Raw genomic sequence first — 42,972 nt, 5'->3', positions numbered from 1 at the left:
GTGTCGCTTTAGAGCTTTGGCTTTGAGATTTGAGATTTGAGATTGAGCCTTGACGGCGTTAGTGGGCGATCGAACAAACGTCGAAACAATAGGTTTCTGGTGGACTTGAGGCAAAAGAGAGGGAGATTTTTGAGGCAGAGTCTGTTGTTATTGTCGCTGTTAATCGCGTGCCGGAGTCAAGTCCTAATGCTCCGATCTATGCTGGCAAATGCCTCTCACGAGGGATGCCACTGGCTGCACAACCTGTAATTGGATAAATGGCGTACTAGATAGATTTGGTGGTAAAATCAAATTTGGTAACTCCCATCGGTACCAAAGTTGCGGAAAACGTGAAACTGGCCAGTCCATACGGCTGTGCCTTCCGATGTAAAACCCAAAGTACGTTACGGTAAACAGACCATATTTTAAGCAAGTTACACTGCGCAGGAGAACTGACAAATGCTACAGCGCAAAATCTATCAACTCTGTTGTGATGGTCGTGAGGTTTCTATTTTTCTTCGAGATCAGCAACGTTGGATAGAGCGCGCTCGTATCCTAGATATTGAAGGGGATCTAGTCACGCTGCGCTACGAAACCGACGAAGAAGACGAAATCAGCTCCTGGGAAGAAATGGTGCGTCTCGAAAGTATTGGAGCTGTGTCCCAGAAGTTGGCTTCGGTATCCCGAACTAACTGCGAACCCCTAGTTTCTGATGATTGTCCCGAAGCCGAACAAATTCGCAATCACTACCCCGACTCGAATTTGGAATAGTTTTGAGCTCGCGCTTGAGGCAGAAGGAAAACTTGGGGGAAAAGAAAACGGCTTTTCTCCCTTTTTTGTGGAGAAATTATGCAAAAAACCCAGTTTAGGCCAAAAATATTCTGGGTTGTGACCCCATAAGCTATTTTGCCTTTAAATTTAAGCTTGATGGCGGGCTCTCCTGCCCAACCCCTACTCCCCACAACAGCGTAAGTACACAGTAGTTTAAAAATTCAATACGCGACAGCTTACCGCTGCTGAAACCGGGTTTTTTGTCTGGGTGCGTCCAGGACTGTTCTTTTGTTTTCTTTGCCTGCGGGCTGGTTTCGAGGTTCCCGACAGCTTATTCGCCGTCTGTTTCCCCATCTTCTAGGAAAAGTTCGGACTCCGGTATCGCTTTAAACACCGGACAGAAACCGTCGGGGGTTACTTTAAAGCCAAACAAAGCACTGGATTGGTTCCAACAGCGCTGGCTGCGGTAGTGCTGGCAATTGCCACAGCATTCAAGGTTTGCCTGAACGGCGCTGCCTTGAAACAGGAGTTCCCGCTGGGAGATGCCGCGCAGTACCAGTTCTTCGCCTTGCCAGCGGGCTTCTACCAAACCGGTATCGGCAAAATTGGCCCACCGGGGATCGGCTGTAATCGGACTCGGCAAGCTAATTGCTACCTCTGTCCCCAATTCGCTGAGTTCTCCCTCATAGTTAGTTTCCGGGATAGCGGGCTGCAAAAACATTTCCCCGATCGGCAATTCGACCAATGTTCCGGCCGCCGGAGTGTGCAACTGGTAGCGGTTTCGCAGCTCGTCCAAGTTAGCCAAGTCAGCCAAATATGCAGGGGAACCGTGGACTAAAATTACGTGCTGGGGACGCAAATTGTGGATGAGTTGGGTAGTCCCCGGCCCGTCGCAGTGTTCGGCTAGCAGATAAGTTTCGACACTTGTGACTCCAGATTCGGGCCTGTTGCCCAGCCAGTCGCTGACGGGATATCCTGGTTTTTGAGGGGCGAGCAAAATCCAAGGATGTGTGCCATCGGCAACATACAAAGCCAAATCAGCTAACTTGTCTGTAATTACAATACAGGGCGTGGCTCCCAATCCGGGGCGTTGTTCGGCAGACAGCCGGCGGACGCGGGGTTTCACCCTTTCGTCCCAAAACAAAGGTTGGTGCAGAGCAAAATTTTGGACGGCGGTGGGAAATTGGGGTAACAGTTCCAGATAAGCGTCGCACCCGTCGGCGACAGTGCCGTCCACCCAAATATCCAAGTCGCGGCCAGTAAAGTAGTGGTGACTGCGGAGCAGCATCAGCATTTCTTGACCCAAACCAAGGGCCGGGGCGGGCAGCAGTACCGAGTACCCGTCGGCGATGGCACGGTGGATGCGATCGGCTAACTGATTTTCCAGTTGTCGGCGGTGAGGGTGGCGCGCCGTGCCGTAACTGCCTTCCAAAATTAACACATCCGGCTTCATGCCCCTGAGTTCTCCCAGGGGCAAACCTTCGACCAAACGAGAATTGGACAGGAAAAAGTCGCCGGTGTAAACCACTGTGTAGGTGCGGTGCGGAGCGGCATAAGTCAGCAGCACAGTCGCCGCCCCGGGCAAGTGGCCCGACGGGAACAACTGCACGCTCAGTCCAGGGCGCACTTCGAGCGGCGACTGCCAGGGCAGTCCCTGACAGAAGCGGGACTCTGGCTGCTGAGCCAGTTCTGGCCAGTTGAGCGGTAGCAGTCGCGCTGTCACTTCGCTGGCGTAAATTGGCAAGTGGGGGAAAGATTGATGGAGTGCTAGCAAACCTCTGGCGTGGTCAGAGTGGGCGTGGGTACACACCACAAAATCGGCTGGCAGCGATCGATTTAGTGTCGCTGACAGCGGTGCAATATCCTCTATACCGCAGTCGAGTAAAATGCGGTGCGGCCCCATTCGGACTAGCAGACAGACCCCTTCCTGTGCGTGGCCTGCGCCGTAAGGTAAACAATCGAGATCCATCACTGCGGTTAGCTCCCTGCTTTGCACGCAACTTGCAGTATCGCCACTTTTAAACATTGGTTGCGACTGCATTCATTCGATCGAGTTCAGTCTCGGACGCTGAAACCGGGTTTGATGAACGAAAACAGAAAACACTTTGTTGCCGCCCTCGCTCCCGGTTAAAAAACCCGGTTTATCAAAGTTTTGGTGCGTAAGCCCTGGAGCTTAATGTGTGCTCGAAGGCTCCGGCTCTCGTGCAAGGAAAGTAATTGCACTTAAGATTGGATGCAGCGCCAAGAAAGCGATTTTCCGAAGGCATTAGCCGGACTGGCATTCGGCCTTCGACAAAGTTCAGGCTACTGGTTCTTGCATCAAAAGTTACATTTTATTGCACCATGTAAGAGCAGCGAGCTCGATCTCATATTCTGAGTTTTAAACCTTTTTCCACAATTTGCGCCTACTAAAAGGTAATCTTTTTTATGAGGAGATTTTAATTCAGATGACCCAACATCTTGATAAAACTTTACAATTCTTCATTTTTAGGGGGTGGGAGGGCCGTGTATTGTCTAATCTGAAAAACCTAGAATCACCATCGTGCTAACTAACTGCTTTTGTCAGGGCAGAGAGAGACTTTATGAGTTTGATCGGTTTGTTTGTAAAAGTTTGATACATTCTTCTAAGCAAACCTTCTGGCTATCCAGGAGAGAGTTTAAATGGCTTTTTGACATCGCCCAAAAACGGATATAAGTTTCCAACAGGAATCGCCAGCAGCCCAAAGTTTTAGACTCTTGTTCAAGCTCCAGATTCATCTGTGAAGTAAATAATCTCAAATCGTTCGACTGAGCACGACTCGACGGCTCGCCAAACGCCTGAGCGCGGCTCGACTTAGCTGGACTCGACGGCTCGCCCAAAGTCTCGCCGAAGTCTCAAAACTCAAATCTAAAATCGATTGACCGAATGCCTCCAGGATACAAGCCCCCGGATTCATCCGTCCAGAAATAAAAAACCTGTATCCGATAAAGGAGCCTCCGAATTTATCCGTGGGGTCAATACTTCAATTCTTTAATCTAAAATCTAAAATCTAAAATCTAAAATCGATTGACTGCCCCATAATAGGTTTGTTTACTCCGCTCAGTGACTAGGGGACAAAACGATGTGTTTTTGGGTTTTACCCTCAACCTAGCCACATCAATCCCCCGACAATGGAGGATATTTATCCTGTACAAATCACACTAACTTGCCAGAAATAATCTCAGGTCTATGAGCCTCCAACCAGTCTGTAATCTTCAGTTTGTTATCATGGTTGGGTCTTCTTTGGGGTTGGTTTCTGAGTTGTTTTTCAGCTAATCCCTGCGTGTTTAAACCGCGAAAGTTTGAACTTGGAGAGTGTTTAATTGTTTGGTATGTTGCCCTTGAATAGTACCCGATCGCAATTAAAGCTGAAATGAGAGCCCTCGCAAAAACCGGGTTTTGTCAAAAAATCTGGTTTTTAGATTTGGTATTAATGGGGAGACTGAGGAGGGCGCAGACGGTCAATAACGCCTACAATTGACACGTGCATTGAGGTGCGAAGGTTTTCGATAAAAAATATTATGTAGGAAAAAAACTTGACATTAGCGGGTCATCGAAAGTTAAAATAAATAAATAGCCATAACAAAATGAGGCTTTATGTTTGATTCGCAATCTGCGATCGGCAAGTATGGCATTGAGAAGTTGCTATCCCCTAAAACAAGTTCTGCTAAAATACATCCGGTAATATACGGAGTATCTAGGATTTTTTCGCAATCTAAAATCTAAAATCTAAAACCTAAAATGGCAACAGCTATTCTTGAGCTGGAAATCTCCAAACTTCCGCCAGAAATTACGGTTGAGGAGCGTTACAGCAAAGCCTTGATTTTAATTCGACTGCACGGAAAACCGATCGGTCAAGCTCTTTTTCACGTAGTCGGAGGCCGCATTGGCGGTGACGAATTACGGAAAACACTGAGGAATTGTGCTGGTGACAACTTGTGGAAAAACTTGCTCTACGACACTCTAGAATGGGATGAGCGGGGGTCGGTGGAGGCATTGCCGATCGCCACAGTAGCGGTTTGCACGCGCGATCGCCCGGAAGATTTGCGGCGCTGTCTAGACGCGCTGATGCTGCTGCCAGATGATGGTCAGGAATACCTGGTAATTGACAATTGTCCCAGCACGGACGCTACCAAGGAACTGGTCAAAATTTACCCAAAAGTCCGCTATGTGCGCGAAGACTTACCAGGCTCCAGCGCTGCCCGTAACCGAGCTTTACGCGAAGCTAAACATGAATTCGTAGCGTTTACAGATGACGATGCTGCCCCCGATCCCAACTGGCTGCGATCGCTCTTGTGGAATTTTAGCGATCCGCGAGTTATGTGCGTCACAGGGCTAGTGATGCCCTTGGAACTGGAAACCGAAGCGCAAGAATGGTTTGAGTGCTACAGCCCCCACGGGCGGGGATTTGAGCGCCGAGTTGTTGACGGGGCGCACTGCAATCCTCTGATTGTGCATCTTGTGGGAGTTTCGGCGAGTATGGCTTTGCGGAAAAGTTCGATCGACTACATTGGCCTGTTTGACGAAGCTTTGGGGGCGGGAACACCCACGGTGGGCGGCGAAGACTGTGAACTTTTTGCCCGCATTTTGCGCGCTGGTTACTGCATTGTCTACGAGCCGAGAGCATTGAGCTGGCACCGCCATCGCCGCACTTGGGAAGAATTGCAAAAAACGCTCCGAGGCTACGGAATCGGAGTCTATGCTTTCTGGACGCGGATGTTTGTAATCAACAGAGAATTCAGTGTGCCTCTATTAGCTTGGGGATGGCTACGGTATAAGCAAATTCCTGAATTAATTGCTTCTTTGCGAAAGCAACCGGGCTGTATTCCTAGCGATTTACTTTTGGCTCAACTGTGGGGGTGCATTAGCGGACCGATGGCTTATTTTTATTCTCGCAAGCGGTTGCAGGAAGTTAAAGGGGAAGTCAATCGATTTGAGATTTGAAATTTGAGATTTGAGATTTACTCCACAGATGAATTTGGGAAATTAAACTAAGGTCTAAAGCTTTTTGGATTAGTCATTAGTCAGGAGGAACAGAGAGGTTCGGCAACGGATGGTGTAATAAATTTAAGGGATTTAACAGATGGATATTGAGGGGGCAAGGAAGAAGTAAGAGTGTTTGAAATTTTAATCACCACTTATAAATTACCAAATACCAAATACCAAGGGTGCATCTCAGTTTTATGCACGGAGACCCGGCGCGTGCTGATTTGGGCAATCGTAAAAATGTGGGTCGGGCGAGCGAGAACACTCATAAAGTGGGTTGTATAGGAGTGATTCTTAGCTCAACTGGTCTCTACAAGACCCTACAAGATATTATGGTTTTTTGTGCCGTTATACTTAGCATTGGGCTTTATTGTCAAAAAAGAGTATTTCATGGGCTCGGTCTCTATTCTCACAACTGGCTTGGGATTGCTATAGAACTACTATTTGCGAAAGTTTGAATTGCGAGAGTGCTTAATTGTTTTGTATATTATTGTCGAGAATAGTACCCGATCGCAATTAAAGCTGAAATGAGGAGCGATCGCACAAACCGGGTTTTGTCATAAAATCTGGTTTTTAGAGGTGGCATTAATAATGGCAAGGCTTGGTGGCGGTCTGCTGCCAATAACACCTGCAATTGACACAAGCCTCGACAAGGGATCGTTGCCGCTGGTAAAAGTTGTGTTGGGAAAAAACTTGACATCAGCGGGTAATTGAAAGTAAAAATAAATAAAAGCAATAAAAATTAATGAGGCTTGATCTTTGATTCGCGATCGGCAATCGGCAAGTATGGCATTGAGAAGTTGCTATCCCCTAAAACAATTTCTGCTAAAATACCTCCGGTAATATAGGGAGTATCTAGGATTTTTTCGCAATCTAAAATCTAAAATCTAAAATGGCAACAGCTATTCTTGACCTGGAAATCTCCAAACTCCCGCCAGAAATTACGGTTGAGGAGCGTTACAGTAAAGTCTTGATTTTAATTCGACTGCACGGAAAACCGATCGGTCAAGCTCTTTTGCCCGTAGTCGGAGGCCGCCTTGGCGGTGACGAATTACGGGAAAAACTGATGAATGCTGCTGGTGACAACTTGTGGAAAAACTGGCTCTACGACACTCTAGAATGGGATGAGCGGGGGCCAGTGGAGGCATTGCCGATCGCCACAGTAGCAGTTTGCACGCGCGATCGCCCGGAAGATTTGCGGCGCTGTCTAGACGCGCTGATGCTGCTGCCAGATGATGGTCAGGAATACCTGGTAATTGACAATTGTCCCGCCACCGAGGTCAGCAGTGAATTGGTCAAAAATTACCCAAAAATTCGCTATGTGCGCGAAGATGTAGCGGGCGAGAGCGCTGCCCGCAACCGAGCTTTACGCGAAGCTAAACACGAATTCGTAGCTTTTACAGATGACGATGCTGCCCCCGATCCGAACTGGCTGCGATCGCTGTTGCGAAATTTCAGAGATCCGCGAGTTATGTGTGTCACGGGGCTACTGATGCCCCTAGAACTGGAAACCGAAGCGCAAGAATTGTTTGAGTTCTACAGCCCCTACGGGCAGGGCTTCGAGCGCCGAGTTTTTGACGGGGCGCACTGCAATCCGCTGATTGTAGCTCCACTGGGGGTTTCGGGGAGTATGGCTTTGCGGAAAAGTTCGATCGACTGCATCGGGCTGTTTGACGAAGCTTTGGGCGTGGGTACGCCTGCTAAGGCCGGTTCAGACAGCGCACAGTTTGCCCGCATTTTGCGATCGGGCTACCGCATCGTCTACGAACCGAGAGCTTTGAGTTGGCACCGCCACCGACGCACCTGGGAAGAACTACGCAACTTGCTCCGATGCTACGGAATCGGAGTCTATGCTTTCTGGACGAGGATGTTTGTAATCAACAAAGAATTTAGTGTACCTCTATTAGCTTGGGGATGGCTGTATTACAAGCAAATTCCTGAGTTATTTGCTTCTTTGCGAAAGCAACCGGACTGTATTCCTAGTGATTTACTTTTGGCTCAAATGCGGGGGTGCATTAGCGGGCCGATGGCTTATTTTTCTTCTCGCAAGCGGTTACAGGAAGTTAAAGGGGAAGTCAATCGATTTTAGATTTTAGATTTTAGATTTTAGATTTACTCACATGATGAATCTGGGAAATGAAACTAAGTTCTAAGCTTTGGGGATTAGTCATTAGTCATTAGTCAGGAGGAAAAGGGAAGTCCGGCAACGGATGGTGTAATGGATTTAAGGGATTTAACAGATGGATATTGAGGGGATAGGGAAGAAGTAAGAGTGTTTGAAATTTTAATCACAACTTATAAATCCCCAAATACCAAATACCAAATATTAATTCCCCAATCCCAAAGAACAACTACTAATTACCAAATACAAATCTAATATGAATAGGGAAAATCCAACAATTAGCATAATTATTCCGAGCCACAATCGCAGTTCTTCGCTGCGGCGCGCTCTTGATGCTGTGCACTCGCAGACTTATCCGATCGACCTGCTCGAAGTTATTGTAGTGGCAGATAGCTGCATTGACGATACTTTGGCAATGCTACAAGACTACAAAGCTCAGTTTAAACTGCAGGTGATCGAGGTAAATTGCCGGAGCGCTGCCATCGCCCGCAATACAGGAGCGGCTTCGGCTACCGGGCAATTGCTGCTGTTTCTCGACGACGACATCGAAGCGCTGCCGCCTTTGGTGGAAAGCCACGCGCGGGTTCACCGAGAGCGTCCGGGAGCGGCTGTCATGGGGCCCTATCCGCCTAAGTTGCACGGAGGAACTAGGTTTTTTGACGTGGAAGTGCGCTCGTGGTGGGAAGAGAAGTTTTATCAGATGAGCCAACCTGGGCACCGATTTACTTATCAAGATTTGCTCAGCGGCAACCTTTCTTTGGATGCAGAACTGTTTGCTCGTCTCGAAGGCTTTGATTCGGCTTTCGGGAACTGCGGCGGGGAAGATTACGAGTTTGGGCTGCGTTTGCTGAAAGCTGATGTACCTTTTGCTTTAGCGGAGGATGCTGTGGGCTATCATTACGAACACGAAACTAACAATCTCGATCGCTCTTTTCGCCGGTCTCGTCAGGAAGGGCGATCGGATGTTTTGATCGGCCGCCGACACCCGGAACTCAGACCGACGCTGCACATAAAAGACTACGAAACTCCTTATTTTTTGGTAGACAAGATTGTGGTGACGCTCACGTTTTTCTGGCCGGCGGTTATGGATTGGCTGGCTGTGGGAGGCAGGAAATCTCTGGATTTGCTCGAAAGCTTGGGGATGCGGGAAAATTGGCGGTGGTTGCGGGCAAAATTGCGCGGTTATTGGTATTTGCGGGGTGTGATTGATGAGCTAAAAAGTCGCTCTGCTATTTCTAGTTTTATGCAAGGGGGCCCGGCCCGTGCTGATTTGGGCGGACATGAAATTAACATTGATTTGCAGCAAGGTTGGGAAGCGGCAGAAAGTCTGCTGGACGCGGAACGACCGGCTGGGGTTTACCTGTATTACGACCAACTAACAGTCGGCCATATTTTTCCGCAAGCGGGGGCGGAACCGCTGCGGGGCGCTCACTTGCGATCGATTCTGGCGCTTCACTTTGCTCAACCCCTGGCTGGGGCGATCGCGGTTAACGGTATGCCCCGCAGTGCTGAAACGCTTGAAGAAAAACCTTTAGTTGCTTTTGAAACTTACGAGTTAGCAATTAATAGCTAAGTAAATAGGTGCACATAAAGATTACAGGATTCGGGCAGGTGAGTGCCTTCATATTCTCGCTTATATCTCGTTATGCTTAGCTAAACTAGCCCCTCGAAGATATTTTTTTTCGTGCATATCTATTGAATTCGGGGAAGTGAAACCAAAAACTCAAACCTCAAAAGTTGGGAAATTGGAAAATTGCCACCCCAAACTTAAAAGTCCCAAGTCAAAACTTTTCTATCTAGTGCCCGCTGCAAAATTTTCAGGAGCAAGTTATGGCAATAAAAGTGATGGAGATTGAGTTTGCCGAAAAGATTAATCCGATTAGGCAACTCGAACAATACGAAGGAGTTCGCATTTTAGTTCGCTACCGGGGACGGCCTCTGGGCTGGGCTTATGTTAGTAACAATCCCTGGGAACAAACAATTTCCGCTGAGCGAGTGCGACAAACAATTGTGGATCAGTTAGGAAAAGAGTTGGTGCGATCGACTTTAGGAGAGCAGTTCGGCGCTGTTTCTGAAGCAGTGGCGGATCGCGACCTGCCGTCAATTAGCGTTGTCATCTGCACGCGCGATCGCACAGATTTGCTCAAAGGCGCTCTGGAAGCTCTGCTCGCCCTCGACTATCCGCACCGCGAAATTATCGTTATAGACAACGCTCCTGCAACCAGCAGTACCGCTGAATTAGTCGCGGATGCGCCTGTGCGCTACGTCAAGGAAGAACGACCAGGATTGGACTGGGCGCGCAATCGGGGGATTGCGGAAGCGCGGCATGAGATTATTGCTTTTACTGACGACGACGTGCGGCCCGATCGCGGTTGGCTGCGGGGTATTGCTTCGGCGTTTGCTGACCCAGAAATTATGGCCGTGAGTGGTTTAGTGGCGGCAGCCGAACTAGAAACCTTGCCGCAACAGCAATTTGAACTGATATATGGCGGAATGCTGCAATACCTCCACCCCCACAAAACCAACGGTAGCAAGCTTTCTGTGCCGGAATTGCTGTGGGCGAGCAAATACGGCGTGGGGGCGAATATGGCTTTCCGGCGACAAGTTTTCGAGGCTGTGGGCAATTTTGACGTTGCTCTCGATGTGGGGACTGCGACTCGCGGTGGTGGGGATATTGAGATGTTTCATCGGATTTTGGCGAAGGGATACTCGACTTTTTATGAGCCGAGAGCTTTTGTGTGGCACTTGCACCGGCGCAGCGCCGAGGCTTTGAGCAAGCAGTTGCAGGATAACGGGCGCGGTTTTGGGGCTTATGTACTCACGTGCTATCGCAACCGCACTGTGCCGCGCTGGGAAATTTGGAAATTTGCCATGTTTAATTGGTTCGGTTGGTGGCTGGTGCGCCGCTTGGGGAATCCGGGTTGGCTGCCGCGCAAGTTGGTAGTCAGCGAGTTGCTGGGAGCTCTCGACAGTCCTTTTGCTTACAGAAAAGCGCAGTTGCAGGCGCAGCATTTAGCTGAGATTGAGCCGGAAGAGCAGCTACAGCCGGAACCGCAGGAAGTCGCCGGAGGTGTGCGATGAGAAGTGTTCCCAGGCTGATTGACAGGCGCAAAATCGCTCATTTCTTCGATTTGCTGCGGGTGTTGGTCGATCGCGATATGAAATTACTTTACAAGCGATCGGCTTTGGGGATTGCTTGGACTTTAATCAATCCGCTGTTGCAGTTAGCTGTATTTTCCTTTGTATTTCGCTCTGTTGTACCGATTAACGTTCCACAATTTTCTTCCTTTGCTTTCAGCGGTTTGTTAATCTGGAGTTGGTCTCAAACCGCATTATTTCAAGCAACGGGATTAATTACCAACAATAAAGCGCTAATCAGACAGCCTAATTTTCCCACGGCAATTTTGCCGATAGTCACTACTATGACGGGGCTAATTCACTTTCTGTTAGCTTTGCCGGTGTTAATTATCTTTCTGGCAATTGATGGCGTTCAGCCGAGTTCAGTGCTGTTTGTGTTGCCGCTGCTGATGGTTATTCAGTTTATTTTGACAGTCAGTTTGGCTTATCCCCTCGCCGCTTTGAATGTCACTTTTCGCGATACTCAGCACACTTTGGGCGTAGTTTTGCAGATGCTGTTTTACCTGACTCCGATTTTCTACGACCTCAACAGCGTCCCGAAACAATTTCAGCCTTTTTATCAATTGAATCCTATGGTGCCACTGCTTGGAGCTTACCGCGCCATACTGCTCAAAGGTACGCAGCCGGATTGGCTGGCACTGTTAATTGTTAGCTTGGTTGTGGCTGCTCTTTTGCCGATCGGACTGGGAATTTTTAGACGGCAAAGCAATACTTTTGTGGAGGAATTGTAAATGCGTCAAGCTATTGTTGTCAAGGGTTTGGGGAAACGTTTCAACCGCTACTCGGCCGATCGACCTTATACGATTATGCAGGCCGCTTTGGCGGGTTTTCGGCAGATGAAACCGCAGGCGCGTTTTTGGGCACTGCGGGATATCAATTTCACTGTTTCTCCCGGGGAAATGCTGGGTATTCTCGGCAAAAATGGCGCGGGAAAATCGACGCTGCTGCAACTTGTTGGCGGTATCGGCCACGCTCAAGAAGGAACTATTGAAGTTAATGGCAGAATTGGCGGTTTGTTGGATTTGGGTGCGGGTTTTCACTCGGATTTAACGGGCAGAGAAAATGTGTTTGTGGGTGCGGTGGTGGCCGGTTTGACTCGCCGGGAAGCGGCGCGCAGGTTTGATGATATTGTCGAATTTGCGGAATTGCAACAGTTTATTGATAGCCCGATGCGGACTTACAGTACCGGGATGCAAATGCGGCTGGCTTTTTCGGTAGCGGTTCACACCGATCCAGAAGTGCTGTTAGTTGATGAACATTTGTCGGTTGGTGATGTGGCTTTTCAAAATAAATGTTTGAACAGAATCACGGAGTTTAAAAATCAAGGATGTGCAATTGTTTTGATTTCTCACAACGCGGCGCAAATTCATAAACTGTGCGATCGGGCTTTGTGGCTGAAATCAGGTGAAATCGTGGCTTACGGGGAACCGGAAGTGGTAGTCGGTCAGTATTTGTCGGAAATGCGCCCAGCAACCGAAAAACGCACTCCCATGCGTCCTCCTGAAATGACAACTACGGGTTCGCAACTGCGAATCAATGACAATCGCTTTGGTTCTTTAGAAGTAGAAATTACGGATATCAAAGTGTTGCCGGATGATGAGATAAACAGTGGCGATTCTATTACTGTGGAAATTCATTATTCTGTACCGAAGCCAATTTCGGCTGCTATTTTTGGCGTGACAATCAGCCGGGAAGACGGTCAAAGTTGTTTTGATACTAATACTAATCAAATGGGCAGATTGCTGCCGCTGGCGGAAGGTAAAGGCACAATCCGCCTGCACGTAGACAGGCTGGATTTAGGCAATGGTCAGTATTATGTGAATGCTGGGGTTTACGAGAAGAGTTTGGCTTACGCCTATGATTATCATTGGCACCTTTATCCGCTGTATGTGCGATCGACTGTAAGCCAAAAAACGATTCTTTGTCCGCCCTACCGCTGGGAATTTGATGGCAAAATGCAGGTTGCGGATTTACCCGAACCAATCGAAAAAGTTCACGCCTTGAATAAGGATAATCCCGCCTATGCCAATATTTCGACTCAGTTGAAAAATAAGCAGGAACCAGACTTTTTAATTATTGGCGCTCAAAAGTGCGGCACTGAGGCTTTGTGTGGTTATCTGGAAAATCACTTGCAAATTCTTAAAGAAGGTGCGAGGAGAATTCAGTTTTTTGATTTGAATTTTGAGCGGGGTGTTGATTGGTACAGCAAGCAGTTGACTCGCAGTGTGGCGGGTGACAAGGTGTTGCTGTGGGAGATGACTGGTTACTATATTTATCATCCGTTGGTGGCCGAGCGGGTTTACAAGTGTTTCCCGGATGTTAAGCTAATTGTAATGCTGCGAAACCCGGTCAAACGAGCTTGGCTGCACTATCATTTAGAAGTGGCGATCGGCTGCGAAAAGCTGAATTTTGAAAAGGCGATCGCTTCCGAACCCGATCGCCTAAAAGGTGAAATTGACAAGATCAAAGCCGAGAAAGATTATTACAGTTTCAACCACCAACATTATTCTTATTTGTCGCGAGGAATTTATGTCGAACAAATCAGGAATTGGCTCGATTATTTTCCGAGGGAACAGTTGCTAATTCTCAAAAGCGAAGATTTCGAGGCAAATACCGATAAAATTTTTTCGGAAGTGTTAGATTTCTTGGATATTAGTGCGATCGCAAGTAAAGAAGATGAGATTAATATGAGGGAGGATTACACCCAAATACCAGCAGCAATCGAACAACAATTGACAGATTATTTCAAGCCTTACAATCAGGAGCTTTCTGATTTGTTAAAACAAGATTTTACTTGGAGTTAGAATTGGTAGGTTGGGTTCCGAGAACCAAACCCAACCTACCTCAAAATATACCGTTAATTATAATTGCAAAATGTTATGAAACGCATATTTCTCCTAGGCTCTCCTCGCAGTGGCACAACAATTCTTCAAAGCTTATTAGCTGCTCATCCCGAAGTTATTTCTTTTCCGGAATCTAAGTTTTTTCACTATTTACTGTACGATCAGTTTGCGGGAAAGTTGCCAGGTAGAATGGAAGCTTTTTTTAAGGATGAAATTAAACGTCCTGAACTTTTGAAAGATTTTGATGACAGCCAAAGTGTGGAAGCTAAAGCTAGTTGGTTTGTGAGAGTTTTGGATGGTTTGGCTGCTGAACAAAAAAAAAGCATTTGGTTGGAAAAAACGCCGGAACACATATATTTTATTGATGACATAGAGCGCTTTTTGCCGGATGCGAAATTTATACATATTTTGCGAAACGGTATGGATACCATAGCTTCTATGTATGATGCTACTAGGAGTTTTAACGAATTGTGGGGCGCTGGTTGGGATTTAAACCACTGTATCTATCGCTGGGAACACGCGATGTTAACTAGCCACAAATATATTAATAAATCCAATCATATATTAGTTAAATATGAGGAGCTTTTAGATAACAAAACACAAATTCTAGGAAAAATTTGTAATTTTATGGGCATTGAATATGACGGTACAATGCTCGTTAATTATCAAGAAAAAGCCGCGAAGCTCAGTTTAAATCTACCTTGGCACAAAGGAATTGAGAGAGATGTCAAAAGTAGTAACGTTCGTAAATATCATAAAATTTTCACTAGAAATGAAATCAGATATATTTTAGATAAAATTCAGCGAGTCAAGGGTGAAATGGCCTGGAAAGTTACGGTGGAAGTGAGCGAACCAATTTCGGATATTTACGCTTGGCAAATATGCGATCGCCTGTGCTGTACGATCGAACTAGAAGGAATTCAACTCGGTATTATTGAATGGCCGATTTGCGATGGTATGGTTGCGGCTTCGGTGTTGGCGGATGCGGTTGCAGCCCAGTTTGCTTGGCCAATTCTCGATCGCTTCTTTCAACGCAATCGCTGCGAAAAAGGCAATAAATTGTGGGAAACTTTGCTGGAACCATTGCACCCTAAACATGACTGGACGCTATTTTTGCAAGAATTATGGGGGCGTCCGCATTGGCATTTGGAGGATTTCTACAAGCCAGAAATAGCAGAGGAAGTTCCAACAATTACTCTCGAAAAAGATTTGATTGTCTTAGAAATTAGCGAGGAATTTGCTAATATAAAAGTTAATCTTTCTGAAATAAATGTGCTGGTGAAAGTAGGCGGCGTGGCTGTCGGTATTGTCACTGTTGCGGTGGAAAATAATTTTGTTTCGGCTCAAAAATTGCGATCGACAATTAATCGAAATATGGGTTTTGAGTTGTGCATCGCCGCCGTGCGAGAAGCTTTGCTGGGAAAACCGCTCAACGGCAAGAAATCGCTGCGATCGCGCTTAGCCTCTTGTGCTCAACAAAGGTCTAATTTGCCCGACTGGTTGAATGCACCGGGTGCTGGGGGCATTTACCCCCAAAATGCGGTGATGTTCGGCAGGCGATCGGGTGCGATCGGGACGAGTGTCAGCCGTCGCGCCTCACTCCCGGCGGCGACGCTGCAGGAAATCGAGTCAGCCGCGGCAATCGCAGGGGAACCGACAATGGAAATTCCCCGAGAAAACGAGTTTCCAAAGCAAGTATTTTACGCACCGGAAATCATTGGCTCAAAATCTTCTTATCGGGAAGTTTCTCCCTCGGTAAAACCTCAAGTTTTTGACAATCATAGCGTTACACACAAACTCCCGATTCTCTCCTACCGCCGCATTTCTCCTGACGGTTTAGACGCAATTATTCCGCAGGTTTTTGAACAGCAGTTACACAATCTCAAAAATCTGGGTTATTACAGTGCGAGTTGGGAAAATTGGCGAAGCGCGAAACGGGATAAAACTCCTTTACCCGGTAAAGCTGTATTGATGACTTTTGACGGCGGCTATCTCGACTTTTTCCAATATGCTTGGCCTCTGCTAAAACGCTTTGATTTTACAGCAACTGTTTTTCTAGTAGCGGAGTCGATAGGAAAGACAAATAGTTGGGAAAAAGCCGAATTTGAAGAAGTGCAGTTAATGGGCTGGCCGGAAATTTTGCAACTGCGGGATGCAGGGATTGAATTCGGTTCTATGTCTGCTACTCATCAACCTCTGACTGCATTGTCGCCGATAGAAATTGTGCGGGAGGCAGCCAAATCCCGTGCTATCTTGGAACGGGGATTAGAGAAACCTGTTAAATGTTTTGCCTATCCTTACGGGGATGTCGATCCAATTGTAGCGCATTTAATTGGAGCGAGTGGATATACTTTTGGTGTATCATCTACATTAGATTTTAGCAGTTTTGAAGATTCTTTATTGTCGCTGCCGCGCATTCAAGTCACCGCAGAAAATGCCTTAAAATTAGCTTAGTATGGTGCGTTAATCAGCGAGATTTTTCCCTCAACTAACAATCTCTCAACTGACGCACCTTACAAGTGAAATTTTTTAATCAATTCCTTGATTTTTCTCTGCAAATAACCGCCTAACCCTCGGGAAATTTTCTCAAATTTATAATAAAATAAAATATCCATAACATCTTCAGTTTTCATATACTTTAAATAAGAAATCATTTTATCTGTCAGTTCATCGTTAACATCATCGATATACTTTCTCACCGCCAACCTTTCCGAAATATTCCATTTCTGATCAAACTTGCGGTGCATTTCTGTCTCATAATCCCGAAAATCTGAGATTTCCCCCTCCAAATACCTTTGAATATATTTCCCCGCGATTTGGGCACCATCCATCCCGTGTCTAATGCCTTCGCCGCCCAAAAAATTCACTGTCGAGACAGTATCGCCGATCGCAATTATATTATCCTTGCAATAAATATCCTTCAAACCGCGGCTGTATTTCAGCGTGGAACCGTGTTTGTCAATGATTTTATAACTTTTAGACTTCAAATACTCCTCAATCAGCAAATAAATATACTTTTTCAACGGTTCCAAATTCTTCACAGTTTTCGGATCTAAAAAAATCCTACCCGCACCAACTTTCAGGCGATTTTGTTCCATCGGAAATATCCAAGAATAACCTTTCGGCATCCATTTATCGCCCAAAAAGAAGATTAAATCGCTAGCATATTTATCGTAAACTTCTAGTTCTACTTCAATTAAATATTCTATCCCCGTTCCCGATAAGAAATCTGGCTTATCATTTTCTTTGTCATACATAATCGCCCGAACAAAACCAGTAGCATCAACTAATACTTTAGCGCTCACTTTGACAATTTGACCGTCGGATAGCTGTTTGAATTCTACGATTGTTTCGCCGCTGGCTTGTGAATGTTTTATGTAGCGATAACCCAGCCAAACTTCACTTCCGTTTCCCTGAACTTCACTAGACAGAAATTCTCTAAAGTTAGCAAAATTCAAGACAACTCCCAAACTTTTAGGAGATTCCCAAGTTTGACTGACTTTGCTAGTTTCAATAGTTAGTTTGTGCCAATAACTGCCGATTACCGATTCGGGTAAATCGAATTTTGAGAGGGTTTCTAGAGGCGTGGCGGCGCTGGAAAAGTCATTTTTATCAAAAGTGTCGTTTTGTTCTGCCAGCAAGACTTTGCGACCGGATTTTGCGAGGATTCTTGCACAGTGTCCGCCTGCTGGGCCTGCTCCTACTATTACTATGTCAAAACTTTTTAAATTCATCTTGCTTTTAACTAGCTTCCAATGTCAAAATACCCGCAGCCATATCCACTACTAAGCGTCGATTTTTCAGCCACTGGCGGCCGATTAAAATTTCCGGTACTCCCGCACCTACGTGAACAGGAATGTCAAACTCTTGCTCATCTATTCTGATTTTTCCTGCATAAATATCGAAATCAAATTCTCCTTTAGCTGTTCGCATTGTTTCTTTTTCTACATATGTCCAATCAAGTCCCTCTAAATCCTGGCTGTCCATTGCTAACCAGCCAGAAAAACCTGTATCTAGCAGAGCATCAACAGGTAATTCTAAGCCGTTATCAGCAATCAATTCAATTTCAAAAAATAGCTCATCCTCATCACCAAATGTTCCCTCAATCATATCGTGCCACAAACTCCGGTTTCATTGATCCGAAAGACGTGCGGGATAGCATTGGGATGTTTTTGGCGACACATTTTTCCAGCAGCTAACGAATCTTTTTCGATGAAATATTCCCCGCTATCGGGTTCAACCGCCATGTACCAGTTGTAGTGGGTTTTAATCAATTCTGGTTTGAGGCGATCGAATATAGGTTGACACCGCTGGCGAAATGCGGCTCTTTCAGCGTACCATTGGGCTATTTCTTCTGGAGAAAGTCTACGTTTTGGGTGTAATCTTTTCCGAGGTACTGTGCGAGTTGGGTTGAGATAAGTCATTGTCGATTCTCCTTTGTATCAGATGGTACTATATTAGCTCGTATTTATCACCAAATCTTCCTGCAATCATATCGTGCCGCACGCGCCTGTATCGTTGATGCGGAAAACAAACGGGATAGCATTTGGGTGTTTCTGGCGACACATTTTTCCAGCCACCATATCATCTTTGTCGATAAAATAGTCTCCGCTGTCGGGTTCAACCGCCATGTACCAGTTGTAGTGGGTTTTAATCAATTCTGGTTTTAGGCGATCGAAAATTGGTTTGCAGCGCTGATAAAATGCTTCTCTTTCGGCTCGCCACTGGGCTTTTTTTCTTCTGACCATTGAATCTCTGGGAACAATCTTCCCCGCCTTACAGTGCGATTTACCGTGCGATTTGGTTGCACATTAGTTATAGTTTTTTCTCCCTTATGGTAGCTTTTCTCTATCGTATTGTACCACAAGCTCCGGTTCGAGCTATCCGAAAGATGTGCAATTTAGCTTTGAGGTATTTTTCACGGGCTATCTTGGCAAATAAAATATCATTTCGATCTATAAAATATTCCCCGCAGAGAGTAAGTTTTGGTTAACCACACCGTTTCAGATAGCTTTGGGCAACACCATCGCTGGGATTTCTTTCCAAACACATAGCGAACAGGAATTTGGCATCCTCGATCGAGCCTTGATAGTAGCGAATCAAAGCTAATTCAAAAATCGGTTTCGTTTCCAATTTAGCTTGTTTTTGGGCGGGAGGATCGGCCTCAAATATCTCAAACACCCCCACTTTTTGAGCTTTTCCTCGAACTTGCACCTGAGCGACGAAGCGCAGGGCATACTTCATCGGTTCTTCGAGCGCAGCTAAGGTGGTGTGGGAAATCAGAAACGGAACTTGGTAGACTTTTGTTAACTGTTGGAGGCGCGAACCGAGATTAACTGCATCGCCAATGACGGTGGTATCGATGCGAAAGTTACCGCCTACTGTTCCTAGCCTCAAATTTCCTGTATTGATGCCAATGCCAATTTCTATGGGTTGGCGGTCGAGTAGTTGTCGGCTGAGGTTGTATTCAGCGAGGATTTTCAACATAGTCACTCCTGCATTCACCGCACTATCGGCACTCACTTCAAACAGTGCCATGATTTCATCACCAATATATTTATCAATAAAACCACTATTTTCAATAATTGCAGGTTCCATGCGTCGGAGATAGCCATTGATAAACTTAAACGTATCTTCTGGGGTCATTTGCTCCGAACGGGTTGTGAAAGCACGGATATCGGCAAACAAAACCGACATTTTTTTCTCAATAGATTCTCCCAGTTTAATTTCGTTGATATTTTTTCGAGCCAGAAATTGCAAAAATTGACGCGGAACAAATCGGGAAAAAGCTTCATTAAGTTGGAACAATTCTTGGGTAAACTGTTCTCGTTCGGCTTCAGCTTGTTTGCGTTCGCTGATATCATGGAAAGTCGCGATCGCCTGAGAAATTTCGCTTTTTTTATCCCGAATGGGTGTAGCCGAGACTTCTAAAGGAACGATCCGATCGGGGTAATGAATTTCGAGATCGTCAGCACGAACTGTTTCCCCTGCCAGAGCGCGCACGATCGGCGATTTCTGTGCGGGATATAATTCCTCAGTTCCCCCCTGATAAATTTTGAAATCCGTTGAACTTTGCTCGATTTGGGTTTCAGGTAAAATGTCTAGCTGGAGTAATTCCTTGGCTTTGTGATTGGCATAAGTTATTTTTCCGGCATTCTCGTGAACTGTAACACCAATGGGCATTGCTTCTAAAATCTGAGTCAGGCGACGTTCATTTTCCCGCAGTTGAGCATTCTGTTCTTCGAGTTTTTTGATTCGCCAATACTTGCTGAGAGCTTCTTTAACCGTCAGATGGAGATCCGTAGCATCCCAAGGTTTGGCAATATAACGGTAGAGATTAGCTGAATTCACAGCATTGCCCACTGCATCTGCTGCGGCTTGACCGGTGAGCATAATCTTCAATACATTGGGATATTGGGCATGAATCTGACAGAGGAGTTCGTCGCCTTTCATTCCCGGCATCAGATAGTCAGAAACAACCGCAGCAGTTTCGATACCTTCTGCTTGCAGTTCTTTGATAAGTTCTAGGGCTTCTTCACCGCTTTGGGCCGCTTCAATCTGGTAATCTTGACCGAAGTTTCTTTGTAATTCCTCAGCAAGACCTTCCAACAGCATCGGTTCGTCATCTACCACAAGAATTGCTAGTTCGTTCATCCTAATTTCAGGGCTGTTGTGATGGTTTCGAGCAACTCTTCTTGCCGCCACGGTTTATGAATGCAGCAGTACAGATTAGCTTCCCGCTTGGCTCGTTCAATAGCTTCCCCATCGGCTTGTCCGGTTAACATAATCTTTGTAATATCGGTAATATCGCCGAATTGCTGGTGGACTTGAACTAAAAACTCGTCTCCCCGCATTCCGGGCATCAACCAATCAGAGACAATTACAACAATCTTGACTCCCCCGTCAGTTAGCTCTTCAATAATTTCTAGAGCTTCCTCACCGCTTTCGGCAGCTTCATACAAAAATTGCTCGCCAAAGTGACGGCTAATTTGCTCTTGAAGAGCTTCTAGGATAACTATTTCATCATCAACACAGAGAATTACTACTTCAGTCATATTTTTAGGGTTATCGAATTGATCTCATGTCCGGTCATCTAACCATTAGATGTTTGCAGTAAGGACTTCAGTCCTTTGTTACGGATTTGAGCAAAATGCGGACGCGCATTCCTCACTACAAACCTCTTTTGTTACGGTCAATCGACTGGATATGATATGAAATGCCCGTCAAAAACGAGCTTAAAAAAATCATTGATTTTGTCATCTATATTACCCCATAGGCAGCGTCACCGTGAAGGTAGTTTTGCCACAGACAGATGCAAAGGTAATTGTTCCCTGATGTTTTTCCACGATCTTTCTGACAATATCCAGCCCTAAACCGCTCCCTTCTCCTGCTGGTTTGGTAGTGAAGAAAGGTTGAAAAATTCGCTCTTGAATATCTGGAGAAATCCCACAACCTGAGTCTGTGAGTTCTACTACAATATTTTGCTCTTTCTGATGCACGCCGATTTCCAGTGTCCCTTTGCCATCCATAGCTTGAACTGAATTGTGAATTAAGTTTGTCCACACTTGCACCAGTTCGTCGGGATAGCAAGGAATCTCTGGAACGGGTTGATAGTGACGAGTGACCTCGACACCTTTCTTTAGATAATTGTGATACAATTCGAGCACGGTTTCAATGTTGTCAGTAATCGGGACAGATCGTTTTTCCCCAGTGTGGTCGTAACGAGCGTAGCTCTTGAGGGCGAAGACTATTTTTGAAGCTCGTTCGACGGCGTTGTTAATGTTTTGGCTGTTGGCTTGCAGGCGGGCAATATCGTAGGCAATTTGCACGATTTGGTTGGCTTGGGGCGTTTGCAGCAAAGACAGTTGAGAGTCAAAACTTTGATGTATTCCTCCTTCTGTTAGCAGGTGAGCCAGTTGTTTGGCATTGGCAATGTTATCAGATTCAAGCTGTTGAGTCAGCGTCCGTTTAATTTGGCGTTTTTCGCGGGTACTGAGGCTGGATTGATTGCTCAGAGCTTGTTTGAGGACGCTGAAAAAGTCGGCTTGCTGTTGCTCGGTGAGTTGGGGCAACAGTTGGGGCAGTTGAAACAACGAGGCTTCTAAGGCTTTATCCGTGTTGCCGATCGCGGCGCGAATTGCTCCCAAAGGCGTGTTAATTTCATGGGCTACCCCGGCCACCAGTTGTCCGAGGGCAGCCATTTTTTCCGATTGAATTAGCTCATTTTGAGTGGTTTGGAGAGTGTCGAGGGTGTTTTGCAATTCTCGAGTGCGATCGGCAACTTGATGTTCTAAAGTTCGGTTGTAGTTTTCGAGAATTTTCTGAGCCTGTTTGCGATCGCTGATATCGAAGAAAGCGGCGATCGCATAGGCAATCTTGCCTGTATCATCAAAAATTGGCGTGGTGGAAACTTCTAAGGGAAGTATCTTATCTGGTTGGTGAAGTTCTAAATCGTCAGCTTTGGCAGCTTCACCGGCTAGGGAACGCACGATCGGCAGTTGGTCAGTGGGGTACAAATCCTGGGTGCCGGCACGATAAATTTGATATGCTTTGGCTATTTGCTCGGTTTGGGATTCTGGTGCTATGTTGAGGCCGAGTAACTGTTGTGCTGTCTGGTTGGCATAGTGGAGTTGTCCTGTTGGTGAGTGGATAGCGACACCCACAGGCATTGCTTCTAGGAATTGAGTCAACCGTCCTTCGCTTTCTTTAACTTCGGCGTAGAGTTTGGCATTGGCGATCGCGATCGCGGCTTGTCCCGATAATAGTTGGATAATTTCCAATCTGTCGGGGGTAAAGGCTTCTGTGGTGAGATTATTTTCCAGATAGACAATGCCGCCCAGTTGACCTTGATTAATCAGCGGCGCACATAAGATAGATTTGGTTTTATTCGCTTTGATGTATGGGTCAAGTGTAAATTTGCCTTGATTTGCCGCATCGTTCTTGACAACTGTTTCTCTGGTACGGGCAACATAGTTGACGATCGATGCGGGTAAGCGGTTGTCAATGGGGATTGACTGCAATACGTTGATGCGATCGGAATCCACCTCCCCAGAGGCTTCGATCACCCATTGCCCTGCTTTGTCCAAAATCAGAAAGCCTGTTTGCGCCCCAGCATTTTCGATGAGAATCTTCATCAAGCTGGCAAGTAACTTATCGAGCAGAATTTCAGCGGAAATGGCTTGGGAGGCTTTCATGACGCTGGCGAAATCTAACGCTTCACCTGACTGACTACCACTTGTGGACTTGATAGTTGTCGTGGAGGTAGAGGTAATGCTTCTGGTGGCAGATGATTTGGGAAGTAACTGCGGGTATTTTGCTTCCAAATCCTCGACCTTGGCTTTGGCTCCCCAACGTGTGTAGGCGTAGTGTGCCTCTTTCATATAAGTTTGGGCAATCTTTGTCCTGCCACGCTCTAGATAAAACTTGGCGGCTAATTCATAAGCTAATGCTTCTTCCTGGATATATTCATTTTCCTTAGCACCAGATATAGCTCGTTCATAAAATTCTTCAGCTTCAAGGACTTGACCCAAAACCCGCGCTTTTTCGGCTTCGACTAGATAAAATTTATGCAAAAAATTCATCGGAGCATGATGCGCCCATCTTTGCATCTTTTCTTGGTTAGTATCAATCCGATTAAGCAAAGCTTCTTTTTCAGAATTTAAAGCCTTCGTAAATACGCTCAAATGAGCTAGAGAATCATAGAAATGGAAAAGCGACACAGCCATCATTGCTGTCACATTATCCAAATACTGTTCTGCCAAAACAGCATTTTGTGCAGCTTGACGATAATCATCAAATAAATAACAGAGGATAATCTTATTTAGATATAAGTAGTGCAACTCTGTTCTATCATTTATTTCAATGGCAAGGGGGAGTGCTAGCTCTTCATTGTAAGCATCACCATTTAATAGAGTGGGGTTTTCTTCCTGACCCAGTAAGTTACGAACTGCCTGCAAAAATGTTGCGCTCCAATTAAATGGTCTTTCCCGCCTTATTTGACTAATGGCTTTACTATAGGTCGATATTTTTTGTTCTAGCTCAGTAAGTTCGTGACCGATAAAATATGAATGAGATCCATTGAAAAATGCAGAGTAGCCAGCATATTCAAATTCTCCCATTTCCATCCCGCTTTGATAAGCATCAATCAGAATAGGCAGTGTTTCCTTGAAATGCTCTTTCCAATGGATTATGAAGCCTCCAAACACCTGCAATGTCTTACACTTGATGTCCTTGATATCTAGCAACTCAACTAACTTTAAACTCAATCTACCAAAACTATAACCAGAATCAATGTCTTGAACTACCCCACACAAAATTAATCCGTAACAAGCATAAGCAAATGCAGACCAACGTGAATTACCATATCTGATAGATAAATTCACCTGTTCGCATATCATAAGTATAAACAGTGCTGGCACAGATGCAATAGTACTAGCAACTATACTCGAAAAGATAAGTAGGGCTTCCTGCTTCTCCGGTTCAATCATTAAAGGTAGGTTAATTAAATCTTCAATGTCTTGATCGGCAACGAGTGAAGCCGTTGTTTCGAGTCCTCTTTGAACATCCCACTGGCTCGGATCTTCTGGTAAGCTTATCCCTAATTGTGTCAGTGCGATAAGGCTAATTTTAATTCCTTCTTTTATGTTACTTTGTGCACCAGCAGATTGAATTTTTACATCATAAACTTTTACTTTATCCAGCACAGTTTTAGCACAATTTAGTACTTCTTCTGCCAGTTGTTCCATTTTTGGAAAGTCGCCATTGAGATATGCTGCTTCTGCGGCTTCTTCGTGTAGCGCTAAAGTTAAGTCATAGTTACTCTGCCAACTATCTACATTTAGTAGGTTTAGTCCTGTATTCAAATAGTCAACGGCTGCCACATACGCTGTTGCAGCTTTAGCTTTTTTGCCTGCCATCAAATTTAGTTTGGCAATTTTATCTCGTTCGGATCTATCGGTCACAAGTTCGACGCCTAGATTGAGGTTATCGACGATTTCAAATATCTCCTCTGATAGGGATTTCGCATCTGTATTCTGCAACAGTAGCCGACCAATTTGTAAGTGAACTGCTGTCTTTTGCGCTTCATCAATCAAGGCATACCCTGCTTGTTGAACTCGATCGTGCAGGAACTTGTAATCTTGAATTAACAGTTCTGTATCTAAGTCGGATGTAGGCAGGATTAACCCTGACTGAATTGCCATCACTAGGTCGGGAAAAATTTCCTCTTTTGATTTTTCACAGACAATAGAAATAGTATCTAAGTCGAAATAAGCCCCGACACAAGCTGCCAAGCGTAAAACTTGCTGTGTGGATTCTGGCAGTTTCTTCAAGTTGCCAATCATCAACTCCACTACATTATCAGTAATGTCCTGTGCCTCAATGTTTGAAATATCCCACACGAAGACGTGACGCTGAAAATCAAAAGTTATTAATTTTTCTGCGTGCAGGGTTTTCAGAAATTGATTGGCAAAGAATGGATTGCCAATTGTTTTCCGCTGAACCAGTTCTGCTAAAGGTTTTACCGAATTATTATTACTGTGCAACGTATCAGCAATCAGGCAACTAATATGCTCTAGTTCTAACGGTGCTAAGGTAATAAAGTTGATAGTTGCTCCCCGGTTACGCAGCCCATCAAGCATCATCATTAAAGGATGAGCCGGGTTGACTTCGTTATCCCGATACGCCCCAATTAGGAAGAGATATTGCGTCTCATTATCCACCATCATCCGTTCTATTAACTTGAGCGTAGCAGAGTCTGCCCACTGCAAATCGTCCAGAAAAATAACCAAAGGATGCTCTTTGGTACAAAATGCTCGGATGAACTTACCAAAGACGAGATTAAAGCGATTTTGCGACTCGGTTGGTCCTAACTCAGGCACGGGCTGCTGCTTGCCGACAATCAGTTCTACTTCGGGAATTACGTCAATAATGACTTGACCGTTAGCACCCAATGCTGCTAGAAGTTTTTCTCGCCATTGGGCAAGCTGTGAAGAGTTTTCGGATAAAAGTTGTCGCACTAATCCCTTAAAGGCGCTGACAATAGCTGAGTAGGGAATATTCCGCTGAAATTGGTCAAATTTCCCTTGTGTGAAATAGCCGCGCAGTCGAGTATTTGGTTTATGAATTTCGGCAACTAGGGATGATTTTCCGATACCGGAATAACCCGCTACCAACATCATTTCGATTCCTCTCTCGTACCCCTCGGAGATCCTCCCTCCGTCCCCTTGGGGGGAGCCAGAGGATGCTGCGGTATTCTCTTCTCCGGGCAAATTTTCCGAATTCCCCCGATCTTCGGAGGGTTGGGGGGATCGTCCGCCCCCTGCTGCTACTCGCTCAAATGCTGTTAGTAAAGCTTCAATTTCTGCCTCGCGTCCGTAAAGTTTTTGGGGAATTTGAAACTTATCAGAAATATCATTGGATGCGAGGGAGAAGCAATATATATTTCCTGTTTTCTGTAACTGAGATAGACAATTCTCCAAATCACTTTTGAGTCCCCAAGCACTTTGATACCGCTCCTCTGCAGTTTTTGCCATCAGTTTCATCACAATATCTGAAACCGCTTTGGGAATTTCTGAATTAATCTCACGAGGCGATACCGGCACTTTAGCAAGATGACAATGCACCAATGAGAGCGCATCAGCAGAATCAAATGGTAGCTTGCCGGTAAGTAGTTCGTAGAAGGTGACGCCGAGGGAGTAAAAATCCGTGCGGTAATCTAGGGAACGGTTCATCCGTCCCGTTTGCTCCGGCGACATATAGGCTAAAGTCCCTTCTAAAACATTGGGATTTTTTAGGGTAGGATTTTGGCGGCTTAACTGAGTGGAAATGCCAAAGTCGATGATTTTGAGAATTCCCGTTTCTGGATTGAAGACGATATTTGAGGGGTTGATATCTTTGTGGATAATATTGCTGCTGTGAATTTGACCTAAAATTTCAGTGATTTTGATGGCTATTTTGAGAAATTCAGGGATAGAAAAGTTAGAATTTGACTCAATATGACTGTCGAGCCGTTGTCTCAATGACAATGCACCAAAATCCTCAAGGATGATGACTAATGTTCTTTGATATGGTTCTAATCCATAAGTCTTAACTATCCCCTCTATATCTAAGTTGCAAGTGATTTCATATTCCTGTTTGTATCGAGTGAGTTCCGCAGGTGTAGGATAGTCTTCTTTGAGTACCTTGAGGATAACTGCCCGATCGTCCTGTTCTCGGCTAGCTCGATAGACTGCGGAATTAGCACTTTCGTAGATTTGTGCCAGAATTTGGTATCCAGGAAATTTCATCATAAGTCGCCGTCAAAAATTGTGTGGTAATTGATTGTAAACCTCACCCGGAGAAAGTTTTCCGACATCTGCGTGAGGTTTTTTCGATCGCTTGCACCCAATAATCCGGCTGGATAATGTTTAAACTCCCGATGTCAGGGTTTTATAGTTTAAGAGGCAGTCAAATTGACCACCATCTGTCAAAATAAGAATGTATGGCTGACGGTGTTTTTTCAGTGGGAAACCTCTAACCTAAAATTAGTACGGTGTTTACAGTATAACAAAATATTTTCTTTATTTCAATAACGCGCTTCGCTTCGCCCGCACTCAAAACATTTTGTAGTGAGGACTAAAGCCCTCACTACAAACCTTATATCGACCGGAGGCGATCTTAGCTCCCGATTCTAGATATTTACACGCTGACGGGCGACTGTTTGCGGCTGAATGTTGCCAAAATGCGATCGCACATTTGCGACGGATTTAATCCCAAACTGGCAAATGATTGTTCAGGCGTTGCATGATCTACCAATGTATCGGGTACACCCAACCGCATCACTGGCACGAGGACATTATTGTCGAGCAAAGATTCGGCTACTGCTGAACCGAATCCGCCCATCAAACAGCCTTCTTCCATTGTGACAACTCGCCCGATTCGCTGTGCTAAAGGCAAGATTAGTTCGGTGTCCAAAGGCTTGACAAAACGCGCATTGATGACAGTTGCTTCAATACCGTGCTCGCTCAGAATCTGGGCGGTTTGCATTGCCGGATAAACCATTGAACCGTAACCCAAGATCAGCAAATCGTCGCCGTTGCGGAGAATTTCGGCTTTGCCGATCGGCAATTCTTCCCAACCTTCCTCCATCAAAGGCACGCCGTAACCGTTGCCGCGCGGGTAACGCATGGTGATCGGGCCGCTTGTGTGGTTGATTCCCGTGACTATCATCCGCTGCAATTCTGCCTCATCTTTTGGTGCCATTACTACCATATTTGGCAGGCACCGCAAGAAGGCAATGTCGTACATCCCTTGGTGAGTTGGGCCGTCAGCACCAACAATGCCAGCTCGATCCAAACAGAAGAAAACTGGCAAATTTTGGATGCAAACATCGTGAATTATTTGGTCATAGCCTCGCTGCACAAATGTAGAGTAAATTGCCACAACCGGGCGCATTCCTTCGCAGGCTAAACCAGCGGATAAAGTCACGGCGTGTTGTTCGGCAATTCCTACATCAATGTACTGTTTCGGCAGTTTTTCCTGAAGTTTATCCAGACCGGTTCCGGTTGCCATTGCAGCGGTAATGCCGACAATTTTGGGATTATCTTCTGCTAGCTTGACCAGGGCGTGGGCAAAGACTTTCGAGTAAGCTGGAGGCTTGGGTTTAGTGGAGGGAATGCCTTTGCCGGTGGCTAAGTTAAAAGGATTTTGGGCGTGATATCCTACTTGGTCTTTTTCGGCGATCGCATATCCTTTGCCCTTCACAGTCACAACGTGAACCAGCACCGGTCCTTGGATAGTATGAGCTTGTTTGAAAGTGGTAATTAACTCTTCCAAATTGTGTCCATCTACCGGGCCCATGTAAGTAAAGCCCAATTCTTCAATTACTGCTCCAACTTTCGAGACGGCCAAGCGTTTCATCCCTTCTTTGAGACGTTCCATTTCTGGAGTAAAAGTTTCGCCGACAAAGGGAATGTGTTTGAATTGTTCCTCTAAGTTATCTTTGAGAAATTGCACCGGTGGCGACAATCGCATCTTGTTCAAATAGCGCGTAATTGCGCCGACGTTGGGCGAGATTGACATCTCGTTGTCGTTGAGCACAACTAACAAATTGGTTTTCGGCATATGGCCCGCGTGGTTAATCGCTTCGAGTGCCATGCCACCAGTCAATGCGCCGTCGCCGATGACTGCTACAGTTTTAAAGTTTTCCCCCTTGAGGTCGCGCGCCATCGCCATTCCTAACGCTGCGGAAATGCTTGTGGAAGCGTGGCCTGCGCCGAAGTGGTCGAATTTGCTCTCGCAGCGCTTGAGATAGCCTGCAACGCCGTCTTTTTGGCGTAGGGTGTGGAATTGGTTGTAGCGGCCGGTGATTAATTTGTGAGGATAAGCTTGGTGGCCGACATCCCAAGTAACTTTGTCGCGATCGAGGTCGAGTGTTTGGTAGAGTGCTAAGGTCAGTTCGACTACACCCAATCCTGGGCCGAGGTGACCGCCGCTAGCGGCTACAGTTTCTAAATGCTTTTCTCGAATTTGTCGGGCAATTTGTTCGAGTTGATGAATCGAGAGGCCGTGTAATTGGTTTGGGTGAGTCAGTTCGCTGAGATGCATATTTTAAAATCTTGCTCCTGTGAATCAGGACGAATCCTTAACAGATATAGGTTGAGCCTGCGACGTTGGGTACGGGCAAACGTTAGAATAGTTTAACGGTTATTTGAGAAAAACTGTTAGGCGTAAGATTTTTGTTATTTTTGACCTGGTAATTATAGTTAATAAATTGTGCGCCGTCAATATAAAAAAAGCTTATGTTGTTAGTTGCTAAGCTGTTCGGCATTTAAAAGACGATAGTAGGGTGCGTCATTACAGAAGTGTTTCCCGCATAAGCGCGTAAGTGTTCACTCCTGACGCACCATACAAGCCTCGTTACTGGTTTAAATGCTCCACAGCTTAATCGCTAATTGTTAGTTGAACTGGAATTATTAGGAATTTTAAACTGCTTTTTGTAGCGATGACTGACTTTTTAGCCATCTTGTTTCTGCAAGCGGACTATGATAAAAAATTATTAACTGTGATGGAGCATCTCATATTTGTAAAAACACTTCTTCTGGCTCCTTCCTTCTGCCTCAAAACTTTAATTTCTAGCTGGGCTGCAAAAGTGAGATGCTCCCCTGTGAAGTGTGATTTATATACAGCGTATTCCAGGTTTATGAAGTACACACTCCTAACCAGGTTTCTTTAAAGTTCTCGCATCCTTACTGATTCTGTTCAAAAAACCCGGTTGATCGCGATCTACATCTACATGGAATATGCTGTAAATCAACGACCTCTACCAGAAATCATTCCATTTACACTGGGAAAGTTTTCCCGAATTTGGATATAGCAATCCTAAGTGATTTTCTATATCTGTAAAATCTGAAAGTCTTGCTATACAAGAAGTCTAGGAAGACAAGAGGGCGTTGTGTTGTGAGGCTCAAATCGGATTGCTATAGTAGATAAGCTGTCGCGCATTTAAATTGTATCTTCAGGACGGGCGGGATGCCCAACCCACAAGACTTTAATTTTTTTTGACATACAATTTAAATGCCGCCACAGCTTAGCTCAACTCTCGAAGCATTGTTTTGTATGCTCAAAAGTCGATTCGGGCGACGGCGAGAGACTCTCCCTTACTCCGCTGATGGCAAAGGAGTTTCCGCTTCTTCAGGCGGCGGAATTTCCGCAGGAGTCGATTCGGGCGCCGGCGAGAGACTCTCGCTATCGGGCGGCGGAATTTCAGCAGGAGTCGATTCGGGCGACGGCGAGGGACTCTCGGCCCCGGGCGAGGGAGTCTCCGAAGGAATCGGGGCGGGAGTTTCCGGCGGGGGAACTTGTGCGGGATCTGGCTGGGGGCTTTGGAGGCTTTGCACCCACAAACCTAAACCGCCGCCGGCTAATATCAGCCCCAACACAGCCAGTAGGGGCAGCGGCAGCTTGGAGCGCCGTTTTTGAACGGGTTCCGGGGCGGGGGAAGTTTCGGGGTACAACAACTGTTTGGACGATTCTGAAAGCTGAGATTCTGGAATCCTCCCGGACTTCTGGAGGGATGCCGCGAGGGAAGGCGGCAGCGACACCGAGGCTGACACTGGCGCTGACGCCGTCGCTGACGCCACCGCCGGATCAAACAGTACCAATCTCTCCGGCGACATCCGACAGTGAGTCGCCACCACGGAGGTGTTGTCATAACCGTTTTTCTCGTTGGCGAGACGAATCCAAGACTGAACTGCGGCTTCCAAAGACATTTTGCCCTCAAGCACCTCTGGGCCGTAATTCTCCCAAGATTGCTCTACCCAGTCGTTGTCGCTCAAACCGTCGGAACACAGCAGCAGTAAGCCTTCCTCTTCGATAATAAATCGCTGAATCGTCGGGCGCAGGAAATCGGCATCCCGCGTGCCCAAAGCTTGAGTCAGGGCTCCTGCATCGGCTCGCAGTTGAGTCTCCCAGTATAAACAATGTCCTAGCTGGACTTCCCTTGAGGCTACGTCGTCGTCCACAGTCAGCCGGTGACAGTAATTTCTGCCAATCCAATAAGCGCGGCTGTCTCCAACATTGACTAAATAAAGTTCGTGACTGTTATTCGAGGGCAAATCCTCGGATATTTTCACTTTTTGAGGCAACTGGAGGGCCATCACCAAAGTCGTCCCCATCCGCTGCCGCAACTCTTTTCCCTGCTCATTATTTTGAGCAGAAATCACATTATTCACAACTCTGACTATTTCTTCGAGTTGCTTGATGACCATTGTTGGCGTCATCAACTCTTCTTGTTCAGCAATTTCTGCGAGCAAATTTTGGATTAAAGCTTTCAGGGACTGGACGGCTAATTGACTGGCAACTTCTCCTCCTTCGTGCCCTCCAACCCCGTCGCAAACCATTGTCAAGTAAGGAATTAGTTTGTCGCCCCCTGAAGTTTTGCTAAATTGAAAATCAGCAGCAACCGGATAGCAACTGTCTTCATTTTGGGAGCGCTGTGGCCCGGTATCAGTCATGCCGACTACTTCTAAGTGCAGAGGCAATTTAGCGGCTTGTTCTAATAGTAAATCGTTTAGTTCCAGGGCGATCGCGTCGAAATTCATGCTGCTGCGGCGCATAAACTGACAAATCTCTCCGAGTTTCGACTGCACCTCGGGTTGCGCTGATTCCACCAAACCTGACCACACATCTCCCAAATCCCGCAGCGTCGGTACAAAATTGCCCCGGTGCAGTTCCAGCAGGCGTACCCGCCAACCTTCCACCCGCAAATTTTCCGGCACCAGCAAACTCGAAGCGACTCCCTGTTCCGATAGCGGCGTCCACAGTTGGAGCATTTGCCACAGCCAGTAAACTTGGCGCGTGGCGGTTGTCCCAGACCAAGCTTGTAAAATAGAAGGATACAGGCTGCCGAAATTATTGATTGGCACATTTTCCAACAACAGCACCTCTGCCGCTTCCGGTGCTTCCCCCAAGGCACAATAACCGTATACTTCCGGCGTATGCAGCCGTTGGGGATACAAATGCAGGTAAGGCATAATCGTATCCGGCAGTTGTTCCGGGACGCTCGGAGGCAAAGCTGGACGGCTGTCGAGCCAGATTTGGGGTGCAATGACAAAGTATCGATCGGCTATTACCTTCCCCGTCGGCACTTCCTCGGCTGCTTGCCCCACCACCCACACATAGCGATAAATTAAATCGGTTTCGCACGCTGCACAGTGCTGGCGGCCAAAGGTATTGCGGGGATCTGGACAGCTAAGATTCGGGCAATAAATGGGTTCGGAGAAACTGCTGATCATATCGAAATAGTTTGTGTAAAAACATTCTGAAGATATATGATTCGCAAGCCCAAATTCATGAGCTTGAGAATAAACTGATTTTAGGCCCTATCAATTTCTTAACTGCCTTTGGGCCCCTAGAAATTGTAGTTTCTGCCAGTCTGCACCGGCTAAAATTGTAATCTAAGTTACTAAACTCTGACTTGGAGTACGATGGAAGCCTCAACCTGGTACCGCTGCGCGAAAAATCGCTCTGAGGGCTTGCAAGTGGCAAACCCTTGCATAGTCAGTTGTTTGCATTTCTTAAATCATAAATTTCCAATCTAAGATCTAAATAGTATCACCTATTCTTTTTATGATCTTGACTCCGACGCTCCTTTGGCTGATAGCTGGGTCTTTGCTCTGTTTGGCAGAGCTATTTCTCCCGACTGCTTTTGTCGCTTTTATGATGGGACTGAGCGCCTTCGCCGTAGCTGGATGCTCTCTAGTTCTACCTTACGTTAATTTACAAATATTCCTGTGGATGGTATTTTCGACCGTTTTTGTGCTGCTGTCTCGGCGGTTGATACCAAAAGGCACGGCAAGGGCGATCGCAGATTCTCAGGAAGCAAAAACTTTAACAGAAATTCCCCCCGGAGAAGCCGGCCGAGTCATTTATGAGGGGAATTCTTGGCAAGCTCGCTGCGAAGACACGAAGGCCACTATCCCCCCCAACCAAAACGTAATTGTCGTGGGACGAAAAGGCACTACTCTGATAGTTTTGCCAGAAAATCTCTTGCATTCTTAAACAAAATGCGTAATTAATCACAGACAATTAGTAGTTAGTCATCAGTCTTTAGTCAACATTTAACAGTCAACACTCAATATTTATAGGAGGCGACCGTGGAACAATTTTTTTTACTTGTATTTTTAGCACTGGGCGGCTCAGCCCTTGCAGGTTCCGTCAAGATTATCAATCAGGGAAATGAAGCGCTGGTGGAAACTTTAGGTAAATACAGTGGCAGGAGACTGGAACCCGGTTTGAATTTTGTCAAGCCGTTTCTCGATCGCGTCGTGTACGAGCAAACCATTCGGGAAAAAGTCTTAGATGTTCCCCCGCAAGCTTGTATTACCCGCGATAACGTTTCCATCACCGTTGATGCTGTGGTTTACTGGCGCATTGTAGACTTGGAAAAAGCCTGTTACAAAGTAGAAAATCTCCAGTCAGCAATGGTAAATATGGTGCTGACTCAAATTCGCGCCGAAATGGGTCAACTGGATCTCGAACAAACCTTTACTGCTCGTTCTCAAATTAATGAAATATTGCTCAGAGATTTAGATCTTGTTACCGATCCTTGGGGAGTGAAAGTAACGCGGGTAGAATTGCGCGATATAGTCCCTTCTAAAACTGTACAGGAATCGATGGAATTGCAGATGGCAGCCGATCGACGGAAGCGGGCGGCAATTCTGACTTCCGAGGGAGAACGCGAGTCAGCAGTTAACAGCGCCAAAGGTAAAGCAGAAGCGCAAGTTTTGGATGCAGAAGCGCGCCAAAAAGCGACTATTTTGGAAGCGGAAGCTCAACAAAAGGCGATCGTCTTGAAAGCTCAAGCAGAACGCCAAAGCCAGGTTTTGAAAGCTCAAGCTACTTCTGAGGCCTTGCAAATAATCGCCAAAACTCTGCAAAATGACCCCACTGCCCGGGAAGCTTTACAATTTTTGTTAGCTCAAAACTATCTGGATATGGGTCTAAAAATTGGCACCAGCGACAGCACCAAGGTGATGTTTATGGACCCGCGCAGCATTCCCGCTACGCTCGAAGGAATGCGATCGATAGTTGGGGAAGGTAATGATAATGAGGTGAAAAAGTAGTCTTAGCTAGAATGGGCAATTGAAAGAGACTGGTAACTCTGTATGAGGGATGAAACTCCTCATACAGAGTTAGCATAAATAGCCAAAATGATTGTGCCATCACGCACCACATTATTAAATAATCGGCGTTGCTGAATTAAGATAGAATTGATGCTGAGAGCAATTCACAAAAAACAATTTAACACAAGTCATATTCTATGAAATGTCCTGAATGTAAGTCAACTCATATCAATAAAAATGGGCGTAAAAAAGGTAAGCAGAACTACCTGTGTGTTACCTGTGGTAGACAATTTATAGACTGCTATCAACCGCACAGAGGTTATGCCCAAGAAGTGAAAGATGAATGCCTAAAAATGTATGTTAATGGCATGGGTTTTAGGGAGATTGAAAGAGTCAAAGGGGTACATCATACAACAATTATGAATTGGGTTAAACAACTAGGATAACTCACAGCCCATAAAATCCTTATTAAGAATGATGCAAAATCTCAGGTTTCACCCTTTTTAAATTGGCTAACTCTATCTTGAAATCGCCTGATATCTATGTAAACATCGATATTCAGGCAACTTCTCTTTGCCGTCAACCTAATAACTCGAAACAGTTAAAACGATCGCCTCCCTATCTCCCAACACCAAACCATACTCCAAACCCTCAACAACCGCTTGATAAGAAGCATCCAAAATATTACCAGAAACCCCAACAGTCGTCCAGCGGTCTTGACCGTTGCTAAACTCAACCAACACGCGAGTTTTAGCAGAAGTTCCCGCACATCCGTCCAGAATCCGCACCTTATAATCTGTTAAGTTAAAATCAGTAATTGCCGGATAAAAATTCCGCAAAGCCTTCCGCAAAGCCGCATCAAGTGCCGAAACAGGCCCGTTTCCTTCCGCGCATTCCAGAATATCTTGACCGTTAACAGTCACCTTCACCGTTGCTAAAGAATTAACTGTTTCCTCCCTACCTTTATCGCAGTGAACTTGAAAACCTTTGATTTCAAATAAATGCTTGCGCTTTCCCAAAGCCTCTCGCATTAACAATTCAAAAGAAGCTTCTGCACCCTCAAATTGATATCCCTGACTTTCCAAATCTTTCAATTTTTCCAAAATTTGGCGGCAAGCAGGATTTTTGCGATCGAGCTCCATGCCAAAAGTGCGCGCCTTCGCCAAAACATTGCTCAAACCCGCTTGATCCGAAATCACAATTCGCCGCCTGTTGCCAATTTTTTCCGGTTCCAAATGTTCGTAAGTTAACGGATTTTTCTCAACAGCCGATACGTGGATTCCGCCTTTGTGAGCAAAAGCCGAAAGGCCGACAAAAGGAGCATGATCATCGGGAGCAAGATTGACAATTTCACTAATCGAGCGACTTACTTGAGTTAATCTAACTAATTGCTCGTCTTCAATGCAATTCTGACCCAACTTTAGCTGAAAATTAGGAATTAAGGAACATAAATCGGCATTTCCGCAGCGTTCGCCGTAACCGTTAATAGTTCCCTGTACCATCCTCACTCCTTCCCGCACAGCAGCCAAAGCATTAGCAACCGCAACTCCCGAGTCGTTGTGAGTGTGAATTCCTAATTGTAAAGATTTTTCGCGATTGGTTCCTAAAGCTTCTAAAACATCGCGAACAACCTGACTGACTTCATGAGGTAAAGTACCGCCGTTAGTATCGCAAAGCACTAGCCATTCTGCACCGGCATCGGCGGCTACTTCTAAAGTTTTAATAGCATAATCTCGATTGTGTTTGTAGCCGTCAAACCAGTGTTCGGCATCGTAAATAACGCGCCTTCCCTGACTCCGCAAATATTCAATTGTATCTCGAATCATCGCCAGATTTTCTTCTAGCGTTGTCTTCAAACTTTCAATAACGTGCAAATCCCACGACTTGCCAAACAACGTCACCCAACGAGTACCGGCGGACAAAATAGCCTGCAACATTTCATCATTAGCTGCCGTAGTTCCCGGCCGCCTAGTCGAACAAAAAGCTACAACTTCTGCTTGAGTTAGGGGCTGTTCTTTGAGACGCCAAAAAAATTGTACGTCTTTAGGATTAGCCCCCGGCCAGCCGCCTTCAATAAAGGGAATTCCTAAACTGTCTAACTGTCGAGCAATTCGCAGTTTGTCTTCGAGAGATAAGGAGAGTCCCTCGCACTGAGCACCGTCTCGCAGCGTGGTATCGTAGATCCAGAGCCGATTTGTCATGGGAAATTGCGATGAGAAATTGGTAATATATCAGTTACCATATTAGATGAATTTATTGGAATTTAATGCGATAATATATAGGAAAATTAACATAAATCTAACTGGGGTAAATTGCTGTGGTCAAGGTACAAGCGCAAGGAAAAACATTTGAGTGCGATCGCGGAGCGAATCTCCGTGAAGTATTGCTCAAAAACGGCATCGATCTCTACAACGGCAACGCCAAAGTCATCAACTGCCACGGCCTCGGCACTTGCGGCACCTGCGCCGTCACTGTCGAGGGCGAAGTTTCCGAGCCCCAGTGGCGCGAAAAAGCCCGACTTTCGGTTCCTCCCCATTCTCCCGCCTCCAATCGCCGTTTGTCCTGCCAAACCAAGGTTTTAGGCGATATTAAAGTGACAAAGTATGACGGTTTCTGGGGTCAAGGTTCTGAAACTGTCTGGAAACCCCAAGCATAGATTTTTTGTTAAGGAAGGCAGATAGGACGATCGCCTTGCCAGATAATCTGTAAGACTTGTGCAAGAATTCTAACTGTAAGGTGCACACGGGGCACCTTACCATAAAGAAACCTGAGAGGTCAAAAAAGCCAGAAAGTCCATATAAAAGTTAATGAATTCATCTAAAGATATTCTGATTATTGGCGGCGGAATAATTGGTCTTTCGCTAGCAGTAGAACTGAAATTGCGAGGCGCATCTGTCGCGGTTATCACCGCCGATTCTAAACAACCGACGGCCCGGGCTGCTGCTGGAATGCTGGCCCCGCAAGCCGAACGAATTCCCCCCAGTCCGATGCTGGATTTGTGCTTGCAAAGCCGCGCACTGTATCCTGCCTGGGTGGAACGGCTAGAAGATATTACCGGATTGAAAACGGGATATTGGCGATCGGGAATTCTCGCACCAGTTTGTCAAAATGAGCCTCAAGAAAAGCCGTTTTCGTCAAACCTTAATTATCAATGGTTGGACAGAGATACTGTTCGACAGCACCAGTTTGGATTAGGTCAAGAAGTAATTGGCGGTTGGTGGTATCCTGACGACGCTCAAGTTGACAACCGCGCTTTATTTCGGACGCTTCAGGCCGCAACTAAAGAATTGCAGATTGAGATTATTCAAGGCAATGTAGGAGAAATTATTCGGCAGGGAAATCGAGTTGTTGGCATTGAAACAACAGCAGGAAAATTGCAAGCCGACCGTTATGTTTTGGCTGCGGGTGCTTGGTCTGAGCAGTTATTGAATGTTCCTGTTTTTCCAAGAAAGGGACAAATGCTGTCAGTATGTGTACCAGAAGATTGTGGAGTTATCCAGTCCCTGCAAACCGTTCTATTCGGGACTGGGATTTATATTGTGCCGCGTCAAGATGGCAGAATTATTATTGGTGCAACTAGCGAAAATGTGGATTTCACGCCGGGAAATACGCCTGCGGGAATCCAAAGTTTGCTAGCAGGAGCGATTAAGTTATATCCCGAATTAAAAAATTATCCGATTCTGGAGTTTTGGTGGGGATTTCGGCCAGCTACTCCTGATGAGTTGCCGATTTTGGGTGCTAGTGCTTGGGAGAATTTGACATGGGCTACGGGGCATTACCGCAATGGCATTTTGTTGGCTCCGGTGACGGCTAAATTGTTGGCGGATTTGATGTGGGAGCAAAAGTTAGATCCGTTATTGGCTGCTTTTCATTATTCGAGGTTTGAAGCTTCAGCACGTACTTGAACCTCTATACGTAGGGTGCAGCGTACCTTACTGCTATAATAGGCGCATCCAACCATTTTTTGGTAAATATTGAATTAGTTGGCATCCTGTTTTTTGGGTTGGTTTAATTCCCTGCATTTAGCGGCAGCCAAATCGTAAGCATTTTGGTAATCGCTACCGCCTAACATCAAATCGCCGTAATATTCATAAGGTTGATTGCCATAAATCGGCAGCGGGTCGTCTTCAGGATAATCTTCTTTTGATTCTTCTAGGATTGCTTTGAGTTTCTTGACGCTGAAGCGCTGGACTGGGAAGTAATGAATGTCTTGAGCGATGAAACCGAGATGGGGAAATGTTGGGTCAACAATTCGCTCGTCGAGTTCAATCCAGCTATATTCGATGGGTTTATATGGCACTCCCGGCACAGCTAAAAAGCCTTGAACATAAATCGCGCCCTCGGTGGCTAACGCTGCTTTACAAGCGTTGTCAAAGCAGTTTTTACGGTTGCTTTTGATGCGAGCGGCCATTTCAATAGAAAGCGTCTCATCTAATAGTTCGGTCATAATCCCTTCTTGTGGCGTGTGCGATTAGATTGTAGCAAATCCGAGCTATCTCCGAGCACAAAAAACGCAGGCAATTGCGATCGCTCCTCAAATTCTCTTCTCAAGGAGTTTAGCCAAAATCCTCTGCGGTTCTGGATGTTGTGTCAGCTTTGGTTTCCGGGGCGGGCTGTTTGTCGATCGCCCCTATAGCCCGCCAATAAAACGTTTTCGCGAGTAGCCCAACTTTTGAGCGTGCGATCGAGTTAGGGTAGAGCCCGCAACGGTAAAGTGTGGCACAGACGATGCAAGCAAAAATAGCGGCATACATCACCGAATGGCGATCCGCATCACTTGCAATTTTTAACTGAATTATCGGTAACAGATTATCTGCAACTACGGTCAATAGAGCTATCCGCTATCTCAAATTTGCTTCAAATCATTGGGTTCTACAATTCCACCAAAGAAATTATTATTCTGCTAATCGGTGACGGTCAAATAGAAATCGATTTACTGCAACGATTAGCAATTACTCCTGCCGTTTGTTATGACTTACATCTTGCACCATTCTCGCTTCACAGGCCCGAAAGGCCTGTGAAGCGAAGAGTGATTTTATTGTGGGGAGTAGGGGTTGGGCTCTTCTAGCCCGCCAATAAAAGGCTAGTTGAGAATGGTGCAATATCTCAGCTATGATTAAGTACGTCAACGCTGGGATGAATTTCAGCTTGCCGAGACAACCCAAAAGAGGAGCTAATGAACTCAATATTATCAGCAGGTTTGTAAAGCAGGGGTTGAATTTCAACCGCAATTAACCCAATTGCCTGCAACAAAACAATGCCACAAATAGCCATCCTATCCTGATGCTAACCTAAGCACTTATCCACACACCATAGATATACTGAATGAAAAGCGCGATCGAAAAGTCGGATTTTGTGCTAGCTCCTTATATGAAAAGCAACAACTTGAAAGCTAGTTGCCAAATACTCAATACAGTGATTCCTTATACATTTTTATGGTTTTTAGCCTTTAAAGCTGCTGCCATTTCTGTATTCCTGCTGCCGCCGATAATGGTGTTGATGACACTTTTTTCAGGACGTTGTTTCTCTTTGATGCACGATTGCGGACACTATTCTCTTTTTAGTTCCAAAAAAGTCAATCGCATTATGGGTTTTCTGCTAGGTATCATCAATGCGATTCCTCAGTACCCCTGGTCGAGGGGACACGCTTATCACCACAAACATAATGGTAATTGGGATATGTACCGAGGCCCTTCGGCGTTGATATCCACCGAAAAATTTGCGGCGCTAAGCCCCTTTAGTCAAAAGATGTATCAATTACTCAGACACCCCTTGATGCTGTTTCCCGGTGGTTTTTTCTATCTAATTATTAAGCCAAGACTCGCGCTGCTATTGGGAATTACGGGTTTTATTCGACATATTTTTGCTTGTCTCAATCAAGATTTTGGCATGGGTTTATCTGCAATTATTGCTTCTTATAAATCCAAACATTGGTATACGACGGCTGAGTTTTGGGATTTACTGTTCAACAATATTTGTGTTATTGGTAGCTGGATTTATCTGAGCAACTTACTGGGGTTTGGCTTTTTCTGGAGTGTTTACTCAATTGTCATGACCTGTTCAGCAGCGATATTTATCTGTATTTTCTTTGTTCAGCATAATTTTGACGGTTCCTACGCTCATAAAGCCGAAGGTTGGGACTATCTTCTCGGCGCAATTGAAGGCAGTAGTTACTTAAAATTACCGACTATTCTCAATTGGTTTTCTGCTGATATTGCTTACCACAATATTCATCATCTCTCTGAGCGAATACCTAACTATAATCTTCAAGCTTGTCACAATGCTAATATTCACCTGCTGGCTAATTCAAAAGCCCTGACAATTCGCGATATTCCTGACTGCTTCAAATTCATTCTTTGGGATGCTGCTTCAGATAGTCTGCAATCAATTAAATTGTTTCAACAACCAGAAGAAATTCCCTTCAGTAATGTAGCTAATTAAAATCGGGAGGGAAGAAATTTGGTTGCTCCTTGATCCCAAAAATCCTCTGATATCGTTTCCGGTTGCACCGGAATTATATAGAGGACACGGCAGTGCCGTCTCCCTACGCGGATTAATTGTAGGGACACGGGACACTCACGGTGTCGAAAGCTGTGGGTAATATTAATTCCGAGGCTACCGGATTTGGTATAACTCAAAGTATCTGTCACTTGTCAATGCAGCAATTCCTCTAATTTTTGCTGGTTCCACAAATACTGATAAAGCCCTGTTTGCCCTACCAATTCAACGTGAGTGCCACTCTGAACTATTTCTCCTCTCTCCATCACAAAAATGCGATCGGCAGTAGCCGCCGCTGACATTTGATGGGAGATAAAAATTACTGTTTTGCGATCGGTTCCCGTTGCCAAGTTTTGCAAAATGTCGGTAGCAGTTTGATTGTCAACGCTAGAAAGAGCGTCATCCAAAATTAACACCGGGGCGTCAACTAACAAAGCGCGAGCAAGTGCCGTCCGCTGCCGCTGTCCGCCGGATAAAGTAATGCCGCGCTCGCCAACAACTGTTTTGTACTGCTGCGGAAAGTTGAGGATTTCGGCGTGAATTTGCGCTTGTTTTGCCGCGGCTTCAATCTCCGGCTGTTCCGCTAAAGGGTTTCCGTAGCGGATGTTATTCTTGATGGTAGTGCCGAACAGAAAACTTTCTTGCGGAACGTAGGCGATCGCCCCGCGCAATTCGGTCAATTTTACCTTGGTAATATCCTGTCCGTCTACAAATAACTCGCCCGGATCGATATCTAGCAAGCGTGGCAGTGCATTAGCTAAAGTTGATTTTCCCGACCCGATCGCCCCAACAACTGCGACAGTTTCTCCCGGTTTTATGGTAAAATCAACATTTTTAAGCGCGGGTGTCTTAGCGCCCGGATAAGTATAATTTAGATGGCGAGCCGCAATTTCGCCTTTGACTGGAGTTGCAAGTTCAACTGCATCGGGAGCATCCTTAATTTGCGGTTCCACAGTCAGAATTGATTCGATGCGATCGACACTCACTTCTCCCCGCTGATAAGCAGTAATTGTGAAACCCAACAGCGCCGTCGGAAACACCAAACGCTCGACATAAATCAGCAACGCCACAAAATCGCCAATGCTAATTTGACCATTAGCAATTGCCCCGCCACCAGCAGAAAGCAGCACCAACAAACTGATACTTGCCAAACCGCCCAGCAGCGGAAAAATAAAGTTTCTAGTTTTTGCTAATTCCAAATTTGCTGATAGCAACTGTGCGTTGGAATTACGAAAAGCTCGGCGTTCGTTCTCTTCTTGAGCGTAGATTTTAATTACGGAAATCCCGCTCATATCCTCCTGAATCAAATCGCTCATCGCCGACAATTCCTCTTGCACGGCTAACTGTTGGATGCGAAGTTTGTCGCTAAATAACTGCACCAAAACCAGCATTAAAGGATAAACGGCGATCGCAAACAGTGTCAGCTTTACATTAATCCCCAGCATCACCGGTAAAGTCAAAGCATAGGCAAATGCCGTATTCGCCAAACTCAGCACCGCAAACCCCACCAAGCGCCGAATATTGTCCAAATCGGAAGTAGCGCGGTTAATTAAATCCCCTACCGTATTAGCGGCAAAATAAGACGGTTCTAATGTTAATAAATGGTTAAAAATTTGCTGTTTGAGGTCAAATTCTACTTGACGCCCCACGCCAAACAGCAGAATCCGCGACACCATCCGAATTACCCACATAATTGAGGCGAGAATCAGAATTAGTGCCACGAAGTTGAAAACTTCGTCAAATTTTGTCGCCACTTGGAGAGTGTCAACTGAATTCCGAATCAGCAGGGGAATGTAAACGCCCACAGCATTGACAATTAACAGCGAAAAAATGCCCCAGAATGTCGGTTTCCAGTGCGGGCGCATATAAGAGCCGAGTTTTTGCAGTCGAGAATAACGAGCCATTTGTTAGTGCGTAATTTGAGATTGATTGAGGAAAGGAAGAAGGAAGAAGGAAGAAGGAAGAAGGAAGAAGGAAGAAGGAAGAAGGAAGAAGGAAGAAGGAAGAAGGAAG

The 42,972-nt window shown here is 45.7% G+C and carries 28 protein-coding genes and 1 pseudogene; 14 read left to right on the top strand and 15 right to left on the bottom strand.

What is annotated here, in order from left to right:
* The first annotated feature begins 438 nt into the window (after positions 1 to 438).
* On the top strand, positions 439 to 750 hold the full coding sequence (locus tag QUB44_RS19785) for a DUF6679 family protein (protein WP_006633466.1): 312 nt from the start codon (positions 439 to 441) through the stop codon (positions 748 to 750).
* A gap of 331 nt (positions 751 to 1,081) precedes the next feature.
* On the opposite strand, the gene QUB44_RS19780 is transcribed toward QUB44_RS19785, so the two are convergent.
* The gene (locus QUB44_RS19780; protein ID WP_333370036.1) at positions 1,082 to 2,719 is read right to left on the bottom strand and encodes an MBL fold metallo-hydrolase; all 1,638 of its coding nucleotides are present in this window, start codon (positions 2,717 to 2,719) and stop codon (positions 1,082 to 1,084) included.
* Between the two features lie 1,791 nt (positions 2,720 to 4,510).
* On the opposite strand from QUB44_RS19780, the gene QUB44_RS19775 reads away from it, so the two are divergent.
* On the top strand, positions 4,511 to 5,713 hold the full coding sequence (locus QUB44_RS19775; RefSeq protein WP_333370025.1) for a glycosyltransferase: 1,203 nt from the start codon (positions 4,511 to 4,513) through the stop codon (positions 5,711 to 5,713).
* A 529-nt stretch (positions 5,714 to 6,242) separates the two neighbouring features.
* Here the strand turns inward: QUB44_RS19775 and QUB44_RS19770 are convergent.
* The gene (locus tag QUB44_RS19770) at positions 6,243 to 6,455 is read right to left on the bottom strand and encodes a hypothetical protein (RefSeq protein WP_333370023.1); all 213 of its coding nucleotides are present in this window, start codon (positions 6,453 to 6,455) and stop codon (positions 6,243 to 6,245) included.
* Between the two features lie 192 nt (positions 6,456 to 6,647).
* Between QUB44_RS19770 and QUB44_RS19765 the strand changes: the two genes are divergently transcribed.
* The 6 genes from QUB44_RS19765 to QUB44_RS19740 all read left to right on the top strand — a co-directional run bounded on the left by QUB44_RS19765 (position 6,648) and on the right by QUB44_RS19740 (position 16,312).
* Positions 6,648 to 7,844 carry a glycosyltransferase gene (locus QUB44_RS19765; RefSeq protein WP_333370021.1) on the top strand — a complete coding sequence of 399 codons (1,197 nt, stop codon included), beginning with the start codon at positions 6,648 to 6,650 and terminating at the stop codon, positions 7,842 to 7,844.
* A gap of 289 nt (positions 7,845 to 8,133) precedes the next feature.
* Positions 8,134 to 9,450: a glycosyltransferase family 2 protein gene (locus tag QUB44_RS19760; RefSeq protein ID WP_333370019.1), complete on the top strand. Its 1,317-nt coding sequence runs from the start codon at positions 8,134 to 8,136 to the stop codon at positions 9,448 to 9,450.
* 257 nt (positions 9,451 to 9,707) lie between these two features.
* Positions 9,708 to 10,958, top strand: coding sequence for a glycosyltransferase (locus QUB44_RS19755; RefSeq protein WP_333370017.1), 1,251 nt, complete (start codon positions 9,708 to 9,710; stop codon positions 10,956 to 10,958).
* The gene (locus QUB44_RS19750; protein WP_333370015.1) at positions 10,955 to 11,746 is read left to right on the top strand and encodes an ABC transporter permease; all 792 of its coding nucleotides are present in this window, start codon (positions 10,955 to 10,957) and stop codon (positions 11,744 to 11,746) included. The genes QUB44_RS19755 and QUB44_RS19750 overlap by 4 nt, the downstream gene beginning before the upstream one ends.
* Positions 11,747 to 13,819 carry a Wzt carbohydrate-binding domain-containing protein gene (locus QUB44_RS19745; protein WP_333370013.1) on the top strand — a complete coding sequence of 691 codons (2,073 nt, stop codon included), beginning with the start codon at positions 11,747 to 11,749 and terminating at the stop codon, positions 13,817 to 13,819.
* A gap of 75 nt (positions 13,820 to 13,894) precedes the next feature.
* Positions 13,895 to 16,312 (top strand): sulfotransferase, encoded by a 2,418-nt coding sequence (locus QUB44_RS19740; RefSeq protein WP_333370011.1) that lies wholly within the window; start codon positions 13,895 to 13,897, stop codon positions 16,310 to 16,312.
* A 59-nt stretch (positions 16,313 to 16,371) separates the two neighbouring features.
* Here the strand turns inward: QUB44_RS19740 and QUB44_RS19735 are convergent, their stop codons facing one another.
* The 9 genes from QUB44_RS19735 to QUB44_RS19695 all read right to left on the bottom strand — a co-directional run bounded on the left by QUB44_RS19735 (position 16,372) and on the right by QUB44_RS19695 (position 32,631).
* Positions 16,372 to 17,592 carry an NAD(P)/FAD-dependent oxidoreductase gene (locus tag QUB44_RS19735; protein ID WP_333370009.1) on the bottom strand — a complete coding sequence of 407 codons (1,221 nt, stop codon included), beginning with the start codon at positions 17,590 to 17,592 and terminating at the stop codon, positions 16,372 to 16,374.
* 7 nt (positions 17,593 to 17,599) lie between these two features.
* On the bottom strand, positions 17,600 to 17,968 hold the full coding sequence (locus QUB44_RS19730; protein ID WP_333370007.1) for an aspartyl protease: 369 nt from the start codon (positions 17,966 to 17,968) through the stop codon (positions 17,600 to 17,602).
* A complete protein-coding gene (locus QUB44_RS19725; protein ID WP_333370005.1) occupies positions 17,965 to 18,282 on the bottom strand; it encodes a hypothetical protein in 318 nt (105 codons plus the stop codon). Before QUB44_RS19725 ends, QUB44_RS19730 begins: the two co-directional genes overlap by 4 nt.
* Before the next feature lie 66 nt (positions 18,283 to 18,348).
* Complete coding sequence (locus tag QUB44_RS19720) at positions 18,349 to 18,606, bottom strand: hypothetical protein (protein WP_333370003.1); 258 nt, start codon at positions 18,604 to 18,606, stop codon at positions 18,349 to 18,351.
* 241 nt (positions 18,607 to 18,847) lie between these two features.
* A complete protein-coding gene (locus tag QUB44_RS19715; protein ID WP_333370001.1) occupies positions 18,848 to 20,512 on the bottom strand; it encodes a response regulator in 1,665 nt (554 codons plus the stop codon).
* Entirely contained in the window at positions 20,509 to 20,913 is a 405-nt protein-coding gene (locus tag QUB44_RS19710; RefSeq protein ID WP_333369999.1) for a response regulator, read from the bottom strand. The genes QUB44_RS19715 and QUB44_RS19710 overlap by 4 nt, the downstream gene beginning before the upstream one ends.
* A gap of 210 nt (positions 20,914 to 21,123) precedes the next feature.
* On the bottom strand, positions 21,124 to 27,147 hold the full coding sequence (locus QUB44_RS19705) for an AAA family ATPase (RefSeq protein ID WP_333369997.1): 6,024 nt from the start codon (positions 27,145 to 27,147) through the stop codon (positions 21,124 to 21,126).
* 388 nt (positions 27,148 to 27,535) lie between these two features.
* A complete protein-coding gene (dxs, locus tag QUB44_RS19700; protein WP_333369994.1) occupies positions 27,536 to 29,443 on the bottom strand; it encodes a 1-deoxy-D-xylulose-5-phosphate synthase in 1,908 nt (635 codons plus the stop codon).
* Positions 29,444 to 30,495: 1,052 nt separating this feature from the next.
* Entirely contained in the window at positions 30,496 to 32,631 is a 2,136-nt protein-coding gene (locus tag QUB44_RS19695) for a protein phosphatase 2C domain-containing protein (RefSeq protein ID WP_333369992.1), read from the bottom strand.
* Positions 32,632 to 32,965: 334 nt separating this feature from the next.
* Here QUB44_RS19695 and QUB44_RS19690 point away from each other — a divergent pair, with 334 nt between their 5' ends.
* From QUB44_RS19690 to QUB44_RS19680, 3 genes and pseudogenes are all read left to right on the top strand, one after another.
* A complete protein-coding gene (locus QUB44_RS19690) occupies positions 32,966 to 33,397 on the top strand; it encodes an NfeD family protein (RefSeq protein WP_333051437.1) in 432 nt (143 codons plus the stop codon).
* A gap of 95 nt (positions 33,398 to 33,492) precedes the next feature.
* Entirely contained in the window at positions 33,493 to 34,461 is a 969-nt protein-coding gene (locus tag QUB44_RS19685) for an SPFH domain-containing protein (protein WP_333369990.1), read from the top strand.
* Between the two features lie 197 nt (positions 34,462 to 34,658).
* Positions 34,659 to 34,904 (top strand): annotated as a pseudogene (locus QUB44_RS19680) (IS1/IS1595 family N-terminal zinc-binding domain-containing protein); the annotation flags it as partial.
* A 141-nt stretch (positions 34,905 to 35,045) separates the two neighbouring features.
* Here the strand turns inward: QUB44_RS19680 and cimA are convergent.
* Positions 35,046 to 36,662 (bottom strand): citramalate synthase, encoded by a 1,617-nt coding sequence (gene cimA, locus QUB44_RS19675; protein WP_333369988.1) that lies wholly within the window; start codon positions 36,660 to 36,662, stop codon positions 35,046 to 35,048.
* A 116-nt stretch (positions 36,663 to 36,778) separates the two neighbouring features.
* Between cimA and QUB44_RS19670 the strand changes: the two genes are divergently transcribed.
* Together QUB44_RS19670 and thiO are read left to right on the top strand one after the other, a co-directional pair.
* Positions 36,779 to 37,117, top strand: coding sequence for a 2Fe-2S iron-sulfur cluster-binding protein (locus tag QUB44_RS19670; RefSeq protein WP_333107358.1), 339 nt, complete (start codon positions 36,779 to 36,781; stop codon positions 37,115 to 37,117).
* A 151-nt stretch (positions 37,118 to 37,268) separates the two neighbouring features.
* Positions 37,269 to 38,366: a glycine oxidase ThiO gene (thiO, locus tag QUB44_RS19665; RefSeq protein WP_333369986.1), complete on the top strand. Its 1,098-nt coding sequence runs from the start codon at positions 37,269 to 37,271 to the stop codon at positions 38,364 to 38,366.
* 74 nt (positions 38,367 to 38,440) lie between these two features.
* Here thiO and QUB44_RS19660 read toward each other — a convergent pair whose 3' ends face one another.
* Both QUB44_RS19660 and QUB44_RS19655 read right to left on the bottom strand, forming a co-directional pair.
* Positions 38,441 to 38,908 (bottom strand): hypothetical protein, encoded by a 468-nt coding sequence (locus QUB44_RS19660; protein ID WP_190734193.1) that lies wholly within the window; start codon positions 38,906 to 38,908, stop codon positions 38,441 to 38,443.
* A gap of 109 nt (positions 38,909 to 39,017) precedes the next feature.
* Positions 39,018 to 39,290 carry a hypothetical protein gene (locus QUB44_RS19655; RefSeq protein ID WP_333369984.1) on the bottom strand — a complete coding sequence of 91 codons (273 nt, stop codon included), beginning with the start codon at positions 39,288 to 39,290 and terminating at the stop codon, positions 39,018 to 39,020.
* 496 nt (positions 39,291 to 39,786) lie between these two features.
* Between QUB44_RS19655 and QUB44_RS19650 the strand changes: the two genes are divergently transcribed.
* Complete coding sequence (locus QUB44_RS19650; protein ID WP_333369982.1) at positions 39,787 to 40,902, top strand: fatty acid desaturase; 1,116 nt, start codon at positions 39,787 to 39,789, stop codon at positions 40,900 to 40,902.
* Positions 40,903 to 41,114: 212 nt separating this feature from the next.
* Here QUB44_RS19650 and QUB44_RS19645 read toward each other — a convergent pair whose 3' ends face one another.
* Positions 41,115 to 42,863 (bottom strand): ABC transporter ATP-binding protein, encoded by a 1,749-nt coding sequence (locus QUB44_RS19645; RefSeq protein WP_333369980.1) that lies wholly within the window; start codon positions 42,861 to 42,863, stop codon positions 41,115 to 41,117.
* Positions 42,864 to 42,972: the final 109 nt, after the last annotated feature.

This window comes from Microcoleus sp. AT3-D2 (assembly GCF_036705715.1).
In the GTDB taxonomy this organism is placed as follows: Bacteria; Cyanobacteriota; Cyanobacteriia; order Cyanobacteriales; family Microcoleaceae; genus Microcoleus.
The sequence above is the reverse complement of the archived record's forward strand: the minus strand, read 5'-3'. Positions and strand labels throughout refer to the sequence as shown.

Excerpts from the sequence above, each read along its gene's own strand:
- QUB44_RS19785 (WP_006633466.1), top strand. The coding sequence starts at position 439 with ATGCTACAGCGCAAAATCTATCAACTCTGTTGTGATGGTCGTGAGGTT.
- QUB44_RS19780 (WP_333370036.1), bottom strand. The coding sequence starts at position 2,719 with ATGGATCTCGATTGTTTACCTTACGGCGCAGGCCACGCACAGGAAGGG.
- QUB44_RS19775 (WP_333370025.1), top strand. The coding sequence starts at position 4,511 with ATGGCAACAGCTATTCTTGAGCTGGAAATCTCCAAACTTCCGCCAGAA.
- QUB44_RS19770 (WP_333370023.1), bottom strand. The coding sequence starts at position 6,455 with ATGTCAAGTTTTTTCCCAACACAACTTTTACCAGCGGCAACGATCCCT.
- QUB44_RS19765 (WP_333370021.1), top strand. The coding sequence starts at position 6,648 with ATGGCAACAGCTATTCTTGACCTGGAAATCTCCAAACTCCCGCCAGAA.
- QUB44_RS19760 (WP_333370019.1), top strand. The coding sequence starts at position 8,134 with ATGAATAGGGAAAATCCAACAATTAGCATAATTATTCCGAGCCACAAT.
- QUB44_RS19755 (WP_333370017.1), top strand. The coding sequence starts at position 9,708 with ATGGCAATAAAAGTGATGGAGATTGAGTTTGCCGAAAAGATTAATCCG.
- QUB44_RS19750 (WP_333370015.1), top strand. The coding sequence starts at position 10,955 with ATGAGAAGTGTTCCCAGGCTGATTGACAGGCGCAAAATCGCTCATTTC.
- QUB44_RS19745 (WP_333370013.1), top strand. The coding sequence starts at position 11,747 with ATGCGTCAAGCTATTGTTGTCAAGGGTTTGGGGAAACGTTTCAACCGC.
- QUB44_RS19740 (WP_333370011.1), top strand. The coding sequence starts at position 13,895 with ATGAAACGCATATTTCTCCTAGGCTCTCCTCGCAGTGGCACAACAATT.
- QUB44_RS19735 (WP_333370009.1), bottom strand. The coding sequence starts at position 17,592 with ATGAATTTAAAAAGTTTTGACATAGTAATAGTAGGAGCAGGCCCAGCA.
- QUB44_RS19730 (WP_333370007.1), bottom strand. The coding sequence starts at position 17,968 with ATGATTGAGGGAACATTTGGTGATGAGGATGAGCTATTTTTTGAAATT.
- QUB44_RS19725 (WP_333370005.1), bottom strand. The coding sequence starts at position 18,282 with ATGACTTATCTCAACCCAACTCGCACAGTACCTCGGAAAAGATTACAC.
- QUB44_RS19720 (WP_333370003.1), bottom strand. The coding sequence starts at position 18,606 with ATGGTCAGAAGAAAAAAAGCCCAGTGGCGAGCCGAAAGAGAAGCATTT.
- QUB44_RS19715 (WP_333370001.1), bottom strand. The coding sequence starts at position 20,512 with ATGAACGAACTAGCAATTCTTGTGGTAGATGACGAACCGATGCTGTTG.
- QUB44_RS19710 (WP_333369999.1), bottom strand. The coding sequence starts at position 20,913 with ATGACTGAAGTAGTAATTCTCTGTGTTGATGATGAAATAGTTATCCTA.
- QUB44_RS19705 (WP_333369997.1), bottom strand. The coding sequence starts at position 27,147 with ATGATGAAATTTCCTGGATACCAAATTCTGGCACAAATCTACGAAAGT.
- dxs (WP_333369994.1), bottom strand. The coding sequence starts at position 29,443 with ATGCATCTCAGCGAACTGACTCACCCAAACCAATTACACGGCCTCTCG.
- QUB44_RS19695 (WP_333369992.1), bottom strand. The coding sequence starts at position 32,631 with ATGATCAGCAGTTTCTCCGAACCCATTTATTGCCCGAATCTTAGCTGT.
- QUB44_RS19690 (WP_333051437.1), top strand. The coding sequence starts at position 32,966 with ATGATCTTGACTCCGACGCTCCTTTGGCTGATAGCTGGGTCTTTGCTC.
- cimA (WP_333369988.1), bottom strand. The coding sequence starts at position 36,662 with ATGACAAATCGGCTCTGGATCTACGATACCACGCTGCGAGACGGTGCT.
- thiO (WP_333369986.1), top strand. The coding sequence starts at position 37,269 with ATGAATTCATCTAAAGATATTCTGATTATTGGCGGCGGAATAATTGGT.
- QUB44_RS19660 (WP_190734193.1), bottom strand. The coding sequence starts at position 38,908 with ATGACCGAACTATTAGATGAGACGCTTTCTATTGAAATGGCCGCTCGC.
- QUB44_RS19650 (WP_333369982.1), top strand. The coding sequence starts at position 39,787 with ATGAAAAGCGCGATCGAAAAGTCGGATTTTGTGCTAGCTCCTTATATG.
- QUB44_RS19645 (WP_333369980.1), bottom strand. The coding sequence starts at position 42,863 with ATGGCTCGTTATTCTCGACTGCAAAAACTCGGCTCTTATATGCGCCCG.